The sequence below is a fragment of the Amycolatopsis sp. NPDC058986 genome (genome assembly GCF_042741125.1).
GTDB lineage: Bacteria > Actinomycetota > Actinomycetes > Mycobacteriales > Pseudonocardiaceae > Amycolatopsis.
This window is the reverse complement of the sequence record NZ_JBHYJW010000022.1, coordinates 55,427-110,705: the sequence shown is the minus strand read 5'-3', so window position 1 is coordinate 110,705 and position 55,279 is coordinate 55,427. Positions and strand designations below refer to the sequence as shown.

At 69.1% G+C, this 55,279-nt stretch carries 58 protein-coding genes and 1 tRNA gene (2 of these 59 cut by a window edge); 29 read left to right on the top strand and 30 right to left on the bottom strand.

Annotation, left to right across the window (positions count from 1 at the left end; translation table 11 throughout):
- A protein-coding gene (locus tag ACFW0G_RS20805) for an RNA polymerase sigma factor (RefSeq protein WP_378326979.1) crosses the window boundary here: on the bottom strand, positions 1-388 show its 5' portion. 1,019 nt of this gene lie to the left of the window's left edge; 388 of the gene's 1,407 nt are visible here — the first part of the coding sequence; the start codon lies at positions 386-388; the stop codon falls past the left edge of the window.
- 220 nt (positions 389-608) lie between these two features.
- On the bottom strand, positions 609-1,370 hold the full coding sequence (gene ppgK, locus ACFW0G_RS20800; RefSeq protein ID WP_378326978.1) for a polyphosphate--glucose phosphotransferase: 762 nt from the start codon (positions 1,368-1,370) through the stop codon (positions 609-611).
- A gap of 64 nt (positions 1,371-1,434) precedes the next feature.
- On the opposite strand from ppgK, the gene ACFW0G_RS20795 reads away from it, so the two are divergent.
- Entirely contained in the window at positions 1,435-2,259 is an 825-nt protein-coding gene (locus ACFW0G_RS20795) for an inositol monophosphatase family protein (RefSeq protein WP_378326977.1), read from the top strand.
- A 73-nt stretch (positions 2,260-2,332) separates the two neighbouring features.
- On the opposite strand, the gene cei is transcribed toward ACFW0G_RS20795, so the two are convergent.
- The gene (cei, locus tag ACFW0G_RS20790; RefSeq protein WP_378326976.1) at positions 2,333-3,025 is read right to left on the bottom strand and encodes an envelope integrity protein Cei; all 693 of its coding nucleotides are present in this window, start codon (positions 3,023-3,025) and stop codon (positions 2,333-2,335) included.
- A gap of 568 nt (positions 3,026-3,593) precedes the next feature.
- On the opposite strand from cei, the gene ACFW0G_RS20785 reads away from it, so the two are divergent.
- A complete protein-coding gene (locus tag ACFW0G_RS20785; RefSeq protein ID WP_345387473.1) occupies positions 3,594-3,902 on the top strand; it encodes a DUF4193 domain-containing protein in 309 nt (102 codons plus the stop codon).
- Positions 3,903-4,068: 166 nt separating this feature from the next.
- On the opposite strand, the gene ACFW0G_RS20780 is transcribed toward ACFW0G_RS20785, so the two are convergent.
- Complete coding sequence (locus ACFW0G_RS20780; RefSeq protein ID WP_378326975.1) at positions 4,069-4,554, bottom strand: DUF3093 domain-containing protein; 486 nt, start codon at positions 4,552-4,554, stop codon at positions 4,069-4,071.
- A 24-nt stretch (positions 4,555-4,578) separates the two neighbouring features.
- On the opposite strand from ACFW0G_RS20780, the gene dut reads away from it, so the two are divergent.
- From dut to ACFW0G_RS20765, 3 genes are all read left to right on the top strand, one after another.
- The gene (dut, locus tag ACFW0G_RS20775; RefSeq protein ID WP_378326974.1) at positions 4,579-5,070 is read left to right on the top strand and encodes a dUTP diphosphatase; all 492 of its coding nucleotides are present in this window, start codon (positions 4,579-4,581) and stop codon (positions 5,068-5,070) included.
- On the top strand, positions 5,070-5,741 hold the full coding sequence (locus ACFW0G_RS20770) for a DUF3710 domain-containing protein (RefSeq protein WP_378326973.1): 672 nt from the start codon (positions 5,070-5,072) through the stop codon (positions 5,739-5,741). Before dut ends, ACFW0G_RS20770 begins: the two co-directional genes overlap by 1 nt.
- A 76-nt stretch (positions 5,742-5,817) precedes the next feature.
- On the top strand, positions 5,818-6,453 hold the full coding sequence (locus tag ACFW0G_RS20765; protein WP_378326972.1) for a LysE family translocator: 636 nt from the start codon (positions 5,818-5,820) through the stop codon (positions 6,451-6,453).
- A 12-nt stretch (positions 6,454-6,465) separates the two neighbouring features.
- On the opposite strand, the gene ACFW0G_RS20760 is transcribed toward ACFW0G_RS20765, so the two are convergent.
- Positions 6,466-7,176: an alpha/beta fold hydrolase gene (locus tag ACFW0G_RS20760; RefSeq protein ID WP_378326971.1), complete on the bottom strand. Its 711-nt coding sequence runs from the start codon at positions 7,174-7,176 to the stop codon at positions 6,466-6,468.
- A 106-nt stretch (positions 7,177-7,282) separates the two neighbouring features.
- Here ACFW0G_RS20760 and ACFW0G_RS20755 point away from each other — a divergent pair, with 106 nt between their 5' ends.
- Positions 7,283-7,663, top strand: coding sequence for an OB-fold nucleic acid binding domain-containing protein (locus tag ACFW0G_RS20755; protein WP_378326970.1), 381 nt, complete (start codon positions 7,283-7,285; stop codon positions 7,661-7,663).
- Between the two features lie 9 nt (positions 7,664-7,672).
- Positions 7,673-8,428, top strand: a complete 756-nt coding sequence (locus ACFW0G_RS20750; protein WP_378326969.1) for a DUF3159 domain-containing protein — start codon at positions 7,673-7,675, stop codon at positions 8,426-8,428.
- An 87-nt stretch (positions 8,429-8,515) separates the two neighbouring features.
- Here the strand turns inward: ACFW0G_RS20750 and ACFW0G_RS20745 are convergent, their stop codons facing one another.
- From ACFW0G_RS20745 to ACFW0G_RS20725, 5 genes are all read right to left on the bottom strand, one after another.
- Entirely contained in the window at positions 8,516-8,824 is a 309-nt protein-coding gene (locus ACFW0G_RS20745; protein WP_378326968.1) for a DUF1416 domain-containing protein, read from the bottom strand.
- Positions 8,824-9,660: a sulfurtransferase gene (locus ACFW0G_RS20740; RefSeq protein ID WP_378326967.1), complete on the bottom strand. Its 837-nt coding sequence runs from the start codon at positions 9,658-9,660 to the stop codon at positions 8,824-8,826. Before ACFW0G_RS20740 ends, ACFW0G_RS20745 begins: the two co-directional genes overlap by 1 nt.
- A gap of 47 nt (positions 9,661-9,707) precedes the next feature.
- Positions 9,708-10,142: a DUF4395 domain-containing protein gene (locus tag ACFW0G_RS20735; protein ID WP_378326966.1), complete on the bottom strand. Its 435-nt coding sequence runs from the start codon at positions 10,140-10,142 to the stop codon at positions 9,708-9,710.
- A 270-nt stretch (positions 10,143-10,412) separates the two neighbouring features.
- On the bottom strand, positions 10,413-10,844 hold the full coding sequence (locus ACFW0G_RS20730; RefSeq protein WP_378326965.1) for a TlpA family protein disulfide reductase: 432 nt from the start codon (positions 10,842-10,844) through the stop codon (positions 10,413-10,415).
- Positions 10,845-10,847: 3 nt separating this feature from the next.
- A complete protein-coding gene (locus tag ACFW0G_RS20725; protein ID WP_378326964.1) occupies positions 10,848-11,750 on the bottom strand; it encodes a DUF2993 domain-containing protein in 903 nt (300 codons plus the stop codon).
- A gap of 165 nt (positions 11,751-11,915) precedes the next feature.
- On the opposite strand from ACFW0G_RS20725, the gene ACFW0G_RS20720 reads away from it, so the two are divergent.
- The 6 genes from ACFW0G_RS20720 to pstB all read left to right on the top strand — a co-directional run bounded on the left by ACFW0G_RS20720 (position 11,916) and on the right by pstB (position 17,877).
- Complete coding sequence (locus ACFW0G_RS20720; RefSeq protein WP_378326963.1) at positions 11,916-12,671, top strand: winged-helix domain-containing protein; 756 nt, start codon at positions 11,916-11,918, stop codon at positions 12,669-12,671.
- Between the two features lie 37 nt (positions 12,672-12,708).
- Positions 12,709-13,605, top strand: a complete 897-nt coding sequence (mshD, locus tag ACFW0G_RS20715; RefSeq protein ID WP_378326962.1) for a mycothiol synthase — start codon at positions 12,709-12,711, stop codon at positions 13,603-13,605.
- Between the two features lie 225 nt (positions 13,606-13,830).
- The gene (gene pstS / locus ACFW0G_RS20710; RefSeq protein ID WP_378326961.1) at positions 13,831-14,958 is read left to right on the top strand and encodes a phosphate ABC transporter substrate-binding protein PstS; all 1,128 of its coding nucleotides are present in this window, start codon (positions 13,831-13,833) and stop codon (positions 14,956-14,958) included.
- Between the two features lie 298 nt (positions 14,959-15,256).
- Entirely contained in the window at positions 15,257-16,177 is a 921-nt protein-coding gene (pstC, locus tag ACFW0G_RS20705; protein WP_378327005.1) for a phosphate ABC transporter permease subunit PstC, read from the top strand.
- Positions 16,178-16,179: 2 nt separating this feature from the next.
- Entirely contained in the window at positions 16,180-17,097 is a 918-nt protein-coding gene (gene pstA, locus ACFW0G_RS20700) for a phosphate ABC transporter permease PstA (RefSeq protein ID WP_378327004.1), read from the top strand.
- A gap of 3 nt (positions 17,098-17,100) precedes the next feature.
- Entirely contained in the window at positions 17,101-17,877 is a 777-nt protein-coding gene (gene pstB, locus ACFW0G_RS20695) for a phosphate ABC transporter ATP-binding protein PstB (RefSeq protein ID WP_378326960.1), read from the top strand.
- Between the two features lie 242 nt (positions 17,878-18,119).
- On the opposite strand, the gene ACFW0G_RS20690 is transcribed toward pstB, so the two are convergent.
- Positions 18,120-19,064 (bottom strand): LysR family transcriptional regulator, encoded by a 945-nt coding sequence (locus ACFW0G_RS20690; RefSeq protein WP_378326959.1) that lies wholly within the window; start codon positions 19,062-19,064, stop codon positions 18,120-18,122.
- A gap of 111 nt (positions 19,065-19,175) precedes the next feature.
- Here ACFW0G_RS20690 and ACFW0G_RS20685 point away from each other — a divergent pair, with 111 nt between their 5' ends.
- Both ACFW0G_RS20685 and ACFW0G_RS20680 read left to right on the top strand, forming a co-directional pair.
- The gene (locus ACFW0G_RS20685; protein ID WP_378326958.1) at positions 19,176-20,069 is read left to right on the top strand and encodes an NAD(P)H-binding protein; all 894 of its coding nucleotides are present in this window, start codon (positions 19,176-19,178) and stop codon (positions 20,067-20,069) included.
- Positions 20,070-20,104: 35 nt separating this feature from the next.
- On the top strand, positions 20,105-20,470 hold the full coding sequence (locus ACFW0G_RS20680; protein ID WP_378326957.1) for a darcynin family protein: 366 nt from the start codon (positions 20,105-20,107) through the stop codon (positions 20,468-20,470).
- A gap of 139 nt (positions 20,471-20,609) precedes the next feature.
- On the opposite strand, the gene phoU is transcribed toward ACFW0G_RS20680, so the two are convergent.
- The 8 genes from phoU to ACFW0G_RS20640 all read right to left on the bottom strand — a co-directional run bounded on the left by phoU (position 20,610) and on the right by ACFW0G_RS20640 (position 28,735).
- Positions 20,610-21,275 (bottom strand): phosphate signaling complex protein PhoU, encoded by a 666-nt coding sequence (phoU, locus tag ACFW0G_RS20675; protein ID WP_378326956.1) that lies wholly within the window; start codon positions 21,273-21,275, stop codon positions 20,610-20,612.
- A gap of 83 nt (positions 21,276-21,358) precedes the next feature.
- The gene (locus tag ACFW0G_RS20670; RefSeq protein WP_378327003.1) at positions 21,359-22,759 is read right to left on the bottom strand and encodes an LCP family protein; all 1,401 of its coding nucleotides are present in this window, start codon (positions 22,757-22,759) and stop codon (positions 21,359-21,361) included.
- An 873-nt stretch (positions 22,760-23,632) separates the two neighbouring features.
- Complete coding sequence (locus tag ACFW0G_RS20665; RefSeq protein ID WP_378326955.1) at positions 23,633-24,349, bottom strand: GGDEF domain-containing protein; 717 nt, start codon at positions 24,347-24,349, stop codon at positions 23,633-23,635.
- A gap of 94 nt (positions 24,350-24,443) precedes the next feature.
- Entirely contained in the window at positions 24,444-25,067 is a 624-nt protein-coding gene (gene idi, locus ACFW0G_RS20660; protein WP_378326954.1) for an isopentenyl-diphosphate Delta-isomerase, read from the bottom strand.
- Positions 25,068-25,153: 86 nt separating this feature from the next.
- Positions 25,154-25,987, bottom strand: coding sequence for an alpha/beta fold hydrolase (locus tag ACFW0G_RS20655; protein WP_378326953.1), 834 nt, complete (start codon positions 25,985-25,987; stop codon positions 25,154-25,156).
- Positions 25,988-26,648: 661 nt separating this feature from the next.
- Complete coding sequence (gene dusB / locus ACFW0G_RS20650) at positions 26,649-27,794, bottom strand: tRNA dihydrouridine synthase DusB (protein ID WP_378326952.1); 1,146 nt, start codon at positions 27,792-27,794, stop codon at positions 26,649-26,651.
- Positions 27,782-28,225: a hypothetical protein gene (locus tag ACFW0G_RS20645; protein ID WP_378326951.1), complete on the bottom strand. Its 444-nt coding sequence runs from the start codon at positions 28,223-28,225 to the stop codon at positions 27,782-27,784. Before ACFW0G_RS20645 ends, dusB begins: the two co-directional genes overlap by 13 nt.
- 54 nt (positions 28,226-28,279) lie before the next feature.
- Positions 28,280-28,735, bottom strand: a complete 456-nt coding sequence (locus tag ACFW0G_RS20640) for an Lrp/AsnC family transcriptional regulator (protein ID WP_378326950.1) — start codon at positions 28,733-28,735, stop codon at positions 28,280-28,282.
- 123 nt (positions 28,736-28,858) lie between these two features.
- Here ACFW0G_RS20640 and ACFW0G_RS20635 point away from each other — a divergent pair, with 123 nt between their 5' ends.
- The 3 genes from ACFW0G_RS20635 (at position 28,859) to ACFW0G_RS20625 (ending at position 31,964) form a co-directional block, all read left to right on the top strand.
- Positions 28,859-29,641, top strand: a complete 783-nt coding sequence (locus ACFW0G_RS20635; RefSeq protein WP_378326949.1) for a hypothetical protein — start codon at positions 28,859-28,861, stop codon at positions 29,639-29,641.
- Between the two features lie 58 nt (positions 29,642-29,699).
- Positions 29,700-31,466, top strand: coding sequence for a DUF2339 domain-containing protein (locus tag ACFW0G_RS20630; protein ID WP_378326948.1), 1,767 nt, complete (start codon positions 29,700-29,702; stop codon positions 31,464-31,466).
- A gap of 96 nt (positions 31,467-31,562) precedes the next feature.
- The gene (locus ACFW0G_RS20625; protein ID WP_378326947.1) at positions 31,563-31,964 is read left to right on the top strand and encodes a TIGR03667 family PPOX class F420-dependent oxidoreductase; all 402 of its coding nucleotides are present in this window, start codon (positions 31,563-31,565) and stop codon (positions 31,962-31,964) included.
- Positions 31,965-31,973: 9 nt separating this feature from the next.
- Here the strand turns inward: ACFW0G_RS20625 and ACFW0G_RS20620 are convergent, their stop codons facing one another.
- A complete protein-coding gene (locus ACFW0G_RS20620; RefSeq protein ID WP_378326946.1) occupies positions 31,974-32,549 on the bottom strand; it encodes a superoxide dismutase in 576 nt (191 codons plus the stop codon).
- An 83-nt stretch (positions 32,550-32,632) separates the two neighbouring features.
- Complete coding sequence (locus ACFW0G_RS20615; protein WP_378326945.1) at positions 32,633-33,226, bottom strand: hypothetical protein; 594 nt, start codon at positions 33,224-33,226, stop codon at positions 32,633-32,635.
- Between the two features lie 90 nt (positions 33,227-33,316).
- Here ACFW0G_RS20615 and ACFW0G_RS20610 point away from each other — a divergent pair, with 90 nt between their 5' ends.
- Together ACFW0G_RS20610 and helD are read left to right on the top strand one after the other, a co-directional pair.
- A complete protein-coding gene (locus ACFW0G_RS20610) occupies positions 33,317-35,146 on the top strand; it encodes a LamG-like jellyroll fold domain-containing protein (RefSeq protein WP_378326944.1) in 1,830 nt (609 codons plus the stop codon).
- A gap of 159 nt (positions 35,147-35,305) precedes the next feature.
- Positions 35,306-37,597 carry an RNA polymerase recycling motor HelD gene (helD, locus tag ACFW0G_RS20605; RefSeq protein ID WP_378326943.1) on the top strand — a complete coding sequence of 764 codons (2,292 nt, stop codon included), beginning with the start codon at positions 35,306-35,308 and terminating at the stop codon, positions 37,595-37,597.
- A 148-nt stretch (positions 37,598-37,745) separates the two neighbouring features.
- Here helD and ACFW0G_RS20600 read toward each other — a convergent pair whose 3' ends face one another.
- Positions 37,746-38,243 (bottom strand): Lrp/AsnC family transcriptional regulator, encoded by a 498-nt coding sequence (locus ACFW0G_RS20600; RefSeq protein WP_378326942.1) that lies wholly within the window; start codon positions 38,241-38,243, stop codon positions 37,746-37,748.
- A 339-nt stretch (positions 38,244-38,582) separates the two neighbouring features.
- Between ACFW0G_RS20600 and ACFW0G_RS20595 the strand changes: the two genes are divergently transcribed.
- Positions 38,583-39,023: a hypothetical protein gene (locus ACFW0G_RS20595; RefSeq protein ID WP_378326941.1), complete on the top strand. Its 441-nt coding sequence runs from the start codon at positions 38,583-38,585 to the stop codon at positions 39,021-39,023.
- 8 nt (positions 39,024-39,031) lie between these two features.
- Positions 39,032-39,655: a hypothetical protein gene (locus ACFW0G_RS20590; RefSeq protein WP_378326940.1), complete on the top strand. Its 624-nt coding sequence runs from the start codon at positions 39,032-39,034 to the stop codon at positions 39,653-39,655.
- 3 nt (positions 39,656-39,658) lie between these two features.
- Here the strand turns inward: ACFW0G_RS20590 and lysA are convergent, their stop codons facing one another.
- A complete protein-coding gene (lysA, locus tag ACFW0G_RS20585) occupies positions 39,659-41,002 on the bottom strand; it encodes a diaminopimelate decarboxylase (RefSeq protein ID WP_378326939.1) in 1,344 nt (447 codons plus the stop codon).
- 230 nt (positions 41,003-41,232) lie between these two features.
- Here lysA and ACFW0G_RS20580 point away from each other — a divergent pair, with 230 nt between their 5' ends.
- Entirely contained in the window at positions 41,233-42,294 is a 1,062-nt protein-coding gene (locus ACFW0G_RS20580) for an RNA polymerase subunit sigma-70 (RefSeq protein ID WP_378326938.1), read from the top strand.
- Positions 42,295-42,389: 95 nt separating this feature from the next.
- Here ACFW0G_RS20580 and ACFW0G_RS20575 read toward each other — a convergent pair whose 3' ends face one another.
- The 4 genes from ACFW0G_RS20575 to ACFW0G_RS20560 form a co-directional block, all read right to left on the bottom strand.
- Complete coding sequence (locus tag ACFW0G_RS20575; protein WP_378326937.1) at positions 42,390-43,445, bottom strand: fatty acid desaturase family protein; 1,056 nt, start codon at positions 43,443-43,445, stop codon at positions 42,390-42,392.
- Positions 43,446-43,977: 532 nt separating this feature from the next.
- The gene (locus ACFW0G_RS20570) at positions 43,978-44,886 is read right to left on the bottom strand and encodes a dihydrodipicolinate synthase family protein (RefSeq protein WP_378326936.1); all 909 of its coding nucleotides are present in this window, start codon (positions 44,884-44,886) and stop codon (positions 43,978-43,980) included.
- Between the two features lie 87 nt (positions 44,887-44,973).
- Positions 44,974-46,074, bottom strand: coding sequence for a chitinase (locus tag ACFW0G_RS20565; RefSeq protein WP_378326935.1), 1,101 nt, complete (start codon positions 46,072-46,074; stop codon positions 44,974-44,976).
- Positions 46,075-46,631: 557 nt separating this feature from the next.
- Positions 46,632-47,867 (bottom strand): M20 family metallopeptidase, encoded by a 1,236-nt coding sequence (locus tag ACFW0G_RS20560; RefSeq protein WP_378326934.1) that lies wholly within the window; start codon positions 47,865-47,867, stop codon positions 46,632-46,634.
- Positions 47,868-47,943: 76 nt separating this feature from the next.
- Between ACFW0G_RS20560 and ACFW0G_RS20555 the strand changes: the two genes are divergently transcribed.
- The 6 genes from ACFW0G_RS20555 to ACFW0G_RS20530 all read left to right on the top strand — a co-directional run bounded on the left by ACFW0G_RS20555 (position 47,944) and on the right by ACFW0G_RS20530 (position 53,749).
- Entirely contained in the window at positions 47,944-48,426 is a 483-nt protein-coding gene (locus tag ACFW0G_RS20555) for a tRNA adenosine deaminase-associated protein (RefSeq protein WP_378326933.1), read from the top strand.
- Positions 48,427-48,449: 23 nt separating this feature from the next.
- The gene (locus tag ACFW0G_RS20550) at positions 48,450-48,887 is read left to right on the top strand and encodes a nucleoside deaminase (protein ID WP_378326932.1); all 438 of its coding nucleotides are present in this window, start codon (positions 48,450-48,452) and stop codon (positions 48,885-48,887) included.
- A 56-nt stretch (positions 48,888-48,943) separates the two neighbouring features.
- A tRNA-Ser gene (locus ACFW0G_RS20545) sits at positions 48,944-49,030 on the top strand.
- A 425-nt stretch (positions 49,031-49,455) separates the two neighbouring features.
- Positions 49,456-50,409: a TauD/TfdA dioxygenase family protein gene (locus ACFW0G_RS20540; protein WP_378326931.1), complete on the top strand. Its 954-nt coding sequence runs from the start codon at positions 49,456-49,458 to the stop codon at positions 50,407-50,409.
- Positions 50,406-50,861 carry a limonene-1,2-epoxide hydrolase family protein gene (locus ACFW0G_RS20535; RefSeq protein WP_378326930.1) on the top strand — a complete coding sequence of 152 codons (456 nt, stop codon included), beginning with the start codon at positions 50,406-50,408 and terminating at the stop codon, positions 50,859-50,861. Before ACFW0G_RS20540 ends, ACFW0G_RS20535 begins: the two co-directional genes overlap by 4 nt.
- Positions 50,862-51,280: 419 nt before the next feature.
- On the top strand, positions 51,281-53,749 hold the full coding sequence (locus tag ACFW0G_RS20530) for an endonuclease/exonuclease/phosphatase family protein (RefSeq protein WP_378326929.1): 2,469 nt from the start codon (positions 51,281-51,283) through the stop codon (positions 53,747-53,749).
- 57 nt (positions 53,750-53,806) lie between these two features.
- Here ACFW0G_RS20530 and ACFW0G_RS20525 read toward each other — a convergent pair whose 3' ends face one another.
- The 3 genes in view from ACFW0G_RS20525 to ACFW0G_RS20515 are tightly spaced (each overlapping or abutting the next) and all read right to left on the bottom strand, a layout consistent with a single transcriptional unit that may run on beyond the window.
- On the bottom strand, positions 53,807-54,520 hold the full coding sequence (locus ACFW0G_RS20525) for a DUF899 family protein (RefSeq protein WP_378326928.1): 714 nt from the start codon (positions 54,518-54,520) through the stop codon (positions 53,807-53,809).
- On the bottom strand, positions 54,517-54,870 hold the full coding sequence (locus ACFW0G_RS20520; protein ID WP_378326927.1) for an ArsR/SmtB family transcription factor: 354 nt from the start codon (positions 54,868-54,870) through the stop codon (positions 54,517-54,519). The genes ACFW0G_RS20525 and ACFW0G_RS20520 overlap by 4 nt, the downstream gene beginning before the upstream one ends.
- On the bottom strand, positions 54,860-55,279 hold the 3' portion of the coding sequence (locus ACFW0G_RS20515; RefSeq protein ID WP_378326926.1) for an SRPBCC domain-containing protein. It continues 12 nt past the right edge of the window; only the last 420 of its 432 coding nucleotides appear in the window; the start codon falls outside the window, past its right edge — the gene reads right to left on this strand; the stop codon is at positions 54,860-54,862. Before ACFW0G_RS20515 ends, ACFW0G_RS20520 begins: the two co-directional genes overlap by 11 nt.

Genomic DNA, 55,279 nt, shown 5'->3' with positions numbered 1-55,279 from the left:
AAGCCGTGCTGCGGCGGCCCTTCGGGGTCTCCTCGGACTCCTCGTCGTCGTCCTCGGATTCGACCTCGTCGTTGACCGTCTCGTCGACCACGTCGACCTCGACCTCTTCCAGATCCGACAGATCCGGCGACTCGAGATCGGCCTCGTCGAGCTCGCCGGGACCGTCGGGCTCGCCGTCCTCGGTCTTCGGGCCCTTGGTGGCGGCCTTCTTGGCGGCAGGAGCTTTCTTCGCGGGGGCCTTCTTGGCCGGAGCCTTCTTGGCGCCCGCAGACCTGGTGGTGGTCTTGCGCGCCGCGGTCTCCGCGGTGGTCACCTCGTCGGCCGGCTCACCGGCTGCTGCGGTCGCTGTCTTCGTCCCGCTTCGGGTTGCGGTTCTTGCGGCTGCCACTTACGCCCTTTCGCAGCGGTCGATCGTGACGAGCCGGACCATGCGGCCACAGCTCGCTCAAATTCGGGGAACACGCCTCGGCCTGCGGTTTTGTCCTCCGCAGCCGTGGGCCGTGTTCCATTGTAACGACGGTACGCGGGTGCGGCGCGCGCCGATCACCCTCCGGCACCGCGCACGTGACATTCGTGGCGGGTCTGTCAGTGCCCGCGTGCCACCCGGATCAGTGCTCGATACCCTCCGCCGCGGCCACCGCCGCGCCGACGATCCCGGCGTTGTTCTGCAGCGACGCCACGAGGACCGGAGTGCGGATGTCCAGCAGCGGAACCCATTTCTCGGACTTCTTGCTGACCCCGCCGCCGACGATGAACAGATCCGGCCAGACCAGGTTTTCGAGCACGGTCAGATAACGATGCACCCGCTTGGCCCACTGGGGATAGGACAGGCCCTCGTTGTCCTTCACCGACGCGGCCGCGCGTTTCTCCGCGTCGTGCCCGTCGACCTCCAGATGGCCGAACTCGGTGTTGGGGACCAGTTTCCCGTCGTGGAACACCGCGCTGCCGATCCCGGTGCCGAAGGTCAGCAGCGCCGTCACGCCGGTCCTCGCGGACGGCTCGCCGAAGCGGATCTCGGCCATCCCGGCGGCGTCGGCGTCGTTGAGCATCGCGATGTCGTCGATGTCGCGGCCGAGGCGCTTGGCGAACAGCGCGTCGGCGTCCGTGCCGATCCACGCGTGGTCGATGTTCGCGGCGGTGTGCGCGACACCCTTCTTCACCACGGCGGGCAGCGTGACCCCGACCGGGCCGTCCCAGTCCGCGGTGGCGATGATCTCGGCGACGACCTCCGCGACCGCTTCGGGAGTGGAGGGCTTCGGCGTGTCGATCCGGATGCGGTCGCCGATGAGCTGACCCCGCTCCAGGTCGACGAGGGCGCCCTTGATGCCACTGCCGCCGATGTCGATTCCGAAACCTCGGGTCGCGGTCACAGACGTGGTCCCTTCTCGCACGATTCAGAAGCCTGCTGCGGAGACTTTAACCGGATGTGGTGACATGGCGGACGTGGGAGCTGACGAGTCGTTGCTGAAGAGTGTCGCCGAGCGTATCGCCGTCGAGGCCGCCGAGCTGGTCAAGAGCGCATGGGAGGAGATGGGGCGGGGTGGCCGCGTGCGCGTGGACACCAAGTCCGCGGACACGGACGTGGTCACCGCGGTCGACCACGAGTCCGAGCGGCTGGTGCGGTCCCGGCTGGCCGAGCTGCGCCCCGGCGAGCCGGTGCTGGGCGAGGAGGGCGGTGGCTCGGAGGCGGCCTCCGGCGGGGTCACCTGGGTGGTCGACCCGATCGACGGGACGGTCAACTTCCTCTACGGGCTGCCGTGGTTCGCGGTGTCGGTCGCCGCGCAGATCGACGGCGTTTCGGTCGCCGGCGCGGTGGTCGAGCCGGTGAGCGGCCGCCGATGGACCGCCGCGCGCGGCCATGGCGCGTGGCTCGACGGCCGCCCGCTCGCGGTGTCGGCCCCGGAACGGCTGGAGCTGACCCTCGTCGGCACCGGGTTCGCCTACGTCGAAGAACGCCGGAAGCGGCAGGCGCGGTTCGCCTCGGAGCTGCTGGGGCGGGTGCGGGACATCCGGCGCAACGGGGCCGCGTCGCTCGACCTGTGCGCGGTCGGCGCCGGCTGGCTGGACGCCTACGTCGAGCACGGCCTGCACCGCTGGGACTGGGCCGCCGGCGCGCTGGTCGCCGCCGAGGCGGGCGCCGTCGTCGCACTGCCCGGATCGGCTCCCGACCTCGGGGCCGACGCCACCTACGCGGCGGCGCCGTCCGTCGCCGCGCCGCTGCGCTCGGCCCTTGCGTCCTGCGGTGCCGCCGAGGTCTGAGGACGCGTGCGGGAACGGCGATCTCGCGTGATCAGGGGGAGAACTCGCGTGATCAGGCGCGGAACTCGCGTGATCAGCAGGTGACGTCGCGGGCGGAGGCGAGCAGGGTCTGGTCGACCACCGGGGCCTGCGCCCCGGCGGCCTGTTCGCCGCCCCCGCCGCCCTGGTGCTGCTGGGACCAGGCGGTGAGCTGCCGCAGGATCTCCCTGGCCTGCGAGGTCGGCCGGAGGTCGCCGAAGCTCTTGCCGGTGACCAGGTCGATGCTGGCGTCCTTGCGGTTGTCCTGGACGAGCTCGGCGCACGGGACCACGAGGCTCATCGTGCGGGCGGCGGCGGTGCCGTTCTCGCCGAACCGGATCTGGCCGCGGCACTTGGCCTCGCGCTTGTCGTAGGCCGGGTCGTTGGCGGGCTCGCCGATGCCGGTGAAGCCGAGGTCCTTGAGACCCGCGGTCGTGATGCTGCCCTGGCCGCGCACGGAGCTGGCGTTGAGCACGCGCACCGCGATCTTGTCCGGCGGCACCGGGGTGCGGTCGTCGAGCGCGTCGTGCGGGAGGCTGGTGAACGCGGTGCCCGGCGGCGGGCTCGCGGCAGGGTCGCAGCGGACCACCGCGTCGACGTCGGCCTTGCTGACCACGGCGTTGACCCAGACGATCACCGCGCCGAGCGCCAGCACACCGATGACGATGAGCGCCGGCAACGGCCGGTGCTTGCGATACGGCCTCGCCTTACGGTCCCCTGAACCGCCCGAGCCGCTCCCCGACGCCACCTGCCCCGTCCCTTCCCGAACCCGGAAACCCGATCGGCGTAGTAGTCACCCGCCGGTGAACACACCCTGCGGTCACAGACACCTTCGCGGCTGATCAGCTTAAGCGTTACAGCCGACACGCGTAGGTTCGGGTCACCTGTGTGGCTCCCGCGCCCATTCTTCTGTTTCGGTCATGCTCCGAGCCGCCCCGGAACCGTGGTCCCCTGTCTTCGGATAGCACCACGCGGGTACCCGCCAGGGCAAGCGGACACGGCCGCCAGGTGAGGTTCCCGACCTGGGGGCAACCCGTTCGGAGGATGCGCGTCCCACCTGCAGGTTCCCCCTGTCGGGTGACGATTATCCGGCATTGCTCGCCTCCGTGCGGAACCCGCCGGGCGGTGAGCTACCCTTCCCGGGCTCCGGCCGCAGGAACAGGCGTAACGCGCCTTCTGAAAAGAAGTTACCTCGGTCACTGCGCAGCCGGGCACAAACAGGGGCGCTGGAACGTTGACCAGCGGCACGACGGACTCACGGGCGCGCCCGTGGGCCGGGCAAGACCGATACAAGCTGATCGCAGGGGTGAGGACACATGGCGACCGACTACGACGCTCCGCGCCGCAGCGAAGCCGACGAGCTGGCCGAAGACTCGTTGGAGGAGCTGAAGGCACGGCGCAACGAGAACCAGTCCGGCGTCGTCGACGTCGACGAGGACGCGACGGCCGAGAACTTCGAACTCCCGGGTGCGGACCTCTCCGGTCTGTCCGGCGAGGATCTCACCGTCAAGGTGGTGCCCAAGCAGGCCGACGAGTTCACCTGCTCGGTCTGTTTCCTGGTGCACCACCGCAGCAGGCTCGCCGAGGACAACGGCGGCCGGCTGATCTGCCGCGACTGCGCCTGAGCACGACGCGTCCGGTCCCGCGCGGCCGGTCGTAAGGGTACGGGGATCTCGTACGGGTTTTCAGGGGACGAACAGACGCGGCGGCGAGTTCGGGGCGGCTCGCACGCGAGCTGGGCTAAGGGGGCCGACCTGCGGGTCGGCCCCCTTCCACATGTCCGGGGCCGGCTCAGCCGTTGGCGCGCAGCAGCTTCGCGATCTTCTCCGGATGCCGGGTGCTGAACAGCCAGTACGGCGTCGGGTCGTCCGGATCGGTGAGCCGGAGCCGCACCGCCGGGCCGACCCAGCCGCGGTGCAGGACGAACGCCGCCGGGTCGCCGTCGCGGCCGAGCGCGGGACGCTTGGCGTTCTTGTCGAGGACCTCGACCTCACCGGCGAACCGCAGTGGCAGATGCGCCTCGCCCACCCACAGCTCGGGTTCGTCGCCGCCGGTGACGCGGATCCGCGACCGGCCGAGCGAGAGCAGCAGCGCCACCACGAGCGGCAGCGTCACGAGGTAGGGCAGCCAGGCACGGATGCCGGGGTAGCCCATGTGCAGTTCGGCGGCCAGCAGGACCGCGCCGAGCACCGGCAGCGGCCAGCCCCACCACGGGACATAGAGCCGTTCGCGATGCTCGACGGCGTTCGTCACGGCCGGGTTCACGGTGTCGCCCACGCGTACAGGGTAATCTCGCCGCCCGTGTCCAGCGTTCAGGTCCTCCTCACCCGTCTCGACCCCGGCGTCCCCGTCCCCGCCTACGCGCGTCCCGGCGACGCGGGCGCCGATCTCGTCACCACCTCGGATATCGTTCTCGGGCCCGGGGAACGCGGCGTTGTCGGCACCGGCATCGCGATCGCGCTCCCGGCCGGGTACGCGGGTTTCGTCCATCCACGATCCGGGCTCGCCGCCAGGGCCGGGCTCTCGGTGGTGAACACGCCCGGCACGATCGACGCGGGTTACCGTGGCGAGATCAAGATCTGCCTGATCAACCACGATCCGGTGCACAAGATCGTGCTCGCCCGCGGCGACCGGATCGCGCAGCTGGTCGTGCAGCGGGTCGAACACGCCGAATTCGTCGAGGTGGCCGAGCTCGACCCGACGGAACGGGGCGAAGGAGGCTACGGCTCCACGGGTGGACACGCCACACTGGGAGCCGACGCGCGCAGCGCGGGGGAAGGAACGGAGAACTAGTGGGGATTTTCGGACGCAAGCGGCGGGCCGGGGAACGGTCCGGTGGGCGGCACGCCGCGCCCGAGGTCGAGGACGACTTCGCCGAGGAGCTGGACGACGACGAGCCGGAGTCGGAGCTGTCCGAGGTGTCCGACGGTCCGTTCGACGTCGCGGATTTCGAGGACGACGGCCTGCCCCGGATAGACCTCGGCTCGGTGAAGGTGCCGGTGCCGGACGGGTCCCAGGTGCAGGTCGAGATGGACCCCGAGGGCGGCGGTGTGCGGGCGGTGCACGTCGTCACCGAGCAGGGGCAGATCACGGTCAGCGCGTACGCGGCGCCGCGCACGGGCGGGCTGTGGCGCGAGGTCAGCGCCGAACTGGCCGACCAGCTGCGCGCCGACGGCGCCAAGGTGACCGTCGGCCGTGGTGAGTGGGGGATGGAGCTGTCGGCCATCGTCGGCGACGTCGCGCTGCGCTTCGTGGGTGTCGACGGCCCGAGGTGGATGCTGCGCGGGGTGATCGCGGGCCCGCAGTCGCAGGCCGCGCACGCGCCCGACGTGCTGCGCGCGATCGTCCGGCGCACGATCGTCGACCGGGGCGACTCGCCGATGCCGGTCCGCACGCCGCTCACCATCACGCTGCCCGACGCCGTCGCCGAGCACATCGCCGCCCAGCAGCAGGGCCAGGCCTGAGCCGAAGGGGACTTTCGTCGCGTCGCACGCGAGGAAAGTCCCCTTCGGCACTCCACCGGATTGGTACGGTCGTGCCATGCCTGACTTCGCCGAGTGGATGATCTTCCTGGGGACGGCGGCGATCTTCGCGGTGACGCCCGGCCCCGGGATTCTGTACGTGCTGGCCCGCAGCCTCAAGGGCGGGCGGGGCGAAGGCGTGCGTTCGGTGCTCGGCAACGGGATCGGCGCGTCGGTGCACGTCGTCGCGGCGGCGCTCGGGCTCTCGGCGCTCCTGGCGACGTCGGCGGTCGCGTTCACCGTCGTGAAGCTGGCGGGCGCGGCGTATCTGGTCTTCCTCGGGCTGCAGGCGATCTTCCGGCGTCATCGCGACGACGAGGTGTCCGGCGACGACGCCGGTCTCGCGGCGCGCTGGGCGCGTTCACCGCTGTTCCAAGGCGTGCTGACCGAGGTGCTCAACCCGAAGACCGCGCTCTACTTCATGGCGCTGCTGCCGCATTTCGTGCACCCGGAGCGGGCGCCGGCCCCGCTGGTGTTCCTCGTGCTCGGGCTCATCGCGCTCGCCATGGCGATGCTGGCCGACCTGCTCGTCGCGGTGTTCGCGGGCAGGCTCGGCGCGCTGATCGACGGCAACGTCCGCTGGCGGGTCCGGCAGCGGGTCGCCTCCGGCGCCACGATGATCGGCCTCGGCGGGTTCGTCGCGCTCTCGGACTAGCGGTGTGGCCGGCTAGCCGCGCGAGGCCCGCAGCCACGCCAGCACGGTCGCCCTGCCGAGTGATTCGCGATCCTCGCCGAGCGCGGTCAGCGTCGTCTCGACGACGGCCGCGCGAGGCAGCGCGCCCGCCCACGCGCGCGCGACTTTCGTCGGGTGTATCGGATCGTCGACACAGGTGGCTATCCCGGCGGGGAAGGACAAATCGCTCAGCGCGGCGAGCGTCGGCGCGGGCCGGGACGCCGCGGTCCGCAGGCTCGCCGCGAGCCCGTCGCCGTGCCGCCGCCACGCCCGCCCGAGTTCGGCGGTGAGCCACGGCGGGCTTCCCTCCGCGGACTTCGCCAGCGCGGCCTCGACGCCGTGTTCGGCCACCAGATCCGCGGAGAGCGTCGCGGCCAGCGACGCGGGTGCCGCGTCCGGCGCGCCGTTCCAGGCCGGGAGCGCGGCCAGCAGGCCCCGGCAACGGCCCGGCTCGCGCACGGCCCACTCCGCGGCGAGGTGCGCGCCGAACGAGATCCCGCCCGCCAGCAACGGACCGTGTGCCGCGGCGAGCCGGTCGAGTTCGGCGAGATACCCCTCGGCCAGCGCGTTTCCCGGCGGTGGGACGGGGGTAACCAGCTCGATGTCCAGCACGGCCAGCGGGCGCGCGAAAACCGCGCGCACGAAGACCTCGTCGGAGCCGGTACCGGGCAGCAGTACCGCCGTTCGCGGGATAGTGGACGTCACGTTGCGATCTTGGCCTAAAGCGGCTTCCCTGGCGGGGTCGCAGTTACGCTGGATCACGCACGGGCCGCAGAACACGTCGGGGGCCCCGGAGCACAGGAGCACCACTATGCCCGCCAAAGACGGCGGCTACTTCAGCCGGTTGGTTCGGAAGCTGACCAGCGACGTCGAGGAGCTCGACGCCGATGATCTGTCCGAAAGGTCCGAAGCGCAGGGCGCGCAGCGCGCCTGCGACTGCCGCTCGGGCGACGAGGTCACGGTGCTCGGCAGACTGCGCAGCGTCGAGCTGTGCCCCACCAACGAAGCGGCGACGCTGCAGGCGGAGCTGTTCGACGGGACACAGGGTGTGACGCTAATCTGGCTGGGCCGTCGCCGGATCCCCGGCATCGAGCCGGGCCGGACCATCAAGGTGCGGGGCAGGCTGGCCGAACGCGACGGCCAGAAAGTGCTGTACAACCCGTATTACGAACTCCAGAGCCCAGTGAGTTGATCAGCTGCCGTGACTGAACCCGCTCCGCGCGCCGAGAAGAGCGAACCCGGGGACAGCGTTCCCGGGGAAGAGGGGCCCAAACCCGAGCCCACCCTGCTCGAGCAGATGGGCGGTGTGTCCGGCCTGATCTACTCGTCGCTGCCGGTGATCGTCTTCGTGCTCGTCAACTCCTTCTTCGGGCTGACCGCCGCGATCTGGAGCGCCATCGGCAGCGCGGTGGCCATCACCGTCCTGCGGATCGTGCGCAAGGAACCGCTGCAGCCGGCGATCTCCGGCTTCTTCGGCGTCGCCATCGCCGCGTTCATCGCCTTCCGCACCGGCTCCGCGAAGGGGTTCTTCCTGTTCGGGATCTGGGCGAGCCTGGTCTACTGCGGCGTCTTCGTGCTCTCGATCGTGGTGCGCTGGCCGATCGCGGGCGTCGTGTGGAACCTGCTCAACGGCACCGGACAGGCCTGGCGCAAGGACAAGTACTCGCGGTTCGGCTACGACATCGCGACGTTCGCGCTGGCGGTCATCTTCGCCGCCCGGTTCGTCGTGCAGCGCTGGCTCTACCAGGAGGACTACACCGGCTGGCTGGCGTTCGCGAAGATCGCCATGGGCTACCCGCTCTACGCGCTGGGCCTGCTCGTCGTGGTGTGGGCGGTCCGGCGCTCGGACAAGCGGCTCAAGGCACTCGCCGAGTCGGCCCCGAAGCCCGAGACGGACGCCGAGGTCGAAGCCCGGCTCCGCGAGAAATACGCCCAGACCCCGCAAACCGAGTCCTGAGCGGGCTGAAGGGGACTTTCCTCTCGTAAGACGCGCTGAAGGGGACTTTCCTCGCATGCCATGCGAGGAAAGTCCCCTTCAGCAGCTTCAGCCGACCGAGATCGCGAGCTGGTGCAGGCCGGGGCCCTCGGCGGTCACCGAGGCCTCGCCGTTGCCGGTCCGGTGCAGCGCGCGGACAGTCCAGTCGCCCGGCGCGGCGTAAAAGCGGAAGTCACCGTCGGCGGAGGAAACCACCTCACCGGTGAAGTCGCCGCCACCGTCCAGCAGCCGGACGAACGCGCCGCCGACGGGACCGGAAGCCCCGGTCACCTTGCCGGCGAGGACGACCTGGCCGTTCGTGTCGAAGTCAGCGGGCGTGGCCACCTGGGCCGGGGCGCCGCAACCGTCATCTGCCATTACTTCGCTCCCAACTCGACCGGCACGCCCACCAGCGAGCCGTATTCCGTCCAAGAACCGTCGTAGTTCTTCACGCCCTGGTAGCCCAGCAGCTCGCGGAGGGCGAACCAGGCGATCGACGAGCGCTCGCCGATCCGGCAGTACGCGATGGTCTCCTTCGCGGGGTCGAGACCCTCGTCGGCGTACAGCTCCTTGATCTCTTCCTCGGTCTTGAAGGTGCCGTCCTCGTTGGCGACCTTCGCCCACGGCACGTTCAGCGCGCCGGGGATGTGGCCGGGGACCTGGGACTGCTCCTGCGGCAGGTGCGCCGGTGCGAGCAGCTTGCCGGAGTACTCGTCGGGCGAACGCACGTCGACGAAGTTCTTCGAGCCGATGGACTGGACGACCTCGTCGCGGAACGCACGCAGCGACAGGTCCTGGTCCTTGGCCTTGTACGAGGTCGGCTCGCGCTTGACGTCGTCGGAGTTCAGCTCGCGCCCGTCGAGCTCCCACTTCTTGCGCCCGCCGTCCAGCAGCTGGACGTTCTCGTGCCCGTACAGCTTGAAGTACCAGTACGCGTACGCGGCGAACCAGTTGTTGTTGCCGCCGTAGAGGATCACGCGGTCGTCGTTCGAGATGCCCTTCTCGGACAGGAGCTTCTCGAAGCCCGCCTTGTCGACGAAGTCGCGGCGCACCCCGTCCTGGAGGTCCTTGCGCCAGTCGAACTTCACCGCGCCGCGGATGTGCCCCGCGTCGTAGGCGGTGGTGTCCTCGTCGACCTCGACGAACACGACGCCGGGGGTGTCCAGGTTCTCCTCGGCCCACTGGGTGGTGACCAGGACGTCTTCACGGCTCATGGAGCTGACTCTCTTTCTGGGTTTCGTACGGGCTGGGGCGGGAGTTTCTACGACGCGCGGGCGGCGGGGGTGAAACGCTTGATGAGCAGGTACATCTCGCAGCCGAGGCAGAAGTTGAACGCGGCGTTGAGGAACGCGGCGAACAACGCGAACGCCGTCGCGATGATGCCGAGCAGGTCGACGCCGGTCGCGAAGCCGATCGTGCCGACCAGTGCGAACACGAAGCCGACGGCCTGGGCGAAGCGCAGCGGCGCCGCGTCCTCCCGTTCGGTCGCCGGGCCGAGGCGCGGGGCGACGAGTGCGCGGTAGAGGATCGAGTACGGCGCGGGTTTGAGCCCGATGAACGCGCCGATCGCGAACACGATCGTCTGCAGCGCGAGCAGCGGCCACCACTGGGTGACGAGCACGACGGCGAGCACGATCGTGGTCAGGATGGCGGCGAACCGCGGTCCCCGCGGGTCGACAGCCGGTCCGGCGGACATGGGATCCTCCTGCTTGGCGAGGCGGAATTGCGTGCGGACGGCACGGCTTCAGCGGTGTTCCGGCAGGCCCAGCACGGGGTCGTGCGTCAGCCCATACCGGCGAAACGCGGACACAGGCTGCTGCGCACGCGGCACAGATCCACTGCGCGGCGTTGCGTCAAGAGCGGGGTGGGCAGCCTGTTCACGGGTGCGAGGGTACCCAGTGCTCCCTCAGAGTGGGAACACCGTTCATACCGTGGGACGACTCCCGGATATTGAGACCGAGGCGTCCTACGGAGTGGTCGCGCCCAGGTGGGGGCGCAGGGCGTCGAGCAGTTCCTCGCCTCGCGGGACGCCGCCGACCCGCAGGAGTTCACGGCCGTCCGGGGTCATCGCGAGCGTCGTCGGGGTGCGCAGGACGGACAGTGCCTGCGCCACCTCCGGCTGGTCGGTGACGTCGAGGTCGACGTGGGTGAGGCCGCCGGTCTTCTCGGCGAGCGAGGACAGCAGCACGCGGGTGTGGCGGCAGGGCGCGCAGAACGTCGTCGAGATCTGCACCAGCGTCACGGCCGCCGCCGGGTCGAGCACCTTGGTCACGGCCTCGGGCAGCGGCCGCGTTTCGGCCGGGTGGGGTGCGCGGACCCGGCCGTTGCGCGCGCGCAGGCCAAGGCCCACGGCGGCGGCTACGACCAGCGTGCCCAGCAGCACCCACAACCCGGCCATCGCTCACTCCTTCGCGGACAGCTGCGCGAACGAGACGTCGTTCGCCTTGCCCTTGATCGTCACCGATCCGCTGTCGACCCGGACGGAGGTCGGCGTGACCGACAGCGGCAGGCTCGCCGTGCTGATCGACGCCCGGAAGTTCGGCAGCAGTGCCTTCTGCACAGCAGCCGGAACGATCGTCGTCTCCTTGTCATTCCCGAACTGCAGCCGGGTCGGGACGATGCTGATCTCCTTGCCGTGCAGTTCGATCATCGCGAAACAGAAGATCTCGACCTTCTGCCCGGCGATCTGGACGTTGCCCGACAGGCGCACACCCGCGGTCGGGCTGTCCTGGCTCTCGCTGTCGGTCGGTGTCGTCGTGGTGGTGGTCGGCGTCGTGCTCTTGCCCGATTCACCGCCGTTGCGGACGTAGTCCTCGGTGGACTGCTCGATGCGCAGGTTTTCGACCTTGTCCAGTGGGGCGTTGCGCGCGAGGTCGGCGGCCTTGATGGTGACCGCCGCGGTCAGGTCGCCGATCTTGATCGACTTGGTGTTGCCGGACGTGAGGTCCGACAGCGGCGCCGTCACGTTCTTCAGGTCGGCGTTGACGGCGACGTCGCGCAGTTTGTCGCCGACCGGCAGCCCGGCGGCCGACAGGGTGATGTGACTGTAGTCACCGGAGAGCGCCTGCGTGAGGAACGGGAAACCGTGGATGGACACCGACGGGTCGTCGGTCAGGCTGAGCTGTGCGCGGGCCTTCTGCGAGATCGTGTGCTCGGCGAACGCCGCGGCCCCGAAATCGGCGCCGACCAGCAGGAGTATCAGGATCCCGAGTGCGATGACCCACCGCCGGATCCGCCGTCCGCGGCGCCCGTTGTCCGGGCGTGGGGCAGGGCGTCCGGGGGCCGTCGTGGGCCTGTTCACCATCGCGTCCGTTCTCCTCTGTTGTCCGGGCTCGTGGCCCCGTCCCCGTCTTTGAGCAGGTGTGATCGATCCAGCAAGGGGAGGTGTTCCGGCCGTTCACCCGCTATTCTCACTCAGCACCGACCGAAGCCACGTTCGAGGCGACGATTTGTGAAGGCGGTGCGGCTCATGAGCCTGGACCTTCTGGTACTCACCGCGGAGGCCGACGCCACCGCGGTGCTGCCCGCGCTGGACCTGCTTCCCCACACCGTACGCGTCCGCGCCCCCGAGGTGACGGCCCTGCTCGACGCGGGCCATCGCGACGTCATCCTTCTCGACGCGCGCAGCGACCTGGCCTCGGCGAAGAGCCTGTGCAGACTGCTGAAGGGCGCCGGTGAGGACGAGGCCACCACCCCGATCATCGCCGTCGTCGGCGAGGGCGGGCTGGTCGCGGTCAGCGCGGAATGGCGGACCGACGACATCCTCCTGCCCACTGCGGGCCCGGCCGAGGTCGACGCCCGGCTGCGGCTGGTGACCACGCGCGACGGCAACAGCGGCCAGGTCGAGGCCGAACTGCGCGTCGGCGACCTCGTCATCGACGAGGCGACCTACACCGCGCGCCTGCGTCGCCGGACGCTCGAGCTGACCTACAAGGAGTTCGAGCTGCTCAAGTACCTCGCGCAGCACGCGGGCCGGGTGTTCACCCGCGCGCAGTTGCTGCAGGAGGTCTGGGGTTACGACTTCTTCGGTGGCACCCGCACGGTCGACGTCCACGTCCGGCGGCTGCGCGCCAAGCTCGGCCCCGAGCACGAGCAGATGATCGGCACCGTGCGCAACGTGGGCTACAAGTTCGAGCGGCCCGCCAAAAGCGTGACGCCGAAGCCCGCCCCGGCTCCGGCCCCCGCGCCCGAGGTGCCCCTCCCCGCCGACCTCTCCACCCACTAGCCGGGGACGGCATTTCGGCGAGAGTTCAGTGGGAGCCATGGAGCTGTCTGGGTGGAGTGAAGAGCGGGACGACGTCGCGGTGCGGGAGATCCTGCTGGCGGCGAAGGAGGCCGACGGGCGGCCCGAGGTCTCCGCGGATGGATCGCTGCCGCGGGAGTTCGAGGGCGGGGAACACCTGCTCGCCCGCATCGACGGCATGCCCGTCGGGTACGTCCACCTCGACACCGACGGCGATGCGCACGGTCGTCAGGTCGCCGAGCTGATCGTCCATCCCGCGCATCGCCGCCATGGTTACGGCCTCGCGCTGGCGCAAGAGGTCAAGAAGCACGCCGCCGAGGGCTTCCGCGTGTGGGCCCACGGTGACCACCCCGGCGCAGCGAAGATCGCCGAGCGGCTGGGACTCGGGCGGACCCGCGAGCTGCTCATCCTGCACGCCGACGTCGCGAAGGCCGACTGGCCCGAGCCGACGCTCCGCGACGGCGTCAAGCTGCGGACGTTCGTCCCCGGCGACGACGAGGATGCGCTGGTCGCGGTCAACGCCCGCGCCTTCGACTGGCACCCCGAGCAGGGCGCGCTCACCGCCGACGAGGTCCGTGCCGAGGAGAAACAGCCGTGGTTCGACGCGGACGGCTTCTTCCTCGCCGAGAACGAAGCCGCCGAGATCATCGGCTTCCATTGGACGAAGGTGCACGAGCCGGTGCCGGGCCGCTTCGGCGGCGAGCCGGTCGGCGAGGTGTACGTCGTCGGCGTCGATCCTGGGGCGCAGGGCGGCGGGCTCGGGAAGGCACTCACGCTGGCCGGACTGCGGTACCTCGCGGCGCGCGGACTGCGTCAGGTGATCTTGTACGTCGAGGGTGACAACGCCCCGGCGCTCGCGGTCTACACGAAGCTCGGGTTCACGCGCTTCGAGACCGACGTCCAGTACGGACTGTGAACAGCAAGAACGCTTTGCGATTAATCCATTACGAAGAGCGGACGCCCAGGTCACGGCTGTGACACGGCACTCACACGGACTAGTAGCACTGCTCACATCGGCGGCGTTGTTCACTTTTCGTTCACCTGGAAAGGACCGCCTGTCCACCGGGGCTGCCTAATGTCCGGATCCGGCGCGGGCGCACCGGCCCGCCGGTTCCGCAAGACTCCTAGTGGAGGAAATGCAGTGAAGATCATGCGGCCCCTGGGTGCGATCGGCATCGTGGCGAGCGCCGCTCTCGTGCTCACCGCGTGTGGTTCCGACCCCGCGGCGAACAAGAGCGGCTCGAACTCGGCTTCGGCGCCTGCCGCCACCGGAACCGCCCAGGTCGACTGCGGCGGGAAGAGCCCGCTGTCCGGTGAGGGCTCGACGGCGCAGGACAAGGCCGTCGAGATCTTCAAGCAGCAGTACGGCAAGAAGTGCTCCGGCCAGCAGGTCAACTACACCGCCAGCGGCTCGGGCGCCGGTGTCAAGCAGTTCAACGCCAACCAGGTCGACTTCGGTGGTTCGGACTCCCCGGTCACCGGCGCCGACGCCGAGGCCGCGCAGAAGCGTTGCGGTGGCGAGGCGTGGAACATCCCGCTCGTGGTCGGGCCGGTCGCGGTCGCCTACAACCTCAAGGGCGTCGACAAGCTGACCCTGACCCCGACGGTCATCGCCAAGATCTTCAACGGTGGCATCAAGAACTGGAACGACCCGGCCATCAAGGCCATCAAGGGCAACGAGAGCCTGAACCTGCCGGACAAGCCTATCCAGGTCGTTTCCCGCTCCGAGGAGTCGGGCACCACCGACAACTTCCAGAAGTACCTCGGCGCGGCCGCCAAGGACGTCTGGAAGCAGGGCGCCGGCAAGACCTTCAAGGGCGGCGTCGGCAACGGGGCGCAGGGCTCGAACGGTGTCGCCACCGCGGTCAAGGCAGGCGACGGCGCCATCACCTACGTCGAGGGCGCGTTCGCCAAGGACGGGCTCACCCCGGCCCTGATCGACAGCGGCTCCGGCGGCGTCGAGCTGAACGCGGCGAACGTGGCGAAGTCGCTGGACGCCGCCAAGTTCCTCAAGGAGGGCAGCAACGACCTCGCGCTCGACCTGAACGCGATCTACGCCAGCAACACCCCGGGTGCCTACCCGCTGCTGCTGACCACCTACGAGATCGTCTGCTCGAAGTACGCGGACGCCAACGTCGCGAAGGCCGTCAAGGCGTTCCTGACCGTGTCGGCCACCGACGGGCAGAAGCCGCTGTCGGAGAAGGGCTACGTGCCGATCCCGCAGAGCCTGCAGGACAAGGTGCTTACCGCCGCCAAGGCGATCGCCTGATCACGGCCGCCGTGCCCGGTGTGACTACTAGACACAGGCTGGACTACCGTGCCGTTCGTTACCAATCCGACCGCAGCCACGGCGGAAATGGGTATCTACGAGCCAGTCGGCTGCGGACCGTGTCCGCCTACTTTCGGTCGGATTGGTAAAACAGTCGATGAGTGACTCGTCTTCGACGCGAACGCCCACCGGTGACCCCGGTGGGCGTTCGTCGTCCCTCCACACGCCTCCGGAGGACCCGATTTCGGACAAATCCGCCCCGCCGGCCAGTGAGCCCGCGGGTACCCCACGCGGCAAGGTGCGGCCCGGTGACCGCATCTTCAAGAACCTGACCACCGGCGCCGGTCTGTTCGTGGTGATCCTGATCGGTCTGATCGGGCTCTTCCTCCTCGTGCAGGCCATCCCGGCGCTGCGGGCCGACAAGGCCAGCTTCCTGTTCTCGAAGGGCTGGACGACCAACGATCCGGCCAACATGTCCTTCGGCATCCTCGATCTGCTCGAGGTGACCATCGCGACGTCGGTGGTCGCGATGATCATCGCGATGCCGGTCTCCCTGGGGATCGCGCTCTTCCTGACGCAGTACGCGCCGAAGAAGCTCGCGCGGCCGTTCGCCTACATCATCGATCTGCTGGCCGCGGTGCCGTCGATCATCTTCGGTCTCTGGGGCATTCTCGTGCTGGCACCGGCGATCGAGCCGTTCGCGCAGTGGGTGAACGACACCTTCTCCTGGATCCCGTTCTTCGCGCCCGGCAACGTCGCGCCGAGCGTGCGCGGCACGATCTTCACCGCGGGCGTGGTGCTCGCGGTGATGTTGCTGCCGATCATCACCTCGCTGACTCGCGAGGTCTTCGAGCGGACTCCGACAGCGCACATCGAGGGCGCGCTCGCGCTCGGCGCCACGCGCTGGGAGGTCATCCGCACCACCGTCCTGCCGTTCGGCAAGGCCGGGTACATCGGCGCCTCGATGCTGGGGCTCGGGCGCGCGCTGGGTGAGACCATCGCGCTCGCCGTCATCCTGCTCATCCCGGTCGGCCGCTTCTTCACCTGGAGCGTGTTCGACGGCGGTGCGACGTTCGCCTCGAAGATCGCGGCGAACTACAGCGAGTTCAACAACGCGACGTCCGCCGGTGCGTACATCGCGGCCGGGCTCGTGTTGTTCCTGCTCACCTTCATCGTCAACTTCGCGGCCCGCGCGATCATCGGGAAGAAGGGGGCATGAGCATGTCGGCTTCCACGCTCGAAAAGCCTGCCACCGCCCCGGCTTTCCAGCAGGTCAGCCTGAAACGCAAGGCGAAGAACGGGTTCGCCACCGTGCTGGTGTGGCTGTCGTTCCTCGTCGCCGTGGTGCCGCTGGTGTGGGTGCTCTACACCGTGATCGCCAACGGCATCAGGCGGATCCCGTTCTCGAACTGGTGGACCCAGGACTTCGGCGAGGTGCTCTCGGACGAGGTCGGCGGCGGTGTGCTGCACGCGATCATCGGCACCCTGCTGCAAGGCGTGGTGTGCGCGATCATCGCGGTGCCGCTGGGCATGCTCGTCGCGATCTACCTCGTCGAGTACGGCCGCGGCAAGCTCGCCAAGATCACCACGTTCATGGTGGACATCCTCTCCGGTGTTCCGTCCATTGTGGCCGCTCTGTTCATCTACGCGCTGTGGGTCACCACGCTCGGCCTGCCGCGCAGCGGGTTCGCGGTGTCGCTCGCCTTGGTGCTGCTGATGATCCCGGTGGTCGTGCGGTCCTCGGAGGAAATGCTGCGGATCGTCCCGGACGATCTGCGTGAGGCCTCGTACGCGCTCGGCGTCCCCAAGTGGAAGACGATCATGAAGATCGTGCTGCCGACCGCGTTGTCCGGCATCATCGGCGGTGTGATGATGGCGCTCGCCCGCGTCATGGGTGAGACCGCGCCCCTGCTGGTGCTGGTCGGTTATTCGGCCTTCGTGCACTGGGACATCTTCAACGGCGAACAGGCTTCGCTGCCGCTGCTGATGAACAACGAGCGCGTCACCAACTCGATGAACCCCGGCAGCGTCGGCTACGACCGGATCTGGGGCGCGGCGCTGACACTGGTGCTCATCATCGCGCTGATCAACCTGCTCGCCACGGTCTTTTCCCGCATCGTCGCCCCGAAGAAGAAGTGAGTCATGGCCAAGCGAATCGACGTCAAGGACCTGGACATCTACTACGGCAAGTTCCATGCCGTGGACAGCGTCACGCTGGCGGTGCCGCCGCGTAACGTCACCGCGTTCATCGGGCCGTCGGGGTGTGGCAAGTCGACCGTGCTGCGCACGCTGAACCGGATGCACGAGGTCATCCCCGGCGCGCGCGTCGACGGCGAAGTGCTGTTGGACGGCGAAAACATCTACGCGTCCTCTGTGGACCCCGTGCAGGTGCGCCGCACCATCGGCATGGTGTTCCAGCGGCCGAACCCGTTCCCCACCATGTCCATCAAGGACAACGTGGTGGCCGGGCTGAAGCTGGCGGGCTCGAACAACCGCAAGCAGCTCGACGAGATCGCCGAGCGGGCACTGCGCGGCGCGAACCTGTGGAACGAGGTCAAGGACCGGCTGAACAAGCCGGGCGGCGGCCTCTCCGGCGGGCAGCAGCAGCGTCTGTGCATCGCGCGGGCGATCGCGGTGCAGCCGGACGTGCTGCTGATGGACGAACCGTGCTCCGCGCTCGACCCGATCTCGACGCTCGCGATCGAGGACCTGATCGGCGAGCTGAAGAAGGACTACACGATCGTCATCGTCACGCACAACATGCAGCAGGCGGCGCGGGTTTCCGACCAGACGGCGTTCTTCAACCTCGCCGGGGTCGGCCAGCCGGGGCGCCTCGTGGAGCTGAACGACACGGAGAAGATCTTCTCCAACCCGAACGAGAAGGCCACCGAGGACTACATCTCGGGTCGCTTCGGCTGATCGTTCTCTTTCGGTCCGTGGGGGCCTCCTCAAGGGATTCTGGATCCCTCGAGGAGGCCCCCACGTCTCTTTACCCCCAACACTTTCCGGCCGCTCCATCGATGTCCCGAAAGCGTAATTGGGGACGTTGAGCGTCGCGAACGGCACGTTCGAGACGTGCGCTCTCCACTCCATGAGCCGTACTCCGGGTCACGCCGAACGCTGCGATCATCCACAAAGGACAGACGGGAGTCCTGGACGCGTCAGGCAGCCGACCTTCCGGGTACCCGAAGTGCCCGGCGAACGGCGTCGCGGAGCCAGCGGTGGGCTCCGTCGGCGGCTTGGCGGGGATGCCAGGCCATCCCGATGGTCACTGGCGGCAACGGCAGAGGGATGTCGAGGAGGCGCAGGCCGAGGGCGGTGGCGTCGGCGGTGAGGGGTGACGGAGTCGCGCCGGAGGGTGCCGCGGGGACCAGGCAGACGACGTCGCTGCGGGCGGCGAGGGCCATCGCGGCCAGATGGCTGGGGAGGACGACGGCGACCCGCCGGCGAAGGTCGTGCTCGCCCAGTGCGATGTCGAGGGGGCCGGTGAACCGGCCGCGGCGGCTGACCGCGACGTGGTCGGCGGCAGCGAGCCGGGCCGGGGTCAGGGGCTCCTCGGTCAGGGGATGACCGGGCCGGACGGCGGCCACCATTCGCAGGGTGCACAGCTTTTCGACCTGGGTTTCGGGATCGACGTGGTCGATGGAGCCGATCTCCAGGTCGATCCGGCCGTCGCGCAGCGCCGGTCCGGCCTCCAGCTCCTCGGCCCGGAACCGCAACGAGATCCCCGGCGCTTCTTGCCGGGTCAGTCGCAGCAGACCGCCTGCCAGCGCCGCACCGACCAGGTCGGCGGCCTGGAGGGTGAAGGTGCGGTGCAGGGTGGCGGGGTCGACAACGGCACCGGGGGTGAACAGCGCTCCCAGGCTGCGCACCACCGCGGCGGCTTCGTCGCGCAGGGCCTGCGCACGCGGAGTGGGGACCATGGCCTGCCCGGCCCGGACCAGGAGGGGATCTTGGAGGACGCGGCGCAGGCGGGCGAGGGTGCGGCTCATCGCTGCCGGGGAGGTGCGCAGGCGGGCGGCGGCGCGCGTGACGCTCTGCTCGGTCAGCAGGGCGTCGAGCGCGACGGCGAGATTGGCGTCGATAACCGGATCAGAGCTGTTCACCAGGGTAATTCCATTTCAGGCAATGATTACGTGCCGACATTCCTATTGTGGCATTGCCATGGTCTCAGCAGGATTCATGGCGTACCGACCGGCACGACCTACGAGGTTTTCATGATCGTCATCACTGCTCCCACGGGGAACATCGCCCGTCACCTGCTGCCCCTGCTGCTGGAGGCCGCCCCTGCCCACGGCGAGGAACTGCGGGTGATCGCACGCGACCCCGCCCGGCTCCCTGACGGGGTGCGCGAACGCGTCGAGGTGATCACCGGCTCGCACGGCGACACCGAGGTCGTCGACCGGGCCTTCGAGGGCGCGGACGCCGTCTTCTGGCTCGTCCCGCCGGACTCCTCGCTGACCCCGGCGGACGGCTGGAGCGGCTTCACCCGCCCGGCCGTGAAGGCACTCGCCGCCCACGGCGTCGGGCACGTCGTCGGCGTCTCCGCGCTCGGCCGCGGCACTCCGGTCGCCGACCGCGCCGGTCTCGTCACCGCATCCCTCGCCATGGACGACCTCATCGCGGAAACCGGCGTCGCCTACCGGGCGCTGGCCAACCCCTCCTTCTTCGAAAACCTCCTGGAGGAGGTCGATTCGATCCGCGAGAAGGGCGTCTTCGTCGACGTCGTCGACGCCGACCGCAAGGCACCCCTCGTCGCCGTCGCCGATATCGCCGCCGTCGCCGCCCGGCTGCTGCTGGACCGCTCCTGGACCGGCGTCGACGACGTCCCGGTTCTCGGGCCGCGGGACCTGTCCCCCAACGATCTGGCCCGCATCATGACCGAGCAGCTGGGCCGCCCCGTCCGCTACGAGCGCGAGCCGATCGAGGACATGCGCACCACTCTCGTCGGCTACGGCCTCAACGAAACGTTCGTCCAGGGCATCGCCGACATGAAGCAGGCCAAGGACAACGGCCTCGACGCCGGTGTCACCCGTACCGCGGACACCGCCTCTCCCACCACCTTCGAGCAGTGGTGCGCCGAAACCCTCAAGCCCGCAGTCCTGTCCTGACCCACAGCCGCCGCAGCACCGGAAAAGGAACCACCATGTCCACCGAAGAAGCCGAAGCGCCGGTGACCGCGTTCATGCTCGTCAAGACCACACCCGAATGGCTCGCGATGAGTGTCCGGGAACGAGCGGACGCCTTCACCACTCAGGTTCTCCCCGCGATCGAGGCCAAAACCACCGGTGTCCGGTCGCGCTTCTACGACACCGAGTTCTACTCCGCGCGCGTCACCGACGTCTGGGTCTGGGAAGCCGACGATCACCACGCCTACCAGCTCCTCATCGACGCGCTGCGCGAGACTCCCTTCTGGGACCGCTACTTCGAGGTCGTCGATCTGCTCGTCGGTACCGAGAACGGCTACGCCCGCACCTACGGCCTCGACCCCATGGCCACCGTCACCACCTGACACACTGCCTCGTACATGCAGCCCTTGGATCGGTTTTCCTTCTGTCACAAGGAGAGTCGGCCAAGGGCTGCGTCCATCGGACATGAAAAGGCCCGTACCCCAACGAAAACGGGGTACGGGCCGTGCCGGGAAACGGCGATCAGATGTCGTCGTCGGTGCCGTAGCCGGGCATCTTGCCGGTGACCACGAAGATCATCCGGCGGGCCACGGAAACCGCGTGGTCGGCGAAGCGCTCGTAGAAGCGGCCGAGCAGCGTCACGTCCACCGCCGCGGCGACGCCGTGCGGCCACTCGCGGTCCATCAGCACGGTGAACAGGTGGCGGTGAATGTCGTCGACCTCGTCGTCCTCGGTCTCGAGGTCCTTCGCGGCGGCGACGTCCTTGGTCTTGATGATCTGTTCCACGCGTCGCGCCAGTTTGACGTCGAGCTCGCCCATCTTGGCGAAGTCGTCGCGCACGGCGTCCGGGAGCACCGGCTCCGGGTGACGGCGCCGGGCGGCCTTCGCGACGTGCAGGGCGAGGTCGCCCATGCGCTCCAGGCTTTCCGCCGCGTGGATGGCCGCGAGCACCGTGCGCAGGTCGGTCGCCACCGGGGCCTGCAGCGCGAGCAACGCGTAGGCCTGTTCCTCGCATTCGGCGCGGGCGTCGTCGACCTTGGCGTCGTCGCCGATCACCTGCTCCGCGAGTGCGAGGTCGACCTCCAGCAGCGCACGCGTCGCGCGTTCCATGGCATCGGCCACCTGCAGTGACATTCCGGCCAGGTGATCGGCGAGCTGTTCGAGTTCGACATGGTAAGCCTCACGCATGAGGACACCCTACGGGCAAGACTGTCCGAATACCGCATCGCTGGGTGAACCCGACGTGAACCACGCCTAACGAATCCCTCGGTTCAGCCCGAGTTGCTCGTCCTCTTCGTGCCAGGTTTCGGTGAGGTACCGGACGTTCCGGTGTCCTTGCTTTCGGCCGGTGCCGATGCGTTGGGGTCGGGCAGCGGACTGTTGTCGATCAGCGCCTGGAACAACGACTTAGTCTGGCTCTGCACCAGTACCTCGTTGCCGCGCGAGTTCGCGTTCCCGGTGGTCGGCACGGTCATGAAGGTGATCTTGGACAGGTCCACCCCGCGCATCGACTTCGCCAGCGTCATCATCTGGTCGATACCCAGGTTCTCGCCGAAGGTGGCCTTCGCGAACGCGTTGATGAAGCCGCTCAGCTTCCCGGCGTTGAGCAGGACGTCCGAGGACATGACCTTCTTCAGCAGCGACGCGATGAACGTCTGCTGCCGCTTCATCCGGCCGTAGTCGGACGTCGGGTCGCCCTTGACGTGCCGCGCCCGCACATAGCTCAGCGCCTGGTCCCCGGAGATGTCGATGTCGCCGGTCTGCGAGATGACCATGCCCAGCGTGGTGTCGTCGATCGGCTTGTCGACGTGCACGTTCACGCCGTGCACGGCGTCGACCATGGCCTTGAAGCCGTTGAAGTCGATGCCGACGAAGTGGTTGATCCGCATGCCGGTGATCTGCTGGATCACCCGCGTCACGCACTGCGGGCCGCCGGCGCCGTACGCGGTGTTCAGCTTCGTGATCTTCACCGCGGGCGACTTCTCTTCGCTGTACTTGCTGGTGGCCGGATCCCACTTCGCGCACTCCGGCTGCGAGACCTCCAGGTCGCGCGGGAACGAGACCACGACCACGCGCTTACGGTCGGCGGGGATGTGCGCGATCATCACGGTGTCCGATCGGGCGCCGGGGATCGAGCTCGCGTCGCCGACGTTCTCCTCCGCGGAGGCACCGTCACGGCTGTCCGACCCGACGAGGAGGAAGTTCTCGTCGCCGGTCTGCCCGGCCGCGTTCTGGATGTCCGCCGAGTTCTCGTCGAGCGCGCTGACCTGGTTGAACTTCGCGTCGAACCACGTCTTCGCGCCCCAGGCGATACCGGTGCTGAGGAAGACGAGCAGGGCGACGATGATCGCGGCGATCCGGCCGGCCTTCAGCGTTCGCTCGTTGTGCCGCTGCTTCTTCTCCTGCAACCGGGTCTGCGGCGCTTTTTCCTGCGGGCTCGGCTGTTCCTCCGGCTCGGGCGCCGAGGAGGACGGCGCGACCACCCGCATCAGCGCGGTGCGGGTCTGCTCCAGCAACGCGGTCGGCCGGGCGGTGAGCCGATCGCGGCGTTCCCTGCGCTTGGCTTCCTCCGCCTCGAGTTCGTCGTGCGCGGCGGAGAACCGGGCGAGCGTGTGGTCGATCTTGCGCCGGTACTGCGTGGCCTCGTCGATGGCCTCCATCTCGTCGGTCATCGTCAGCGGATCCAGCGATGCCCGCGGTGGCGCTCCGGTGGCGGTCGCGGCGGCAGCGGCCGGTTTGGCCGCCTTCGTCATCCTCGTCGGCTGTTCCGCGGGTACGGGCCGGGGCCGGCGCGGTGGTGCCGGCTCGGGCGCCTTGCCGTTGGCAACGGGTGGAACGGGCGCCGGAACCACCGCGGTCTTCCCGTTCGCGGGTGGCGGCACCGGCGCCTGGCCCGTGGCGGGCGGCGCCGGGCGCCGGGCACGGCGTGGCTGAGGAGGCGCTTGCTGGGGCGTCGCCCCGTTCGCGGGTGGCCTGCGTTCCGGCGGGGCGCCGGGCACGGGAGCGGCGGCTGTCGGACGCCGCGGGCGGGGCGGCCGCGGCGGACGCGGGGGCTCTGGCTGGGCGGGCGGCTGATCCGGACGTGGCGCGCGAGGCGATGGCGGTGTCTGGGTGACGGCGGGACGGGGTGGTGCGACGCGGCGTCTGCGGGGTTCCGGCTCCGGCTCGGCGGCTTCGGGGCGGTGTGCGGGCGCGTCGTCCCCGGGACGGCTGCCGGGTGCGAAGGTCGGCCGTTCCCCGGTGTGCCGGGCGACCACGTCGGACACGCTGATGCCGCCGTAGGTGTCCATCGACCGGCGCCTGCCTGCCCTGCCCCGGGCGGGAGTGCCTTCCGAACGGCGACCGGTCCCCGGGGTGTTGCGCTCGTCGGGCACACGGTCTCCTTTCACACGTCCCGTAGCGGGTTTTCGTTATCGTACGGATACCCGCCGGTTGTGACGACACCCTCCCGGGAATTTCTTCACCGTCAGTCGTAAAAATGCTGGTAGCAGCGGGCGATCAGGTGAAGGTGAGGAGAGGTAAACGGGGGTAATGACCGGTTTACGTTACTCTGAGTGGGTAATTACCCGAGTGGTTTCATGGTCGCGATAGGCGACCTTATTGCGTCCTGCGCGCTTCGCCGCGTACAGCAACGTGTCCGCGCAGCGCAGTTGACGCTCGGGGGAAACAGGCCTCGCGAGGGCCGTGCCCGGCTCGTGGGCGATGCCGATGCTGACCGTCACCCGCAACCCCGGCTGAACCTCTGACCAGGGGTAACGCGCGACGCGGGCGCGCGCGGCGTCGACGATGCGGACGGCTCGCGGTGCGTCGACGCCGGGCAGCACGAGCGCGAACTCTTCGCCGCCGTAGCGGGCGCAGAACCCGCCGGGTGGCAGCTCCTCCTGCAGAAGATCGGCGACGCGACGCAGCACGCGGTCACCGACGAGGTGACCGTAAGTATCGTTCACATTCTTGAACAGGTCGAGATCGATCAGCGCGACCGCTACTTCGGGCCGCCGGTGCTGTGCGGAAATACCGTGCTGTTCGGAGAGCAGGCCGTCCAGCCACTGGTCGAGGTAGCGGCGGTTGTAGCTCGACGTCAAGGTGTCGCGCAGGCTGCCGGCGCGTGCGATGTCCAGCGCCGACCGGAGGTGCTGGTACGCGCGCCGCCAATCCCCCTGTGTCGCGAGCAGTCCGGCGATCGACTCGTGGAGGCTGAGCAGATCCCCCGGCTCCGGTGACCCCCGGAGCTCGTCCTCGGCCACCGCGCCCACCTCCGCCACCCCATGGTTGTCGACGTATAGGAGGCGGCTCTTGAGGTATCAGTACGGGGCGAAGGTGAATATCGCTCAAGTGGACGACACCCGTCCGGTAATGTCACGCAGTGGAGTTGTCGATCTCGAACGACGAAAACGGTGAGACGGCGCTGAGCTGCTCGAACTGGTCTTTCGCCCAGTAACTCACGTCAGCCTCAGGATCGTGCAGCAACCGTGCGTAGTCGGCCCATGCGAGCCATCGCCAGCCGCCGACCTCCTCGGGATTCGGTTCGGGGTCCCGGTCGGTCCACGCCACGAACACCGGGCAGAACTCGTTCTCGACGATGCCCTGGAACGGCGGTGTGCGGTAGCGGTATGACGGCAGTACGCACTGCAGCCCCGACAGCACCGGCAGGCCGATCTCGTACTCCGCCCGCCGGCGGACGGCGTCCTCGAGCGGCTCGCCCGGTGCGGGGTGACCACACACGCTGTTGGTCCAGACACCCGGCCACACCTTCTTCGACGCCGCTCGCTGGGTCAGCAGCAGCGCCTGGTCGGAGTGCCGCAGGATGTAGCAGGAGAACGCCAGGTGCAGCCGCGTGTGCTCGTGGTGGCTGGCGAGCTTCGGGCCGGTTTCGCCGGTCGGGACGCCGTCTTCGGTGACGAAGACGATCCGCTCGGTCTCCGCCGATGCGTCCTCACCGGTAGCGAGTGCTTCGGACTGGTGCTGAGTCGTCGTGTCCACGATGAACACTGAACACCGCGCCGCGCGCCGCAACCAGGGCCGGACGGGTCGTCCGTGACGTATTTCGCCCCTTCGAGTGGAAGCTGTCAGCGGGCCTTGAGGTGTTCGACGAGCAGTGTTGTCAATGCCTCCGGGGCGTCCTCCGGAACCCAGTGCGTGACGTCCTCCAGCATCTCGAACCGGTACGGCCCGCTGACCCAGTTCGCGGTGTCGAACGCGGCCGTCGAGCCGAAGGAGACGTCCTCGGTACTCCACACGTACATCGTGGGCACGGTGATCTTGCCGATCTTCCCGCCGGGACGCCCGGCGCGGTACCAGTTCAGCGCCGCGGTGAGCGCGCCCGGTTCGGACAGCCGCCGCACGTAGTCGTCGACCTTGCTCTGCGGCACTCGGCGTTCGAAGATCTCCCGCAGCGCGCGGGCGTCGTTCTCCAGCATGCGCCGCTCGGTGAGCGGGGTCTGCCGCCACTCGGTCATGTAGCGCGAGCGCAGATGCTGGTCCTCGTCGGTCTTCATGGCCTCCGCGAGCGCGGCCGGATGCGGGGTCGACACGGCGGTGAGACTGCGGAGCCGCTCCGGGTGCGCGTCGGCGGTCCACCAGGCGACGGCGGCGCCCCAGTCATGCCCCACGAGGTCGAACCGGTTCCAGCCGAGCTGATCCGCGATCGTCACGACGTCGCCGACCAGTGCGTCGATTCCGTACTCGGCGGGCCGCTCCGGCCGGACGTCCGGCGAGTAGCCGCGCTGATCGGGTGCGACCGCGCGATAGCCGAGCACGCCCAGCGTCGCGACCTGGTGTTCCCATTCGACGGCGGCCTCGGGGAATCCGTGCAGCAGCAGGACCGGACGGCCGTCCTCGGGCCCGGCGGCGATGGCGTCGAAGGAGCCGGCAGCGGTGGGGATGCTGAGGTGTTCGATCACCCCTCGAACCTACGCGGCGACGGTGAACGCCGGACGGCTGGTGCCTTACCCGGCTGTCGCCACGGCCGGGCTTTCGCGCCTCATTTCCGGGAGCGCGCCTTGACGAGGGCTCGAGCCCCCGCAGCGACACCACCGGCAGCGGAAAGCAGGCCGGGTGCCCAGGGGCCGACGAGGCAGCCGAGTGCGACAAGCCCGCCGAGAACCAGCGTCAACCAGAGGGTGATCCAAAACGGGACACAGCGACCGGAAAACACCGTGAAGGCGAAACGCCACCCGGGAGGATCCGTGGGGAGCGCGCCGACCTCGCCCGCGCCGGTGCGCTCTGGACGTGTCATGGGAACATAGTGCGCTTCGCGCAAAAGCTTGCGCCAGTCACCTTAACGGTCATCACAAAAGGGTCGTTTCTTGCTACTGCTAAGCATTCTTGTGGAAGCCGGGTGCTTTTTCTGCGGACTTCCGGATCATCGGGACTTAGTGTCGCTTCGGCAGCCTTGACCAGGGGTATTGTGCGAGATCCACTGGCGTGGCGAATTCGGTAAATCGGAGTGTTCACTACTATTTGTGACGCAGATCACGTTCGCCAGTCGTGATCTTCACTGCCGTGAGCTCTGCGACGGCGAAATGGCGAAACGGGTTTCACGAGCCCATTTTCGTCGAGGTATTAACCGCCGGAATGCATGTCTTCGGCTTCGGGGACGCAGTCGTCGTCCGGGTCGTCGAGCCAGCCGTGCGGCAGCGTGACCTTGCCCGGCGAGCCCTGGCGGCCGCGCGGGCCCGCCGCCGCGGTCGGGAACGGCGCGTCGTGGTCGAGCTGGGCGATCAGCTCGTCGAGCCGCTCCATGCTCGAAACCATGGCGAAGCCGCGGCGCAGTTCGGAGCCGACCGGGAAGCCCATCAGGTACCAGGCCATGTGCTTGCGGATGTCGCGCATGGCCTTGTCGTGGCCGTCATGCTCGACGAGCAGTTCGGTGTGCCTGCGCAGCACCCGGGCGACCTCGCCGAGGTTGGGCGGGGTCGGCGCCGGGCGGCCCGCGAAGGCGGCTTCGAGTTCGCCGAACAGCCACGGCCTGCCGAGGCAGCCACGCCCGACGACGACGCCGTCGCAGCCGGTCTCGGCGACCATGCGCAGCGCGTCGCCGGCGCTGAAGATGTCGCCGTTGCCGAGCACCGGGATGCTGGTGACGGCCTCCTTGAGCGCGGCGATCTTCGACCAGTCGGCCTGCCCGGAGTAGCGCTGGGCGGCGGTGCGGGCGTGCAGGCTGACCGCGGCGGCGCCCTCGGCCTCGGCGATTCGGCCCGCGTCGAGGTAGGTGAGGTGGTCGTCGTCGATGCCGACCCGGAACTTCACGGTGAACGGCACGCCGGCTTCGTCGGCCGCCTTCGCGGATTCACGGACGATGTCGGCGAACAGCTTCCGCTTGAACGGCAGCGCCGCGCCGCCGCCCTTGCGGGTCACCTTCGCGACCGGGCAGCCGAAGTTGCTGTCGATGTGGTCGGCGAGACCCTCGCCGGTGATGATCTTGACGGCCTCGCGCATGGTCTTCGGGTCGACGCCGTAGAGCTGCATGGACCTGGGGTGCTCGTCGGCCCCGAAGGTCATCATGTGCATGGTGCCGGGGTGGCGTTCGACGACCGCGCGGGCGGTGATCATCTCGCAGACGTAAATGCCCGCGCCGTACTCCTGGCAGAGCCTGCGGAAGGCGACGTTGGTGATCCCGGCCATCGGCGCGAGCACGACCGGCGGATCGACCTCGTAGGGGCCGATCTTCAGTGCGGGCTTGCTCAGGGTCGCGGTCACGCCCTCCATTGTCGCTGGTGATGTCCATCACCCGCAGGTGGGTCGACCGGTGACCGGGCCAGGCCTTCCCCGCACCACGCGTCGTAGTCGAAGGTCTCGGGGGCGGCCATCAGCGCGCGGGTGCGTTTGGCCCAGGTCGTGAGCCACGGCTCGTCGTACTTCTCCGCCTGCGCCAGTACCGCCAGCAGGTCCCGCTCGGGGGACGCGCGGTATCGCGCGCGAACGGCGTCGCCCGTGTAGATGTAGAGACAGCTCAGCAGGATTTCGCGCTGTGGGCACGACGGGTCGGCGACCAGCTCGAGCAGCAACCCCTTGTCGGTGAGGGCCAGGATGAGATCCCAGTCCTCCATGGGCTGTTCGGCGCCCGGTGTGTAGGCCCAGGCGGTGATCTCGGCCGCGGTCGGGTTCACGACGTCTTCGAATTGTGGCTCGTTTTCCATCGGCTCTCAGTGTCCGGAGTGGACGGTCGAAGGGCAACAGGTTTGCCAGGGGGGTCAGTCCCCGGTCTCCAGGATGCGGGCGCCGGGCAGGGCGATGTCGTGCAGAACCAGCCTGCTGCGCACTTCTCGCACTCCGTGTTCGCCCTTCAAAGTGGCCAGCACGCGCTCGAATTCGTCGGTGCCGGTGCAGGCGAGCCGGATCTGGTAGTCGTACTCGCCCGTGGTGCGGAAGGCCTCGACGACCTGCGGGATGGTCGCCAGGCCCCGGTGGAACTCGGCGTTGTCGTAGCCCTCGCGCAGCCGCAGGTCGCTGATCAGGATCAGTGGCCGCCCGATCGCCGCGTAGTCGAGTGCCGCGTAGTAGCCGCTGATGACGCCGGAGGAGTGCAGCCTGCGGACGCGGTCGGCGGTGGTGTTCGCCGACAGGCGGACCGCCTTGGCCAGCTCCTGATAGGTCAGCCTGCCGTCGTCGAGCAGGAGGGCGACGAGCTTGCGGTCGATGCTGTCCACAGACGTCCTCTCGTGGAAATCTCGGCGTCAAGGTGATATCACCGATAATAACTCGGCGTGCGAGCGGAAACCTCCGTGAATTCCTAGACAAAATCGGCGGGATGTCGAGCAGCATCGGGACATGTGGAAGTTCTGCTGCTGAAGGTCCTGCTCACACCCTCCCTCGTTCTGTTCGTCTCGCTGGTCCAGCGGCGCTGGGGTCATCTGCTCGGCGGTCAGCTCACCGCGCTCCCGCTCACCTCCGGTCCGTTCGTGCTGATCCTCGCCTGCACCGAAGGCGCCGAAGCCGGTCGTGTCGCGGTGCGCGGCATCCTGCTCGGCACGCCTGCCGTGCTCGTTTTCTGCCTTGCTTACGGACTGCTGGCCCGGCGCCGCGGCTGGGTCGTCTGCCTGTCCACGTCGGCGCTCGCGACCGTTGCGACGAGTGGCCTCGTCGTGCTCCTGTCGCCTCCGTTGTGGTGCTCGCTGGTCTTCACCGCGGTCACACTCATCGGCGTGTTCCTCGCACAACGCCGGACAAGGGTGGTGACCGTGCCGCCCACGGGACCGGCCTGGGAACTCGCGGCGCGGGTCGTCATCAGCGCGGTCCTGGTGGGCGCGCTGAGCTGGACGGCGGCGAGGGTCGGCGCGGGACCCGCCGGGGTGCTGGCCACCTTCCCCGTGCTCGCGTGTGTGCTGACCGCGTTCACCCACCGGCTGGACGGCGCCGCCGCCCCCATCCAGCTGACGCGCGGGGTACTGGCCGGGGTGCCCGCGACCGTCTTGTTCTTCCTGTGTCTGCTCGGCACCTTGACCTGGCTGCCGATTGCGCTTGCCTTCGGTCTCGCGGGGCTGGTCGTGGCCGTCGCCGGTGCGCTCCTGCCGAGGTTGGCGACCGCCCGGCGCCCGTCCGTTATGGCAGTGTGAGCCCGATTGAGTAGTGCTACGGATCCGCGGGACACCGTTCGCGAACCATCCTTGCCGCATGACCACCGATCGCGACAGAATCCTCGGCCTCGCCGGGGAGATCGACGACCTGGGGCGCCGGCTGGCAGCGGTCGGTGCCGAACTACGAGCCTTCCAGGCCACCCGGACGGAAGAGCCCGCTCCGCACCAGGCGCCCGCCCCGCCGCCGGTCGCGGCGACACCCCCGATGCCACCGCCCCCGATGTACTGGCCCCCGCAGCCCACGCCGCCACAGCCCGCGTACCGGCCCGTGCCACGGCCGACGTTCATGGAGACGCTCGGCAAACAGGGCGCGGGCAGCAAGATCGTCGCCTGGGTCGGCGGCGCGGTGACCCTGCTCGGCATCGTGCTGCTGCTCGTGCTGGCCGTCCAGCGCGGCTGGCTCGGGCCGCTGCCGCGCGTGCTCGCCGGTGGCGCGTTCGGCCTCGCCCTCGTCGGGACCGGGCTGTGGCTGCACCGCAAGCCGGTCGGCCGCACCGGGGCGTTCGCGCTCGTCGGCACTGGGATCGCGACGCTCTACCTCGACGCCATCGCGGCCACGGTGCTGTACGACTTCCTGCCGTCGATCGCCGGGCTCGCGCTCGGGCTGCTCGTCACGGTCGGCGGGATTCTCGTTGCCGTGCGGTGGAATTCGGCACTGCTGGCGACGGCCGTCGTGCTCGGCTGCGCGGTGTGCGCGCCGATGATCACCCGCGGGTTCACCCCCGAACTGGTGTTGTTCCTGCTGGTCGTCCAGGCCTCGACGGCACCGGTGCAGCTGCGGCGCGAGTGGCCGTCGCTGACCATGTCCGCCGCGTTCCCGCCCATCATCGCCTCGGTGGTGAGCACCGCGCTGATCGGCTCGCCGGGCTCGTGGACGAACACCGGCGCCGCGCTCGGCGTCGCGGCGGTCGGCCTCGTGCTGGCGCTGATCGTGTTGCAGCGCAAGGAAAACGACCCGGGATCGCTGGCCATGCTCGCGACGTCGGCGGCTCCGGCGCTGATCGCGGCGCTACTGCTGCCGAAGACCGGCGCCGTCATCGTGTCGGGCGGGATCGCCTTGGCGTTGCTGGGAATCTGGGCCGCACGCCGCTGGTGGCCGGGGTACGTCGGCGACCTCGCGGGCATGGCCGGGCTGATCGCGCTCATGCAGGCGACGATGACGCAGTTCGACGGGGCCGCACGCGCCGCTGCGCTGCTCGGCGAGGCTTTGTTGCTCGTCTTCCTCGCGCGCTGGAGCCGCAACCGGTTCGCGATGGCCGCGTCGGCCGGCTTCGCCGTCGTCGGCGGGCTGGTCGGGATCGTCCACGATTACTCGCCCGCGTTGCTCATGCTGTTCCGCACCCGGACGACCGGCGAACTCGTCGGCGCGCTCGTCGTGGCGGTGCTGCTGCTCGCGGTCTCGATTCTCTTGCCGTGGACGGCTTTCCGTCTCGAAGTGCTCCGCGCGCCCGCCGCGAACCTGCCGCCGTGGCTGCTCGCCGGAGTCGTCGCGCTCTACGGTGCCGCCGGGGTGGTGCTGTGCGCGACGCTGCTGGCGCTGCCCGGCCGCACCGGGTTCCTCACCGGCCACGTGCTGATCACGGTGTCGTGGACGGTGGCCGCGCTCGTCCTGCTGGTGCGCGGGATCAACGTCGTCGCGTTGCGGGTGATCGGGCTGGTGCTGGTCGGCGCCGCGGTGCTGAAGCTGGTGCTGTTCGACCTCGCGGCACTGGACGGGATGGCCAGGGTGGCGGCGTTCCTCGGCGCGGGCCTGGCGTTGCTGGTCGCCGGGGTGCGGTACGCCCGCGTCGTCCGGGAGTCGTGACCGAGACTCTGCTGCCGGGAAGACTCTGTCATCGGGAAGAAACTGTCGGTGGTGTGTGGTTGGCTCTGGAAGACACCGAGACCAGGGGGTAACGGCATGACCTACCAACCCGACCCACGGCTGGCCGAGCGCGCGGCCGAGCCGATCGGCTGGCTGACCACGGTGACGCCGAAGGGGCGGCCCGCACCACGCCCGGTGTGGTTCGTCCTCGACGGCGACGACATCCTGGTGTTCAGCCAGCCGGACACGGCGAAGCTGCGGCACATCGCGGCCAACCCGGAGGTGAGCTTCCACCTCAACAGTGACAGCGGTGGCGGCGGCATCCTCGTCGTCAACGGCCGAGCCGAGGTGGACGAGGCCAAGGCGTCCGAGGCGCCCGGCTACCTCGACAAGTACGAGTCGACCTACGCCAGGATCGGCTTCGAGAACGCCGCCGCGTTCGACGCGTCGTATTCGGTGCGGATCCGGATCGTGCCCGAACGGTCTTGGGGGTTCTAGGCGGAGGTTCTAGAAGTCGACGTTCAGGCACGCCAGCCGCGCACCGGCGGTACCGGCCTTCCCGGGTTCGGTGTGGGTGTGGGTTTCGTGGATGATGACCGAGTGGGCGCGTTTGTCACCCGTGAATCCCCAGTCCACTGTGGACATGACGTAGGCGATGCCGTCCTCGTCGGTGGTGAAGTCGAGCCAGATCTCGTTCTCCGGGTTGGCGTACTCCGGGTCGACCGAGGGCTGCACCGGGTCCGGGACGTGCTGGTGGTGCGGCCCGGAGTCGGCGGGTGCCGCGCCGCAGGGCTTGGAGTGCGCGTGGGAGCCGTACTCCCGGTTGGGCACCAGGCCCTTGACGACCAGCGCGGTCTTCGTCCTCGACTTGGTGAATCCGTAAACGGTGGCTTTCGCGCCGACGGGGACGAGGTCGGGCTGGTAGGTCACGGCGGTCGCGCCGGGGGTGTAGGGGGCGAAGGTGCCGTGTGCCCGGAAGTGATGGCCATGGCCACCTTTCGCCGGGACGGCGTCGGAGGCGCCGGCGACGCCTGCCGCGGCGGTCAGCAACACGGCGGAAAGGGCAACAGGGAGGATTCGCATGCCCCCTCTTTAGCCATCAGCCGCGGGGCCACACCATGGTCATCACTCGATCGGATGAGGCATTTCTGAAGAATGTACGGTCTTTACCGGGATCCGTACCACTGGTTCCGGACGGCGGTGCCCGGCGGCAGCCCGAACGCCGCGGGAGCGACCGATGCCGGATCTTCCGGTTCCCAGCCCGCGAGAACCTTGCGCGCGTCCAGCCAGGTGAACATCCGCTCGACCGAGCGCTGCAGCCCGGCGCCGTCCTGGGCGAGTTCGATATTCGAGATGTGTAAGGCGCCGTTCGAACGATCGAGTACGTAGACCATGGGCTGTCTCCGATATCCGGAGCCGATCACCAGTTCGTCGCCGATTCTGCTGAGCTTGTCGCAGGAGGCCACCAGTCCGATGCGCAGCCGGTCGCCCTCCTGCCGCGTTTCGATGACCCGTTCGGTGCAGACCCAGTGCGTGCCGGGGGCGGCCGCATCGTGAGCGACCATGCCTTGCCAGCCCTGTCTCAGGTGGGCGTCGATGATCGGCAACGTTTCGCGCGCCACCGCGTCGTCCACCGGCAGTTCGTCGATTGCCCACCAGACGGTCGCGACCACGGCGACGACGCCACCGGCGAGCGCCCACCAGCGGAGTTTCCGTCGCCGCGGCCGGAGCGTCCCGGCGGTATCCGGTTCATCCCCCACCCGTCGACCGTACCGCTGTTCATCCGGAGTTCGGCCCCCGTTGCCGGGATGGACGGCGCTCGACCGCGCGTGGTCCGTACCTTTCCGCTGGTGACAGATTCCTCCCGCCGGACCTTCCTGCGCGGCGCCGGGGTGCTCGGCGCGGGCGCCGCCGTTTCCTCACTGCCCAGCGTTCTCGGCGCCCCGGCCGCCGACGCCGCTCCGCGATCCGGCCGCCGCGACGCGGAGAGCCTCCGCTTCACGGTGGCCGTCATGCCCGACACGCAGTACCTGTTCGACACCGACCGTGGCGACGCCGCACCGGTCGAGGCGGCGCTCCGCTGGGTGCTCGACACGGATGACAACGTTGTCTTCCTTGCGCATCTCGGGGACCTCACCGAGCACGGACAGCCGGATGAGTTCGCGAAGATCAGCCGGGCCTTCGAGATCCTCGACCGCCGCCGGTTCCCGTACAGCACGTTGGCGGGCAACCATGACGTGAATTCCTCGACCGACGATCAGCGCGGTCGCACGCCGTACCTCGACGCGTTCGGGCCGCAGCGGTTCCGCCGGTCACCGGCGTATCGCGGGTCCACAAAGGATGGTTACAACAGCTACCACGTGTTCCGCGCCGCTGGACGGGAGTGGCTGTTGCTCGCGCTGGACTGGCGGCCGTCGGCCGGTGGGCTGGCCTGGGCGCGAGACGTGCTGAAGCAGCATCCGCACGCTCCGGCGATCCTGACGATCCACGAGCTGGTGGACTCCGACGGGAGCGGCGCTGCGCACCTGTCGGAGTTCGGGCAGCGGGTGTGGGACGAGCTGATCTCCGGCAACGATCAGATCTTCCTCAGCCTCAACGGTCACTACTGGCCGCCGGGACGCACGGTCAAGAAGAACGTCGCCGGGCACGACGTGCATCTGCACCTCACCAACTACCAGGACCGCTACTACGGCGGCAGCGCGATGATCCGGCTGTACCAGTTCGACCTGGCGCGTGGCGTGATCGACGTCCGCACGTTCTCGCCGTGGCTGGCGGACCGGGCCGACCGGCTCACCGAGCTGGAGCGCCTGGAGGTCGAGCGCACCGGGGCGGTCGACTACTTCAGCATGGAGATCGACTTCGTCGAGCGCTTCGCCGGGTTCGCCCCGATCCCGGTGCCGCCGGCCCGCCCGCCGCGTCAGGAACTCGTGCCGGGCACCGTCGCGTACTGGCGGTTCGAGGGTGGCGGGGACGGACAGCCGGTGCCCGAGGGCACACCGGTGCGTGACCTGTCGGGGCAGGGCAACGACCTGGTCAGGGCGACGGTGCCGGGCAGTGGCGCAAGCGCGTTGACGTACTCCGCCCGGTTCTCGCCGCGGCAGCCGTCACGGGCGAGCCTGCGCTTCGACGGCGGGCGGAAGCCGGGGCGTGGCGCCTACCTGCGCACGGTCGGCACCGCGCCGATGAACACCGCGACCTTCCAGCGTGGTTACACCATCGAGGCGTTCGTCTGGCTGCCCGAGGACTTCCGGAACGGCGATCACGCGTGGAGCGGGCTCTTCGGCCGAGTGGGTTCGGGCGGGCAGGCGGGGAAGACCGGTGACGACCCGAAGGAGCCGGCGGCCACACTGTCCCTTTCGGACGGTGCGGCGTTCCAGTGGGCGGCCTTCCCGCTGAACCAGAACGCGATCTCGACGAACTGGGGGCACGAGCTGCCGCTCGCGAAGTGGTGGCATGTCGCCGTGGTCAACGACGGCCGCCGGACGACGGTGTACGTCGACGGCTGCGCGGTGCTGCGTAACCCCGAGACGCCCGCGATCGGTATCGCGAACCCAGGTGGCAGCTGGCTCGTCGGCGCCTCCGCCTATGACGGGGTGGTGGGGCAGAGTTTCTACGGCCTGCTCGGCGAGGTCCGGGTGGTGGACCGGCCGCTGCGGGTGCGGGAATTCCTGCTGGACTGAGCACGAAAAAAGAAGGCGCTCCGGGTGGCCGGGGCGCCCTCTTTGTGCCTGGTACTTGACAAGGTGTGGACAATGAAAAGTCGGCGTGTGCTCACCTCGTGAAAGGAATCTTCGCACTTCGCCGACCGATAAGCTTACTATAGCGGTTGTGAGGGGAACTTGTCAAATCAGGGGTATGACGAGGAATTGCGGGCCGAGCGAGCCCACGTCGATTTCCTCTACGGACGGCTCGACGCCGAGCGGGCGCGGGCGGCTGCCATGTTCGGCGACGCGGTCAAGGCCCAAGGTGCTTCCTCCCTTGCCGAACGGGACGGCTTCACCGCGGTCCACGCGCGCGAGCTCGGCCGGCTGAACATCGCCGACAACGGGTTGTGCTTCGGCCGCTTGGACGCCCTTTCGGGCGAACGGAGCTACATCGGGCGGATCGGGCTGTTCGACGAGGAAAACGACTACGAACCACTGCTCATGGATTGGCGTGCGCCCGCCGCGAAAGCATTCTACTGCGCGACGCCGGTGTCGCCGGATGGAATGGCGTCGCGACGGCAGTTCCGCACGCGGGGCAGGAAAATCCTCGATTTCACCGAGGAGATGCTCGGGGCCGCCGGCGAGGGCACCGGGCGGGGTGACGCGGCACTGATGGCGGCGGTCACCGCGCCGCGCGGCGAGGGAATGCGGGACATCGTCGCGACGATCCAGGCCGAGCAGGACGAGATCATCCGGCTGGAGCACGCGGGGGTGACGGTGATCGAAGGCGGGCCGGGCACCGGGAAGACGGCCGTCGCGCTGCACCGCGTCGCGTATCTGTTGTACGCCAAGCGCGAGCGGCTGTCCCGGCGCGGCGTCCTTGTCGTGGGGCCGAGTACGGGGTTCCTCGACTACATCGGCAGGGTGCTGCCGTCGCTCGGCGAGACGGACGTCGTCTTCGCGACGCCCGGTGATCTCCTGCCGGGCCTGCGGGTCGTCGCCGAGGAACGCGATCCGGAGGTGCAGCGGATCAAGGGATCGCTGGAGATGCTCGACGTCCTCGCCGCCGCGGTGGCGGATCGGCAGGGATTGCCCGCCGAGCCGCTCGAAATCGGACTCAGCGACATCACGATCGAGTTCGACGCCGGGGTCGCCGAGGCGGCTCGGGAGAAGGCACGCGCGAGCGGGCTGCGGCACAACGAGGCCAGGGCGGTGTTCCGCGAGTGGGTACTCCGGGACCTGGCCGAACGGGCCGTGGACCGGATCGGCGCGGGCTGGCTCGGCTCCGACGATCCGGCGCTCCTCGCGTCGATCCCCGCCGAAATGCTGCGCGAACTGGACCGGGACGCGCAGGGGACGGGGGGACTCACCGCGGTGCGAGAGGACCTGCTCGCCCACACCCGGCTCGAACTCGAGGCACACGATCGGCTGATGGCCGAGCTCGACCGGCTGTGGCCGGTGCTGACGCCGCGGCGGCTGCTGGCGGATCTCTTCGGTTCGGCCGAACGGATCGCGGCGGCAGGGGGCGACCCGGCGCTGTTCCGCGCGCGAGGAGCGGCGTGGACGGTGTCCGACGTTCCCCTGCTCGACGAGGCGATCGAGCTCCTCGGCGAGGATCGTTCCGTGGCCGAAGCCGTCGCCGCGCAGGAGCGGCGGGACGCGGAGGAGTACGCGCAGGGCGTGCTGGACGCGGTGGCGATGGAGCGGGACGAGATCATCGACGACGAGGTCGGGCTCATCATCACCGACCTCACCGACGCGGCGGAACTGGCTGAGCGGCAGATCGAACGGGACACCCGCGATCTCGCCGAACGCGCCGTCGAGGACCGGGAGTGGACCTACGGGCACGTCGTCGTCGACGAGGCGCAGGAACTGTCCGAAATGGACTGGCGGGTGCTGATGCGGCGCTGCCCGAGCCGGTCGTTCACGATCGTCGGCGACCTGGCGCAGCGCCGGTCGGCGGCGGGCGCGACGTCGTGGGGCGCGATGCTTTCCCGCTACGTCGCGGATCGGTGGGTCTACCGCGCGCTGACGGTGAACTACCGCACGCCGTCGGAGATCATGGCCGTGGCGGCGGCCCTGCTCGCCGAGTTCGCGCCCGGCGTGCGGCCGCCGGATTCGGTGCGGGCGGCCGGGGTGCGGCCATGGGCGCGGCAGGTCGGCGCGGACGGCCTCGCCGCCGCGGTCGAGGAGTTCGTGCGTGCGGAAACACCGGGAGAAGGCACGTTCGCGGTGATCGGGCCACCGGACATTTCCGGCGTGCGGGCGCCTTCGGCGGTCAAGGGGCTGGAGTTCGACGCCGTCCTCGTCGTCGAACCGGACCGCATTCTCGCGGAGGGGCCGCGCGGCGCGGCCGAACTCTACGTCGCGCTCACCCGGGCGACGCAGCGGCTCGGTGTGCTGCACACCGGTGCTCTGCCGGACGTGCTGAACGGCTTGGCACGGCAGAAGAAGCCGGTGGCCGCGGGGCATCGGCGGTTTCTGTGACCGAGGCACTGTTCCGATGATCGGAACCGGTGCGCCAGGGGCTGCCCCGGCGCACCGGTTCCGGATCCGGACGGTCGGCTCGCGTACTCAGCCGGACGACACGTGTACCTGGGGAGCCGGTTCGCGTACCTGGATGGGACGACACGGGCTAGTTCGTCAGGTGGCCCCAGGTGTAATCCTGCTTGGCGCGCTTGAGGTACACGAACAGTTCGGTACCGGTCACTTCCGGGATCGAGCGGATGTCCGCACCGAGCACCTGCAGCAGGTGTTCGTCGTCCCGGCAGGTCAGCTCGGCCAGCAGGTCGAAGCTGCCCGCGCACAGCACGACGGAGTGCACGTGGGGCAGCGAGGAAAGCCTGTCCGCGACGTCGCGGGGATCGCCGCTGACGGTGATCCCGACCATCGCCTGCCGATCGAGATCGACGTTGGCGGGCGAGGTGATGGCGACGATCTGCATCATGTCCTCGCGCAGCAACCGCTGCACCCGCTGGCGTACCGCGCCCTCGGACAGGCCCACCGCCTTGGCGAGCGCGGTGAACGAGGCGCGTCCGTCGTGCTGGAGCAGCGAGATCAACGTCCGGTCGGTGCTGTCCAGTCCTCGCTGGGCGCGCTGATCGTCGTTCCGCGTGCGTACTTCTTCACCCATGCCGTCCCTCCCTTTGTTTCGGCATGTGTTTTCTTAAGCGCGCAGCGTATCCAGTCGCACCGACAAAGCGGGAGACCTTATCGTCACGTTATCCGCGCGCGTGTCGCGGTGTGCGTTCTGCGTACCCTCGTCGGACATCTTTCGCTGTAGTCCGGCCGCCCGTTACGGTCCGGGGCCGCTTCACACCCGCGACCAGGAGGGTCCATGAACCGGGCGGACGGCGCGCCTGGTGCCGTCGGCGAGGGAGACAGAGCTTTCTCCGATGTCACGCCGGGCAAGGGCCCAGGCGATCATCGGCGCGTCATCGAAAACTCATCTGCCGTGATTAGCGTCCCCGGCATGATTACTTCCACAGTCACGCACCTGGCCGTCCCCTATGGCGCGAGCAGCGATCTGCCGCACGCGCTGGTGTCCGCGGTGGTCGTGGGCGCGCTGCTCGCCGGGGTGAGCGCGCTCAGTGTCGCGGTCCGCAAGCGGAAGGTCGCGAGGGCCGAGGCGGCCGCGTCGGCGCCGGTCGAAGATCGCTCGCAGACGTTGCTGCGTCAGGCCCAGTGGCATGACCAGAGCCGCGATCAGCTGGCTACCCAGGGCCGCGCGGAGGAGGCGCTGACGCACGCCAGGTCCGCGGCGGACCAGTGGCGTGAGCTCACCCGGGTGCGGCCGGGACGGTTCCAGGCCGAACTGCAGGCCGCGTTGCGGCGGCTCGGTGAACTGCTGGCCGCCGCAGGGCAGCCGGACGAAGCGGCGCGTGTGCAGCACGAAGCCGCCGGAATCGCCTGAGGATCACCATGCCCGCAGCCGTTTGGACCGGCAGGCGTGGCGATCCGGCGAACGTGACCGCCGACATCGCCCGTGTGCTCGGAAGCGAACTCGGCCTCGCCGGACCGCCGTCCGCCATGACACTTCCGGCCGACAGCATCGGAGTTCCCGCCGGGAGCCTGTTGCCGCCGCGCGAACGGTTCAGCGGGATGCCGGCGCCGACGCACTGTTTCGTGTACGTCGACGCCCAGGCACCCCGGCCGTTCGAGCTCCGTGCCGCGATCATGAGCGGCGGTTCGGTGATCCGCCGCAGCATGGGGCTGGGCACGCTGCTGTACGCCGTTCCGCTGGACGTCCCGCTGCCCGCCCGGGTCGCGCTGGGTGGCTCGTCGTTCGAAGGTGACGTCGTGACCGCGGGCATGCTGAACGCGGATCCCACGTTGCTGCAAGCGGCCGCCGCGTTGACGCCCACCGTCGCCGGGCCCGATCCCAGCCACAGCTGGAAAGTCGAGCGGCTGCTGGCCCTCGAACCGCTCACCCAGGGGGCGGTCCTGCTCGTGCGTACCCTGCACCGGGCGCGTTCGACGGGATGGACGCTCAGCGCGGGCGCGGTGCTGGACCTGGCCGCCCGGATCGAAACGGTGCTGCGGTAAGGCTCAGCCGACGTCGCGGCGCAGCAGATCCTCCTCGGTTTCCCGGCGGACGAGCAGCGTGGCCATACCGTCGCGGACGCCGACGACGGGCGGGCGGCCGATGAGGTTGTAGTTCGACGCCAGCGAGTGGTGGTACGCACCGGTGCACGGCACGGCAAGCAGGTCGCCCGGCCGGACATCGGCGGGCAGGCAGACGTCGTCGGCGAGGATGTCGCCCGATTCGCAGTGCCGCCCCACGACGGTCACCGGCTGCCGCGCGGCGCGGGTGTGCCTGCCGACGAGCCGCGCGGTGTATTTGGCGCCGTACAAGGCAGGGCGCGCGTTGTCGCTCATGCCGCCGTCGACGGCGACGAACGTCCGGCTGCCGCGCTTGACCGCGCACACCCGGTACACCGTGATCCCGGCCGGGCCGACGATCGCGCGTCCGGGCTCGATCGTCAAGCGGGGCAAGGGAAAGTCGTGCCGCGAGCATTCGTAGCCGAGCGCGATCCGCAGCCGCCGGGCATAGCCCTGGAGATCGAAGTCGGGGTCACCGGTGAGATACGGGACGGCGTGGCCGCCGCCGAGGTCCAGTTCCCGCAGCGTGACGCCGTGGCTGTCGCGGATGCGCACCAGCACGTCGACCATCTTCCGCGCGGCTTCCTCGTACCTGTCCACACGGGACACTTGCGAGCCGATGTGGCAGTGCAGGCCGACGAGCCGCAGACCGGGCTGGGCCAGCACCGCCGCGACCGCGCGGTCGACGTTGTCGTGAACGTCTTCGCGCAGCGAGAAACCGAACTTCTGGCCCTCGGTGCCGGTGGTGATCTTCGCGTGGGTGTCACCCGAAACGCCGGGTGTCACGCGGATCATGACCTGCTGGGCACCGTGGGCGAGCGCGCCGAGCGCCTCGATCTCGTCGAGCGAGTCGACGACGATGCGACGGACGCCGTAGGCCAGCGCGGCCTTGAGGTCTTCCGGGGTCTTCGCGTTGCCGTGCAACAGGATGCGCTCGGCGGGGAAGCCGATCGACCGGGCCGCGGCGATTTCACCGGCCGAGCAGGTGTCGAGGGAGAGGCCCTCCTCGGCGACCCAGCGCAGCACCGAGCGGATGCACAGCGCCTTGCTCGCGTAGGCGACCTCGGCCTCGGGCAGCGCACGGCGGTAGGCCCGCGCGGTGGCGCGGATCTGGGCCTCGTCGATCAGGAACGCCGGGGTACCGAACTTGGCGGCGAGGTGGCTCACCGGTGCACCGGCGAAGAGCAGCTCGCCGTTCTCACCGAGACAGGTGCTCCGCGGCCAAAGACCCGGTTCGAGGTGGTCGGCGGCCTCACAGCCGAGGCTGGGCAGGAGCTCGCTGAGCGTCACGGTTACCTCCGTGCGTGGGTCGTATCGGACACGTGCTCAGCCAACGCCGTGATCCACCGCGATGCCGCCGCCGTCGACACCCTCCTGACACTCCGAAGCCAGTCGCTGACGCGTCCTTAACGTGCGAGTAACTTCCGCCACACCCCCGCTGACCTGCGCGGTGCTGAGTTTTCCTGCCGTTCACCGTCACACCGGGCATGGTGAACACACAGCTGGGCGGAGGGATCTCCATGACTGAGGACAGTGCCGTCGTGGCGGCGGCGAAGGCCGGGGACGAAGCGGCGTTCAGCAGCTTGGTCGAGCGGCACCGGCGGGAGCTGCGGGTGCACTGCTACCGGATGCTGGGTTCGTACGACGAGGCCGAGGACCAGGTGCAGGAGACGTTCCTGCGGGCGTGGCGCAAGCGCGAGACGTACCAGGCCAAGGCGAGTTTCCGGGCCTGGCTGTACCGGATCGCCACCAACGCGTGCCTCGATTTCCTCGACGCGACCACGCGCAAGCTGCCGACGCTCGACCTGCCCGTCACCGAGGATTCCGACCTCGCGCCGCGGCCTGCCGTCGCCGTCCCGTGGTTGCAGCCCTACCCGGACCACCTGCTGGAATCGGTGGCCGACAAGGACGGGGAACCGGACGCGGTCGCGGTCGCGCGCGAGACGATCGAGCTGGCGTTCCTCGCCGCCATCCAGCACCTGCCCGTGCGGACACGTGCGGTGCTGATCCTGCGTGACGTGCTCGGCTGGTCGGCCAAGGAGGCCGCGTCGCTGCTGGAGACGACGCCCGCGTCGGTCAACTCCGCACTGCAGCGTGGCCGCGCCGAGCTGAAGGAACACCTGCCCGCGTGCCGCGCGGAGTGGCGCCCTGCCGCTAGTGCCGACGAGCGCGCCCTCGTGCGGCGCTACATGACGGCGGTGGTGGAGTGTGACGAGGACGCGCTCGCCGAGTTGCTGCGTGAGGACGTCCGGTGCAGCCACCAGGCGGGCGCCGGCGGTTGGATGGGGCCGGACCCGACCTGGTACGGCGGACTCGCCGAGGTGCTGGAGGGGTGGGCACCCGCGCTGCGGGGCGCCAACGCGCTCGACTTCGCCATGCGCCTTACTTCGGCGAACGGGCAGCCCGCCGTCGCGAGCTACATCCGGTGGCCGTCGGAAGACCGGGAGTTCCACGCCTTCGCGTTGGACGTGCTGTCCATTATGGACGGCAAGGTTGCCGAGGTCGTCAACTTCGTCCCCGCCGTGTTCCCGTCCTTCGGCCTGCCGATGACGTTGCCCGCCGACGCCGAGCGCGTGGCGTGATGGTCTGAGAGCGGGCTCGATGTCGCGAATGCTCTATTGAGGACGTTCACTGTCTCCAATGGAGCATTCGCGACATCAGGGGGTGGTGTGCTCCTTCACGATCTGACGTGGGTGGGCGTACGCAGTGGTGCGCCGACGGAATGCAGATGCCGCAGGACGAAACCGTAGGAACGCAACCAGCCGCACTGGGCGTACTCGATCCCGTGCCGCGCGCAGAACTCTCGCACGATCACCTGCGCGCGCCGCAGGTTCGGCCGGGCCATGCTGGGGAAGAGATGGTGTTCGATCTGGTAGTTCAGCCCACCCAGTGCGAAGTCGACCACCGGACCGCCTCGGATGTCGCGCGAGGTGAGCACCTGCTTGCGCAGGAAGTCGAGCCGGTGCCCGGCGGACAGTGTCGGCATGCCCTTGTGGTTGGGCGCGAACGAACAACCCATGTACAGGCCCCAAAGGCATTGGTGCACCGCGATGAACACGAAGCCGGTTCCCGGGGACAACACGACGAACACCGCGGTCAGATATGCGGCCAGGTGGCCGAGCAGGAGCGCCGCTTCGAGCTTGTGTCGCTTGACGTCCCGCCGCCACACCGCGACGACGCTCGACACGTGCAGGTTGAGGCCTTCGAGCAACAGCAGCGGGAAGAACAGGATGGCCTGGTATTTCGCCACCCAGCGCAGGAAACCGCGTCGCTCGCCGCCCTGCGCCCTGGTGAACGCCAGCGCGGCGATGTTGACGTCCGGGTCCTCGTCCTCGTGGTTGGGATTGGCGTGGTGCCGGTTGTGCGTGCCGATCCACCAGCCGTAGCTGAGCCCGACGAGGCTGCCGTGGACCATGCCGGTCGCGTCGTTGGCGCGGCGGCCGCGGAAGATCTGCTTGTGCCCGGCGTCGTGGCCGATGAACGACAGCTGGGTGAACATCATGGCGAAGAACGCGGCGAGGAACAGCTGCCACCATGAGTTCCCGAGGAACGCGAAGGCCACCCATCCGCCAGCGAAGGCGAGCAGGTTGAGGCCGATTTTCCAAGTATAGTAACGCCTTCTGCGTCCCAGCAGACCGGCGTGCTTCACCAGCCGGGAAAGTTCGGCGAAATCGGACCCGGTGCCGGGCGACGGCGCCCCCGGGTCGAGTGCTGGGGTCGTCGTCAAGATCATGCACCGCTTTGGGTACGTACGAAAGGCCTTGTCCAGCAAGGATTCCCAACCGCCGGAGGTCCCGGCGGAGAAAGGCGCTGGGCCTCCGGACGCCACGGAAGCTCCGTGGTCTACCTCCAGGGTCTCACCCCGATAGGGCTCGTGCAAACCAACCATCGGGACACGATGAGGTGTACAGTCCGAGACATCGAGGACGAAACGTGAATCGGCGGCCTGCCAGGTTCACCCTCGGTGCCCGACCGGTCGCGTTGTCCGACCGGAGGACAGGAGCACCAACCGGCATCGGCCCATCCGCCGCGCAGAGCCCATCTTGGTCAGGCTGGCCAACGAGCAGCCGCTTCGCTGTTCCTCGCGAGGCAGCGCCCACCTCGGGTTCACGGACGGTGGACGAAGTTCTTGATGTACCTGTCGACCGGGTTGCCCGTCTCAACGGCGAGACGGGCAACCCGGCCTGGTCAAGCACCCGTCATTACGGCGAGAGTCCACAAAGGACAAAGGATCGCCGATCGCTGAACGGCTTGAGTGCCGGGGCCTAGCCTGCCAGGTCCCAGGCCGCGAGCAGTTCGCCGACGTGGGAGCGTTCCGCTTCGGTGAGTGCCCGGCTCGGCGGGCGGACATCGGGGCGGCACAGGCCGAGCTGGGCGAGTGCCTCCTTGACCACGCTGACGTTGTTGGCGTTCCCGTGCTCGGCGCGCATCTCCTCGAACGGCCGAATCCGTTGCCAGACCGCCATCCCGGCGGGGTAGTCGCCGGTCGCGAGTGCGCGGAACATCTCCGACGACGTCGCCGGGTCGACGTTGACCAGTCCCGAGGTGAACCCGGTCGCGCCGACCGCGAAGTAGCCCGGCGCGGAAAGCTCGGCCAGTCCGGCGATCCAGGTGAACCGTGTGAATCCGGCGTCCCGCGCCACCGAGGCGAACCGCACCGGGTCGGGCACCGCGTACTTCACCCCGATGACGTTCGGTGCCGCCTCGCCGAGCGTCGCGAGTTGGGTGCCGGTGATCGCCGCGTTGCGGACATACAGGACGACGCCGAGTTCCGGGACGGCATCGGCGATCGCACGGTGATACTCGACCCAGCCCTCGTCCGAGACGTACGGGTGGACGGGCTGGTGGATCATGATCATGTCCGCCCCGGCGTCGCGCGCGTGCCGGGCCGCCCGCGACGCCGACGCGACGTCATGGCCCACCCCGGCCACCACACTGGCCCGTCCTGTGACGACTTTCACCGTGGTTTCCAGGCAGAGACGCGTTTCCTGCTCGTCGAGCGCGTAGAACTCGCCGGTGTTCCCGTTCGGCGTGACCGCCTCGACCCCGCGGCCGATCAGCCGCTCGACGAGCAGGCCGTACGCGTGCGCGTCGACGCCGCCGTCCGCGTCGAAGGGGGTGACCGGGATGGCCACCACCCCGGACAGCCGCCGCCGCTGTGCCCCGAACGTCATCGCGCTCCCTGACAGGTCAGATCTGATATACGATACGACATTAACACGAAGCTGTCAGGAGCCGGAAAGATCCGCGGGAGGCGGGACTCAGCCGAAGTAGCCGGTGAAGTTCTTCGCGAACTCCCAGCCGTTGAACTTGTCCCAGTTGATCGACCAGGTCATCAGCCCGCGTAGCGCCGGGAACACCCCGTGCGGCTTGTACGTCCCACAGCCCGAACCCTTCGTCAGGCAGTCGAGCGACGCGCGGACCTCGGCGGGCGCGGTGTAGCCGTTGCCCGCGTACGAGGCCGCGGGCAGGCCGATCGCGACCTGGTCCGGCCGCAGCGCCGGGAAAACGCTGGCCTTGTTGCGGGCCACCGGGAAGCCGGTGAGCAGCATGTCGGTCATCGACGTGTGGAAGTCCGCGTTGCCGATGAAATGCCACTGGTCGTCCAGGCCCATGATCGGCCCGGAGTTGTAGTCCTGGACGTGCAGCAGCGTCAGCGAGTCACGCAGCGCGTGGATCACCGGGAGGTACGCCCCGGCGCGGGGATCCGAGCCGCTGCCCGGGCCGTAGAACTGGTAGCCCAGTTGGACGAAGAACGTTTCCGGGGCCATCGTGAGCACGAAGTTCTCGCCGTAGCGGGCCTTCAGCGTCTTCAGCGCCGAGATCAGGTTCACGATCGACGGCGTCTTCGGGTTCTTGAAATCGTTGTCACCCGAATTCAGGGACAGCGAGTGGCCTTCGAAGTCGATGTCGATGCCGTCGAGGCCCCATTTGTCGATGATGGCGCTCGCCGACGCGACGAACGCATCACGCGCCGCCGTCGAGGTGAGCTGCACCTGCCCGTTCTGGCCGCCGACCGAGATCAGTACCTTCTTTCCCTTGGCCTGTTGCGCCTTGACCCCGGCCGCGAAGTCCACATCGGACTCGACGTTGGCGCATTCCGACGCCGGGCAGCGGTTGAAGCGCAGTTGCCCCGAGGTGACCGACGTCGGTTCGGCGAAGGCGAGGTCGATGATGTTCCAGTCGGCCGGGACATCCGCGATGCGCGTGTAGCCCGACCCGTTGGCGAAGCTCGCGTGCAGATAGCCGACGAGCGCGTGCGTGGGCAGCGCGGCAGTGGCCGATGTGGCGGCGGCGGGTGCGGCGAACCCACACAGCGCGGCGATCAGTACGACGACGGTGGCGTAGACCTTTTGGCGCATCAGGGCCTCCTGAATACCCCTGGCGCCTCCAGTGGACTAGACCACTGGAGGCGCTGTCAAGGTCTGGACCACCGTCGTCACCGGGATGGCCGACTGCTCAGGGCGTTCCCGTTGCCCGGTGGTCATTCAGGCTTTCTCGCCAAGGGGTCTGGGGCGGTGGGTGTTGCCGGATGTGCTGGAGGGCGCTTTCGGTGCGCGGGCCGGGGGCGGGGTGCGACGAGGGCGTCCCTGGGGGCGTTGGGTGCATCGGGGGTGTCCCTCGGACTCTCTCCGCCCACGCCGACAACATCGCGACGTCGCGAACGGGCCGTTACCGACGATCAACGTCCCGAACGGAGCGTTCGCGACATCCACGACCGCCGCGCGACCCCCAACCGCAACGACAACCCCGCGAACACCACGCACCCCCAACCGCACCGAATGCTGTGAAGGCCTCCTTCACAGCGTTGAGCGCCGGTAAGGAGGCCTTCGCAGCACCACCCACCAGCAAAGCCGCATCTCCACCCCTACCGAGAGAACCCCATTGGGGCGCTCGAGCCCGCACCCGGTCGGAACGCTCACGAGCCCTTGAGTGACGCCAGGGCGAACGCGGTGTGCAGTGCGACCCCGTGCACCATGGCGTCCTCGTCGAAGCGCACCCGGCTGGAATGGTTGTCCTCGGCGTCCACCGGATCCGTCCCCTGTGGACACCCGCCAAGGAAGGCGAACGCGCCGGGGACACGCTGCAGAACGTAGGAGAAGTCCTCCGCCTTCATCACCGGCGCGCCCAATATCTCCACATTGGACGGACCGAGCAACGTGCCCGCGATGTCGGCGACCTGCGCTGCAACCACGTCGTCGTTCACGCTGACCGGGTAGCCGGGCGTGATGTCGACCGACACCCGGCAGCCGTGCGCGGCGCCGACCGCCTCGCACACCTTCGGCAGCTCCTCGCGGACGAACGCGCGGGTGCGCTCGGACAGAGTCCGGATCGTGCCCTCCAACTCGGCGGTCTCCGGGATGATGTTCGACGTCGTGCCCGCGGTGATCCGGCCGACGGTGACCACCGCCGGTTCGAACACGCTCACCCGCCGGGTGACCATGGTCTGCAGCGCACCGACCATCGCCGCGGCGGCCGGGACCGGGTCCAGTGCGCTGTCGGGCTCCGATCCGTGCCCGCCCTTGCCGGTGACCAGCACGTCGAACTTGTCGGCCGAGGCCATGGCCGGGCCCGGCCGGACCTGGATGACACCGCTGCGGGCCCGTCCGACGATGTGCAGGCCGAATGCCTTCTCGACCCGTTCGCCGGCCGCGTCGAGCACGCCCTCGTGGATCATGTGCCGCGCGCCGTGCTCGCCCTCCTCGCCGGGCTGGAACATGAACACGACCGATCCGGCGAGCCGCTCGGCCCGCTGCGACAGCAGCTTCGCCGCCGACGCGAGCATCGCGACGTGCGCGTCGTGCCCGCACGCGTGCATGACGCCCTCGACCTCGGACGCGAAGTCGAGTCCGGTGTCCTCGTGCAGCGGCAACGCGTCCATGTCGCCGCGCAACAGCACCGCCGGGCCGGGCTTCGCCCCGCGCAGCACGGCCGTCAGCGACGACGTCGACCTGCCTTCGGTGATCTCCAGCGGCAGCCCCGCCAGCGCGTCCTTGATCGCCGCCTGCGTCCGCGGCAGGTGCAGCCCCACCTCGGGGTGGCGGTGCACCGTCCGGCGAAGTTCGACGGTTTCCTGCTGGATCGCGCGTGCCTCGTCGATCAATCCGGCGAACGCTCCACCGGGCAAAGTGGGCAGGTCAGTGGGTCCTGTCATGGCTCGATAGTGGCACCAACGGCGCTTCGGCCGCACCGTGCGTGCGCCGAGGGGACGGGCGGAATACGGTGTGGCCATGGCGGTGCAAGAGCCGGTCACGGGCTTTGCCGTGGCGGTGGTGAGGGAGGACGGTCGATGGCGCTGCAGTGCCCTCGACCAGGGGGCGCTGGCGGAACTCGACGCGGCGATCACCGAGCTGGGCAAACTCCGGTCGACCGGAGCGGCGTTCGGGCTGCTCGCGGTCGACGACGAGTTCTTCGTGATCGTCCGGCCGAGTCCGAGGGGGCCGTCGCTACTGCTGTCCGACGCCGCCGCCGCGCTCGACTACGACATCGCCGCGGACGTCCTCGACGTCCTGCGGGTCGATCCCCCCGACGAGGACGACGACGCCGTCTGGCCGGAGGGTGATCTGGAGATTCTCGCCGATCTCGGGTTGCCAGGAGTCGAACTCGAGGTCATCGTCGGTGAGGTGGATCTCTACCCTGACGAGCAATTGCAGATGATCGCGCAGCGCTGCGGGTTCGCCGACGAGTTCGCGAGATTGCTGGACGAGCTCTGAGACGCCCGACCGACACCGAAGCCGTGGAGGCCGCGCTCGAAGCAGCGCGCGGCCCGGGGGCGGACGTGCCGATCGGCGCGGTCGTGTTCGCCCCGGACGGCGCCCCGCTGGCCGCCGCCCGCAACGCCCGCGTCGAGCTGGGCGACCCCACCGCGCACGCCGAGGTCCTCGCGCTGCGTGCCGCGGCGAAACGCTTCGGCGACGGCTGGCGCCTCGAAGGCTGCACGCTCGCGGTCACCGTCGAACCCTGCACGATGTGCGCGGGAGCCCTCGTCCTGGCACGGGTGTCGCGGCTGGTGTTCGGCGCGTGGGAGCCCAAGACCGGGGCCGTCTGCTCACTGTGGGACGTCGTGCGTGACCGCCGCCTCAACCACCGCCTCGAGGTGTACGGCGGCGTGCTCGAACCCGAGTGCGCGGGCCTGCTCGAAGGCTTCTTCGCGGACCGCCGCCCCGGCGCCTGAGCCGCCTCGGCCGGGCCCCTCACAGAGCGCGAAGGCCGTCCGGTATTGTTCTCGGCGGTGGCGTGTCCGAGCGGCCGAAGGAGCACGACTCGAAATCGTGTGACGGTTAACCCCGTCCGTGGGTTCAAATCCCACCGCCACCGCTCGCGAGTGGGCGAGGCATGTCGACGGAAAGCGTCGACGTGTCTCGCTCGCCGTGTTTCTGGGGGTGCAACCCCCAGACCCCGCCCGGGGGGCTCCGCCCCGGACCCCCGGTGGTGGGCACCTTTCGTTGTTCGGTCCCGACCCCGTGTGGTCACCTTCCGGCAGGGTCTCACCTTGTGGACGGGTTGACCATGAACCGGGCATGGGAACACTATGGGGACATGCCAGCCACCTGGGAACTTTCGCGTGTCCGGTGGGTCGACTGTGGTCGTGTCCGGTCGGCCGGTGAAGGGGTCGCGGCGTTGCTCCTGCGTCGCGGGCGTCTGGGTTCCCCGCCCGCGTAAGGCGTAGTCGCTCGAAAAGCCACGGCGAAACCGTGGCGGTCTTCGCCTGCCCGAATCCAGAAAAACCTTGGGAGCCAACAATGTCCGTGGATGTGCCTGCCCGTGTCCAGCTTCGCCCCGCGACCGTTCCCGCCGACGGCATCCTCGAAGGCCCGCGTGTGTTGCGCAGGCTGCCGGAAGGCGTCGAGGAACGTCCGTACGAGCTGTTCGACCTGCGCCCGCTCGGCCGGGTCATCGGCGCCGAGATCGGCGGCGTCGACCTCGGCGAACCGCTGACACCCGCGTTGCGTGCCGAGTTGAACCGCGCGCTGCTCGAATGGAAGGTGCTGTTCTTCCGCGATCAGGACATCACTTCGGCGCAGCAGCGCGCGTTCGCGGCGAACTGGGGTGAGCTGGAGACGAACCCGTTCATCCCGCGGGGCGACACGGAGCAGGTGACCCGGTTCGCGCGCTCGGCGAGCATGCCCGCGTTCGAGAACATCTGGCACGTCGACGTGACGTTCCGGCCGAACCCCGCGCTCGGCTCGGTGCTGCGGCTGATCGAGGTGCCGCCGGTCGGCGGCGACACGATGTGGGCGGACATGGCTGCCGCCTACGACAACCTGCCCGAGGACGTCCGTGCCCGTATCGACGGGCTCACCGCCGTGCACGACTTCATCCCCGGTTTCGCCCGGTTCGCCGACCCGGAATCGCTGGCGCGCAGGCAGGACGAGTTCCCGTCGGTCGAACACCCGGTGGTTCGCGTGCATCCGGAGACCGGTCGCCGCACGCTGTTCGTCAACCAGGCGTTCACGACCCACATCGTCGGCATGGACCGCGCCGAGAGTGACCGCCTGCTGCGCTACCTCTTCACCCGCGCGCACATCCCCGAATTCCAGGTGCGGTTCAGCTGGCGGCCCGGTTCGGTGGCGTTCTGGGACAACCGCGCGACCCAGCACTACGCGGTCAACGACTACCACCCGCACGTGCGGGTGGCCGAGCGCGTCGCGATCGCGGGCGACCGGCCGTTCGGGGGCCTAACCTCGAAGGTATGACCGAGCCCAAAGCCGTGGTTGAACACTTCCTTCGTGCGCTCGAGAACCTCGACATCGACGGCGCGCTGGCCTTCGCTTCGGACGACATCGTGTACCAGAACGTCCCGCTGCCGCCCGCGCGCGGCCGCGCGGCGGTGGAGAAGCAGCTGCGCCTCATGGCCCGGTTCGGCACCGGGTTCGAGGCGCGGACGCATCACATCGCCGCGGACGGGCCGATCGTGCTCACCGAGCGCACCGACGTGCTGCGCGCGGGCGCGTGGGAGGCGGAGTTCTGGGTGTGCGGCACGTTCGAGGTCGTCGGCGACGAAATCGTGCTGTGGCGCGACTATTTCGACTGGACGACGTTCCTCGCGGCGAGCGCGAAGGGGGCGGGCCGCGCGGCGCTGGCCGGCGCGCGCACCCTGCTCGAACGAGCCAGGACCCGCGGGCAGGGCCAGCCCAGCCACGGCTGACCCGGCGAACACGATGACAGGGCGCCCCTCACGCGACGGTGACCCCCGCCGCGAAGGAGCGCCCTGGCAGCGCGGCTACACGGACACGCAAGTGAGAATGATCAGCCCCCACATGATCAGACTCCCTCCCCCCGTGCCGTGTGGCCGGTGAGCGGCCTTCGGTCCACCGTGTCCTCGGACTGTGGTCTAGAACACTTTTCCGGTCGCCCATGAGTAAGGTACTGCGCCCCACCGGCAAAGGCGCCGAAGCTTGAGCTTCATTTAAGGCAGATGCGCCGTCCGGGTGACAGGACCGCCCGCACTGTCACTTTGTGCGTTTGCGTGGTCACGCGTCACGAATTGTTGCCATTGTGTCTTCCTGATCCTCACTTGTTCGGGGGACGATGCGTCGACCGTCCGATCGACCAGGGGGACCGAGCGTGAGCAGAACCCGCCGCACCAGAGCAACAGCTTCACTGACCGTGATCGCCTCGGCAAGCTTGCTGCTCGGCGGGGTGACGGCGGCGCCGGCGCTCGCCACGCCCAGCGCCGACGCCGTGATCGCCGAAGTCTACGGCGGAGGCGGCAATTCAGGCGCCACGCTGACCAGCGACTTCATCGAACTCGGCAACCGTGGCGCGGCGGCCGCGAGCCTGGACGGCTTCAGCGTCCAGTACCTGCCGGGGACGCCGAGCGCGTCGAGCACCTGGCAGGTCACGACGCTCGCCGGAGGCGTCCAGCCCGGCGGGCGCTACCTCGTCGCCGAGGCGAAGGGCGCGGGCGGGACGGTCGCGCTGCCGGCCCCGGACGCCACCGGCACGATCGGGCTTTCCGCCACCGCGGGCACGGTCGCGCTCGTCCACGGCACGACCCCGCTGACCTGTAAGACCGCTGCCGACTGCGCGGCCGACACACGGATCAAGGACCTCGTCGGCTTCGGCTCGGCGGTGGTCCGCGAGGGTTCCGCCACCGCGGCAACGTCCAATACGACGTCCGCCGCCCGCGCCGCTTCGCTGGCCGACACGGACGATAACGCTGCCGATTTCACCGTCGGCGCGCCGACCCCGGTCAACAGCAAGGGCGAGACACCGGGCGGGGACGGCCCGCCACCGGTCGCCGCGAAGATCCACGACATCCAGGGCACGACGCGGATTTCCCCGCTGAAGGACCAGAAGGTCGGCGGGGTGACCGGGATCGTGACCGCGGTGCGGACTTTCGGCTCCGCGCGGGGATTCTGGTTCACCGACCCGCGGCCGGACAACGACCCGCGCACCAGCGAGGGCCTGTTCGTGTTCACCGGCTCCACCAGCCCGGCGGTCGCGGTCGGGGACGCGGTCACGGCGAGCGGCGTCGTGCGCGAGTTCTATCCCGAGGCGCCCGCGACGTCGACGCACCAGTCGCTGACCGAGCTGTCGAGTGCACAGTGGACGGTCGAATCGCACGGAAACCCGTTGCCCGCGCCGACTGTGGTCACGCCGGAGCAGGTGCCCGACACGTACGCGCCGTCGCCGGGCGGGAACATCGAATCGCTGCCGCTGGAGCCGTCGAAGTACTCGCTGGATTTCTGGGAGTCCCACGAGAGTGAGATCATCAGCGTCATGGACGCGCGGGTGGTCGGCCCGACGACCCAGTACAACGAGCTGTATGTCACCACGAAGCCCCAACAGCACGAGACGTCGCGCGGCGGGACGGTGTATCTGGGTTACGACAAGCTCAACACCGGTGTGCTCAAGGTCGGATCGCTGATTCCGTTCGAGCAGCGGCCGTTCCCGAAGGTCAACGTCGGCGACGTGCTGGCCGGGGTCACCTCCGGCCCGGTCGAATACAGTAGTTTCGGTGGGTACACGCTGTTCGCGAGCACGCTCGGCACCGAGAAGGACAACGGACTGAAGCGGGAGACCACGCGCAAACAGCGTTCCGGTGAACTCGCGGTCGCGACCTACAACGTCGAGAACCTGTCCCCCAAGGACAGTGCGGAGAAGTTCGGCAAGCTGGCCAAGGGCATTGTGGACAGTCTGGCCTCGCCGGACATCGTGAACCTGGAAGAGATCCAGGACAACAACGGGCCGACGGACGACGGCACCGTCGCGGCCGACCAGACACTGCGGAAGTTCACCGACGCCATCGCCGCGGCGGGCGGGCCGCGCTACGAATGGCGGGAGATCGACCCGGTCGACGACACCGACGGCGGGCAGCCGGGCGGCAACATCCGTGTCGCCTTCCTGTTCAACCCGGCCAGAGTATCCTTTGTGGACAATCCGGGCGGTACCGCGACGGCACCGGTCGACGTGGCCACCACGCACGGCAAGCCACATCTCACCTTCTCGCCCGGCAGGGTCGACCCCGCCAACGAGGCATGGACGACGAGCCGGAAGCCCCTCGCCGGCGAGTTCGTGTTCCACGGCAGGACGGTGTTCGTCATCGCCAACCACTTCAACTCCAAGGGCGGCGACCAGCCGGCCCACGGCCGTTTCCAGCCGCCGTCCCGGAGTTCGGAAGTGCAGCGGGCCAAGCAGGCGACCGTGTTGCGTGGCTTCGTCGACAAGATCCTCGCCGCGGACCGCACCGCGAACGTCATCGTCGCGGGCGACCTGAACGACTACCCGTTCTCGCCCGCCGTCCAGACCTTGACCGCGGGCGGAGCGCTGAAGGATCTGATCGCCGGGCTGCCGGAAGCCGAGCGATACAGCTATGTCTACGAAGGACAGTCGCAGGTACTCGACCACATCCTGGCCTCGGCCGCGCCGCGCGGTGTCGACTACGACGTCGTGCACGTCAACGCCGAGTTCGCCGATCAGGCCAGCGACCACGACCCGCAGGTGGTGCGCTTCCGGCCGGGCGCGGGCAACGCGTTCCAGGATGCGCTGTACGACTGGCTGGACCGGCTGGACCAGCTGTTCGGCCGGTAACCCTTCCGCGGTAAGGAAAACCGCCTCCGTGCTCGTCGGCTCGGGGGCGTTTTCCGTTCAGCGCAGGGCGTCGGATCGTCCGGCGCGGATCCGGGACCACTGGGCCGCGGGACGTCCCTCGACGCGGAGAAGGTTCTGGTCGACGGGCCACCCCTGCGGCCAGCCGTCCGGTGAGTCCTCCCAGGTTTCCTGCCGTCCGTAAGGGGTCCTGTCCAGCAGCCCGTAGCTCGGCGCCATCACCTCGAAGCCGCGACCACTGGTGGAGTAGGTCTCGTACACCTTGTCACCGTCTCGAAGGTAGAACGCCAGCAAGAAGAAGGGGCGTCCGGCGAGCAGTGCGTCGGCGGAGTCCTTGACCGAATACCAAGGCACGTCCCAGCCCATGAAGTCGCGGTAGCGGACACTTTCCTCATACGGGCCTTGACAGAACGTCGCATAGGTGACGTCGCGGGAGTGCAGGTAGGAAAGTTCGCGGACCTGTCCATTGTAGAACGTGCAGCCTTCGCACTGCTCAGCCGCCGGATGACCGGTGTGCCACATGTGGAAGTAGGCGATGAGCTGTCGGCGTCCTTCGAAAACGTCCAGCAGCGAGACCGGTCCGTCGGGGCCGATCACCTCAATGCCGGCGTCCACTTCCACCATAGGCAGCCGTCGCCGGGCCGCCGCGAGCGCGTCGCCCTCGTGGGTGTGTGCCTTTTCCCGGATGCGCAATTTGTCCACTTCGGACTGCCAGATGGCCCGGCCGACCACTGTGGGGCTGTTCGCGGTCATCGATCGTCTCCCTTCGTTTCGCTTGCTTCGAGGTGGTTCTTCAACGCGTCGAGCGGGCCGTCCCAGTCGCGGGCCAGCGCCGCCAGGAACCGCTGTGCGACATGCATCGGCGCGGAGTGCAGGCGGTAACGCACCCTGCGGCGTTCGCCAGGCACGGCGATCACCAGCTCGGCCTCGGTCAGCAGGGCGAGATGCTTGGCGATCGCCTGGCGGGTGATCGGCAACCGGGCGGCCAGATCCGTGGCCGTGGCCGGACCTCCGGTGGCGAGCGCCGCCAGGATGGCGCGGCGGCTCGGGTCGGCCAGTGCGGCGAAGACCTGTTCGGCGATCGCCTCGGTCTCAGGCGGCATCGAGGTAGGCGACGAGTTCGCCCAGTTCCTTCGCCCAGCCCGTGGTGTTGCCGTCGAACGCCACGCGGTACGTGTCCTCGGACAGCTGGGCGAATCCGGTCTCGACCACCGTCAGCCGGGTGCCCGCCGCCACGGGTTCGAGCGTGAACTCGACGTAGGTGCGGCGCGGATCGTCTTCGGGCAGCCCGTAGATCCGCCAGGTGAACCCGAAGACCGCCGGCTCCTCGACGCGCTCCACCCGCATGTCGGCGGTGTGCCCGTGGGCCCAGGTCATCCGGGCCGAGCCGCCGGGGCGCAGGTCGATTTCGGCGGTCTCGCCGAACCAGGCGGCGAGCCCCTCCGCGGTGGTGAGCGCCGCCCAGACCTTCTCCGGTGGGCGGGTGATCTCGACGGTCCGTTCGATGCGATC

What these genes read in the sequence shown, in the direction of transcription:
- ACFW0G_RS20575 (WP_378326937.1), bottom strand. Translation starts at nt 43,445, where the DNA reads ATGATCTTGACGACGACCCCAGCACTCGACCCGGGGGCGCCGTCGCCC.
- mshD (WP_378326962.1), top strand. Translation starts at nt 12,709, where the DNA reads ATGGAGCTGTCTGGGTGGAGTGAAGAGCGGGACGACGTCGCGGTGCGG.
- ACFW0G_RS20600 (WP_378326942.1), bottom strand. Translation starts at nt 38,243, where the DNA reads ATGGGTGAAGAAGTACGCACGCGGAACGACGATCAGCGCGCCCAGCGA.
- ACFW0G_RS20795 (WP_378326977.1), top strand. Translation starts at nt 1,435, where the DNA reads ATGGCGGACGTGGGAGCTGACGAGTCGTTGCTGAAGAGTGTCGCCGAG.
- ACFW0G_RS20720 (WP_378326963.1), top strand. Translation starts at nt 11,916, where the DNA reads ATGAGCCTGGACCTTCTGGTACTCACCGCGGAGGCCGACGCCACCGCG.
- dusB (WP_378326952.1), bottom strand. Translation starts at nt 27,794, where the DNA reads ATGGAGGGCGTGACCGCGACCCTGAGCAAGCCCGCACTGAAGATCGGC.
- ACFW0G_RS20570 (WP_378326936.1), bottom strand. Translation starts at nt 44,886, where the DNA reads ATGACGTTCGGGGCACAGCGGCGGCGGCTGTCCGGGGTGGTGGCCATC.
- ACFW0G_RS20740 (WP_378326967.1), bottom strand. Translation starts at nt 9,660, where the DNA reads ATGAGCCGTGAAGACGTCCTGGTCACCACCCAGTGGGCCGAGGAGAAC.
- ACFW0G_RS20785 (WP_345387473.1), top strand. Translation starts at nt 3,594, where the DNA reads ATGGCGACCGACTACGACGCTCCGCGCCGCAGCGAAGCCGACGAGCTG.
- ACFW0G_RS20625 (WP_378326947.1), top strand. Translation starts at nt 31,563, where the DNA reads ATGACCTACCAACCCGACCCACGGCTGGCCGAGCGCGCGGCCGAGCCG.
- ACFW0G_RS20525 (WP_378326928.1), bottom strand. Translation starts at nt 54,520, where the DNA reads ATGACCGCGAACAGCCCCACAGTGGTCGGCCGGGCCATCTGGCAGTCC.
- pstA (WP_378327004.1), top strand. Translation starts at nt 16,180, where the DNA reads ATGTCGGCTTCCACGCTCGAAAAGCCTGCCACCGCCCCGGCTTTCCAG.
- ACFW0G_RS20645 (WP_378326951.1), bottom strand. Translation starts at nt 28,225, where the DNA reads ATGGAAAACGAGCCACAATTCGAAGACGTCGTGAACCCGACCGCGGCC.
- ACFW0G_RS20520 (WP_378326927.1), bottom strand. Translation starts at nt 54,870, where the DNA reads ATGCCGCCTGAGACCGAGGCGATCGCCGAACAGGTCTTCGCCGCACTG.
- ACFW0G_RS20725 (WP_378326964.1), bottom strand. Translation starts at nt 11,750, where the DNA reads ATGGTGAACAGGCCCACGACGGCCCCCGGACGCCCTGCCCCACGCCCG.
- ACFW0G_RS20560 (WP_378326934.1), bottom strand. Translation starts at nt 47,867, where the DNA reads ATGACAGGACCCACTGACCTGCCCACTTTGCCCGGTGGAGCGTTCGCC.
- ACFW0G_RS20745 (WP_378326968.1), bottom strand. Translation starts at nt 8,824, where the DNA reads ATGGCAGATGACGGTTGCGGCGCCCCGGCCCAGGTGGCCACGCCCGCT.
- ACFW0G_RS20540 (WP_378326931.1), top strand. Translation starts at nt 49,456, where the DNA reads ATGTCCGTGGATGTGCCTGCCCGTGTCCAGCTTCGCCCCGCGACCGTT.
- ACFW0G_RS20670 (WP_378327003.1), bottom strand. Translation starts at nt 22,759, where the DNA reads ATGACCGACGAGATGGAGGCCATCGACGAGGCCACGCAGTACCGGCGC.
- ACFW0G_RS20735 (WP_378326966.1), bottom strand. Translation starts at nt 10,142, where the DNA reads ATGTCCGCCGGACCGGCTGTCGACCCGCGGGGACCGCGGTTCGCCGCC.
- ACFW0G_RS20765 (WP_378326972.1), top strand. Translation starts at nt 5,818, where the DNA reads ATGCCTGACTTCGCCGAGTGGATGATCTTCCTGGGGACGGCGGCGATC.
- phoU (WP_378326956.1), bottom strand. Translation starts at nt 21,275, where the DNA reads ATGCGTGAGGCTTACCATGTCGAACTCGAACAGCTCGCCGATCACCTG.
- ACFW0G_RS20580 (WP_378326938.1), top strand. Translation starts at nt 41,233, where the DNA reads ATGACTGAGGACAGTGCCGTCGTGGCGGCGGCGAAGGCCGGGGACGAA.
- ACFW0G_RS20620 (WP_378326946.1), bottom strand. Translation starts at nt 32,549, where the DNA reads ATGCGAATCCTCCCTGTTGCCCTTTCCGCCGTGTTGCTGACCGCCGCG.
- ACFW0G_RS20595 (WP_378326941.1), top strand. Translation starts at nt 38,583, where the DNA reads ATGATTACTTCCACAGTCACGCACCTGGCCGTCCCCTATGGCGCGAGC.
- ACFW0G_RS20685 (WP_378326958.1), top strand. Translation starts at nt 19,176, where the DNA reads ATGATCGTCATCACTGCTCCCACGGGGAACATCGCCCGTCACCTGCTG.
- ACFW0G_RS20590 (WP_378326940.1), top strand. Translation starts at nt 39,032, where the DNA reads ATGCCCGCAGCCGTTTGGACCGGCAGGCGTGGCGATCCGGCGAACGTG.
- ACFW0G_RS20755 (WP_378326970.1), top strand. Translation starts at nt 7,283, where the DNA reads ATGCCCGCCAAAGACGGCGGCTACTTCAGCCGGTTGGTTCGGAAGCTG.
- ACFW0G_RS20565 (WP_378326935.1), bottom strand. Translation starts at nt 46,074, where the DNA reads ATGCGCCAAAAGGTCTACGCCACCGTCGTCGTACTGATCGCCGCGCTG.
- ACFW0G_RS20555 (WP_378326933.1), top strand. Translation starts at nt 47,944, where the DNA reads ATGGCGGTGCAAGAGCCGGTCACGGGCTTTGCCGTGGCGGTGGTGAGG.
- ACFW0G_RS20630 (WP_378326948.1), top strand. Translation starts at nt 29,700, where the DNA reads ATGACCACCGATCGCGACAGAATCCTCGGCCTCGCCGGGGAGATCGAC.
- ACFW0G_RS20730 (WP_378326965.1), bottom strand. Translation starts at nt 10,844, where the DNA reads ATGGCCGGGTTGTGGGTGCTGCTGGGCACGCTGGTCGTAGCCGCCGCC.
- pstB (WP_378326960.1), top strand. Translation starts at nt 17,101, where the DNA reads ATGGCCAAGCGAATCGACGTCAAGGACCTGGACATCTACTACGGCAAG.
- ACFW0G_RS20535 (WP_378326930.1), top strand. Translation starts at nt 50,406, where the DNA reads ATGACCGAGCCCAAAGCCGTGGTTGAACACTTCCTTCGTGCGCTCGAG.
- ACFW0G_RS20680 (WP_378326957.1), top strand. Translation starts at nt 20,105, where the DNA reads ATGTCCACCGAAGAAGCCGAAGCGCCGGTGACCGCGTTCATGCTCGTC.